Source organism: Streptomyces inhibens (assembly GCF_022221585.1).
Lineage (GTDB): Bacteria > Actinomycetota > Actinomycetes > Streptomycetales > Streptomycetaceae > Streptomyces > Streptomyces inhibens.
Genome location: NZ_CP084681.1, coordinates 4,475,587 through 4,531,444, shown reverse-complemented (window position 1 = coordinate 4,531,444; position 55,858 = coordinate 4,475,587). Strand labels below are relative to the sequence as shown.

60 protein-coding genes and 4 tRNA genes (1 of these 64 cut by a window edge) are annotated in these 55,858 nt (G+C 68.5%); 56 read left to right on the top strand and 8 right to left on the bottom strand.

The window, feature by feature from the left end; translation table 11 throughout:
* The first annotated feature begins 582 nt into the window (after positions 1 to 582).
* From KI385_RS20690 to KI385_RS20630, 13 genes are all read left to right on the top strand, one after another.
* Positions 583 to 1,962, top strand: coding sequence for a CpaE/TadZ family protein (locus tag KI385_RS20690; protein WP_238578101.1), 1,380 nt, complete (start codon positions 583 to 585; stop codon positions 1,960 to 1,962).
* 269 nt (positions 1,963 to 2,231) lie between these two features.
* Positions 2,232 to 2,633 carry an NADH-quinone oxidoreductase subunit A gene (locus KI385_RS20685; protein WP_128510943.1) on the top strand — a complete coding sequence of 134 codons (402 nt, stop codon included), beginning with the start codon at positions 2,232 to 2,234 and terminating at the stop codon, positions 2,631 to 2,633.
* Positions 2,624 to 3,268: an NADH-quinone oxidoreductase subunit B gene (locus tag KI385_RS20680; protein WP_238573682.1), complete on the top strand. Its 645-nt coding sequence runs from the start codon at positions 2,624 to 2,626 to the stop codon at positions 3,266 to 3,268. The genes KI385_RS20685 and KI385_RS20680 overlap by 10 nt, the downstream gene beginning before the upstream one ends.
* Positions 3,265 to 4,539 (top strand): NADH-quinone oxidoreductase subunit C, encoded by a 1,275-nt coding sequence (locus KI385_RS20675; protein WP_238573680.1) that lies wholly within the window; start codon positions 3,265 to 3,267, stop codon positions 4,537 to 4,539. The genes KI385_RS20680 and KI385_RS20675 overlap by 4 nt, the downstream gene beginning before the upstream one ends.
* Complete coding sequence (locus tag KI385_RS20670; RefSeq protein WP_238573678.1) at positions 4,536 to 5,501, top strand: complex I subunit 1/NuoH family protein; 966 nt, start codon at positions 4,536 to 4,538, stop codon at positions 5,499 to 5,501. The genes KI385_RS20675 and KI385_RS20670 overlap by 4 nt, the downstream gene beginning before the upstream one ends.
* Complete coding sequence (locus KI385_RS20665) at positions 5,501 to 6,139, top strand: NuoI/complex I 23 kDa subunit family protein (RefSeq protein WP_238573676.1); 639 nt, start codon at positions 5,501 to 5,503, stop codon at positions 6,137 to 6,139. The genes KI385_RS20670 and KI385_RS20665 overlap by 1 nt, the downstream gene beginning before the upstream one ends.
* A complete protein-coding gene (locus KI385_RS20660; RefSeq protein WP_238573674.1) occupies positions 6,136 to 6,747 on the top strand; it encodes an NADH-quinone oxidoreductase subunit J family protein in 612 nt (203 codons plus the stop codon). Before KI385_RS20665 ends, KI385_RS20660 begins: the two co-directional genes overlap by 4 nt.
* Positions 6,747 to 7,118 (top strand): NADH-quinone oxidoreductase subunit NuoK, encoded by a 372-nt coding sequence (gene nuoK, locus KI385_RS20655; protein ID WP_128507262.1) that lies wholly within the window; start codon positions 6,747 to 6,749, stop codon positions 7,116 to 7,118. Before KI385_RS20660 ends, nuoK begins: the two co-directional genes overlap by 1 nt.
* Positions 7,115 to 9,112, top strand: coding sequence for an NADH-quinone oxidoreductase subunit 5 family protein (locus tag KI385_RS20650; RefSeq protein ID WP_238573673.1), 1,998 nt, complete (start codon positions 7,115 to 7,117; stop codon positions 9,110 to 9,112). The genes nuoK and KI385_RS20650 overlap by 4 nt, the downstream gene beginning before the upstream one ends.
* A 114-nt stretch (positions 9,113 to 9,226) precedes the next feature.
* Positions 9,227 to 10,906, top strand: coding sequence for a complex I subunit 4 family protein (locus KI385_RS20645; RefSeq protein ID WP_238577771.1), 1,680 nt, complete (start codon positions 9,227 to 9,229; stop codon positions 10,904 to 10,906).
* The gene (locus KI385_RS20640; protein ID WP_238573671.1) at positions 10,906 to 12,462 is read left to right on the top strand and encodes an NADH-quinone oxidoreductase subunit N; all 1,557 of its coding nucleotides are present in this window, start codon (positions 10,906 to 10,908) and stop codon (positions 12,460 to 12,462) included. The genes KI385_RS20645 and KI385_RS20640 overlap by 1 nt, the downstream gene beginning before the upstream one ends.
* 283 nt (positions 12,463 to 12,745) lie before the next feature.
* On the top strand, positions 12,746 to 13,612 hold the full coding sequence (gene htpX, locus KI385_RS20635; protein WP_238573669.1) for a zinc metalloprotease HtpX: 867 nt from the start codon (positions 12,746 to 12,748) through the stop codon (positions 13,610 to 13,612).
* Positions 13,613 to 13,744: 132 nt separating this feature from the next.
* Positions 13,745 to 14,137, top strand: coding sequence for a YccF domain-containing protein (locus KI385_RS20630; protein WP_238573667.1), 393 nt, complete (start codon positions 13,745 to 13,747; stop codon positions 14,135 to 14,137).
* A gap of 66 nt (positions 14,138 to 14,203) precedes the next feature.
* Here the strand turns inward: KI385_RS20630 and KI385_RS20625 are convergent, their stop codons facing one another.
* Positions 14,204 to 14,944, bottom strand: coding sequence for an antibiotic biosynthesis monooxygenase (locus tag KI385_RS20625; protein WP_238573664.1), 741 nt, complete (start codon positions 14,942 to 14,944; stop codon positions 14,204 to 14,206).
* A 356-nt stretch (positions 14,945 to 15,300) separates the two neighbouring features.
* Positions 15,301 to 16,545: a helix-turn-helix domain-containing protein gene (locus KI385_RS20620; RefSeq protein ID WP_483439807.1), complete on the bottom strand. Its 1,245-nt coding sequence runs from the start codon at positions 16,543 to 16,545 to the stop codon at positions 15,301 to 15,303.
* A 173-nt stretch (positions 16,546 to 16,718) separates the two neighbouring features.
* On the opposite strand from KI385_RS20620, the gene KI385_RS20610 reads away from it, so the two are divergent.
* From KI385_RS20610 to KI385_RS20595, 4 genes are read left to right on the top strand one after another with little or no spacing between them, the layout of a single operon-like run.
* Positions 16,719 to 17,036, top strand: coding sequence for a hypothetical protein (locus KI385_RS20610; RefSeq protein WP_238573662.1), 318 nt, complete (start codon positions 16,719 to 16,721; stop codon positions 17,034 to 17,036).
* Complete coding sequence (locus KI385_RS20605) at positions 17,036 to 17,233, top strand: hypothetical protein (protein ID WP_238573660.1); 198 nt, start codon at positions 17,036 to 17,038, stop codon at positions 17,231 to 17,233. Before KI385_RS20610 ends, KI385_RS20605 begins: the two co-directional genes overlap by 1 nt.
* Complete coding sequence (locus KI385_RS20600) at positions 17,230 to 17,433, top strand: hypothetical protein (protein WP_238573659.1); 204 nt, start codon at positions 17,230 to 17,232, stop codon at positions 17,431 to 17,433. Before KI385_RS20605 ends, KI385_RS20600 begins: the two co-directional genes overlap by 4 nt.
* Positions 17,430 to 17,714 carry a hypothetical protein gene (locus KI385_RS20595; protein WP_238573656.1) on the top strand — a complete coding sequence of 95 codons (285 nt, stop codon included), beginning with the start codon at positions 17,430 to 17,432 and terminating at the stop codon, positions 17,712 to 17,714. The genes KI385_RS20600 and KI385_RS20595 overlap by 4 nt, the downstream gene beginning before the upstream one ends.
* 150 nt (positions 17,715 to 17,864) lie before the next feature.
* Here KI385_RS20595 and KI385_RS20590 read toward each other — a convergent pair whose 3' ends face one another.
* A complete protein-coding gene (locus KI385_RS20590; protein WP_238573654.1) occupies positions 17,865 to 19,385 on the bottom strand; it encodes a virginiamycin B lyase family protein in 1,521 nt (506 codons plus the stop codon).
* Between the two features lie 864 nt (positions 19,386 to 20,249).
* Between KI385_RS20590 and KI385_RS20585 the strand changes: the two genes are divergently transcribed.
* Positions 20,250 to 21,035, top strand: a complete 786-nt coding sequence (locus tag KI385_RS20585) for a site-specific integrase (RefSeq protein ID WP_238573653.1) — start codon at positions 20,250 to 20,252, stop codon at positions 21,033 to 21,035.
* Between the two features lie 28 nt (positions 21,036 to 21,063).
* Here the strand turns inward: KI385_RS20585 and KI385_RS20580 are convergent, their stop codons facing one another.
* Entirely contained in the window at positions 21,064 to 21,552 is a 489-nt protein-coding gene (locus tag KI385_RS20580; protein WP_238573652.1) for a YajQ family cyclic di-GMP-binding protein, read from the bottom strand.
* 189 nt (positions 21,553 to 21,741) lie between these two features.
* Here KI385_RS20580 and KI385_RS20575 point away from each other — a divergent pair.
* Positions 21,742 to 21,823, top strand: a tRNA-Tyr gene (locus KI385_RS20575).
* 66 nt (positions 21,824 to 21,889) lie between these two features.
* Here KI385_RS20575 and KI385_RS20570 read toward each other — a convergent pair.
* Entirely contained in the window at positions 21,890 to 22,552 is a 663-nt protein-coding gene (locus KI385_RS20570; protein ID WP_238573651.1) for an SDR family oxidoreductase, read from the bottom strand.
* Positions 22,553 to 22,656: 104 nt separating this feature from the next.
* Positions 22,657 to 23,925 carry an amidohydrolase family protein gene (locus tag KI385_RS20565; RefSeq protein ID WP_238573649.1) on the bottom strand — a complete coding sequence of 423 codons (1,269 nt, stop codon included), beginning with the start codon at positions 23,923 to 23,925 and terminating at the stop codon, positions 22,657 to 22,659.
* Between the two features lie 181 nt (positions 23,926 to 24,106).
* Between KI385_RS20565 and KI385_RS20560 the strand changes: the two genes are divergently transcribed.
* The 6 genes from KI385_RS20560 (at position 24,107) to KI385_RS20535 (ending at position 26,640) form a co-directional block, all read left to right on the top strand.
* Positions 24,107 to 24,179: transfer RNA gene (locus tag KI385_RS20560), tRNA-Thr, on the top strand.
* A gap of 46 nt (positions 24,180 to 24,225) precedes the next feature.
* Positions 24,226 to 24,298 (top strand) — tRNA-Met (locus KI385_RS20555).
* 89 nt (positions 24,299 to 24,387) lie between these two features.
* A complete protein-coding gene (gene rpmG / locus KI385_RS20550) occupies positions 24,388 to 24,552 on the top strand; it encodes a 50S ribosomal protein L33 (RefSeq protein ID WP_006604855.1) in 165 nt (54 codons plus the stop codon).
* 84 nt (positions 24,553 to 24,636) lie between these two features.
* Entirely contained in the window at positions 24,637 to 25,089 is a 453-nt protein-coding gene (locus KI385_RS20545) for a MaoC family dehydratase N-terminal domain-containing protein (protein WP_238573647.1), read from the top strand.
* Position 25,090: 1 nt separating this feature from the next.
* The gene (locus KI385_RS20540) at positions 25,091 to 25,525 is read left to right on the top strand and encodes a MaoC family dehydratase (RefSeq protein ID WP_128507239.1); all 435 of its coding nucleotides are present in this window, start codon (positions 25,091 to 25,093) and stop codon (positions 25,523 to 25,525) included.
* A gap of 59 nt (positions 25,526 to 25,584) precedes the next feature.
* On the top strand, positions 25,585 to 26,640 hold the full coding sequence (locus KI385_RS20535; protein WP_238573645.1) for a UDP-N-acetylmuramate dehydrogenase: 1,056 nt from the start codon (positions 25,585 to 25,587) through the stop codon (positions 26,638 to 26,640).
* 30 nt (positions 26,641 to 26,670) lie between these two features.
* On the opposite strand, the gene KI385_RS20530 is transcribed toward KI385_RS20535, so the two are convergent.
* Positions 26,671 to 27,714, bottom strand: coding sequence for an adenosine deaminase (locus KI385_RS20530; RefSeq protein WP_238573644.1), 1,044 nt, complete (start codon positions 27,712 to 27,714; stop codon positions 26,671 to 26,673).
* Between the two features lie 124 nt (positions 27,715 to 27,838).
* Positions 27,839 to 29,074 (bottom strand): pyridoxal phosphate-dependent aminotransferase, encoded by a 1,236-nt coding sequence (locus KI385_RS20525; protein WP_128507233.1) that lies wholly within the window; start codon positions 29,072 to 29,074, stop codon positions 27,839 to 27,841.
* 183 nt (positions 29,075 to 29,257) lie between these two features.
* Between KI385_RS20525 and KI385_RS20520 the strand changes: the two genes are divergently transcribed.
* From KI385_RS20520 to rpsH, 31 genes are all read left to right on the top strand, one after another.
* A tRNA-Trp gene (locus KI385_RS20520) sits at positions 29,258 to 29,330 on the top strand.
* Between the two features lie 107 nt (positions 29,331 to 29,437).
* Positions 29,438 to 29,734 carry a preprotein translocase subunit SecE gene (gene secE, locus KI385_RS20515; protein WP_238573641.1) on the top strand — a complete coding sequence of 99 codons (297 nt, stop codon included), beginning with the start codon at positions 29,438 to 29,440 and terminating at the stop codon, positions 29,732 to 29,734.
* Positions 29,735 to 29,807: 73 nt separating this feature from the next.
* On the top strand, positions 29,808 to 30,689 hold the full coding sequence (gene nusG, locus KI385_RS20510) for a transcription termination/antitermination protein NusG (protein WP_238573639.1): 882 nt from the start codon (positions 29,808 to 29,810) through the stop codon (positions 30,687 to 30,689).
* A gap of 168 nt (positions 30,690 to 30,857) precedes the next feature.
* Positions 30,858 to 31,292 carry a 50S ribosomal protein L11 gene (rplK, locus tag KI385_RS20505; RefSeq protein ID WP_128507227.1) on the top strand — a complete coding sequence of 145 codons (435 nt, stop codon included), beginning with the start codon at positions 30,858 to 30,860 and terminating at the stop codon, positions 31,290 to 31,292.
* An 80-nt stretch (positions 31,293 to 31,372) separates the two neighbouring features.
* Positions 31,373 to 32,089: a 50S ribosomal protein L1 gene (rplA, locus tag KI385_RS20500; protein WP_238573637.1), complete on the top strand. Its 717-nt coding sequence runs from the start codon at positions 31,373 to 31,375 to the stop codon at positions 32,087 to 32,089.
* A 147-nt stretch (positions 32,090 to 32,236) separates the two neighbouring features.
* Entirely contained in the window at positions 32,237 to 33,094 is an 858-nt protein-coding gene (locus KI385_RS20495) for an SCO4651 family lipoprotein (RefSeq protein ID WP_342593464.1), read from the top strand.
* 326 nt (positions 33,095 to 33,420) lie between these two features.
* Entirely contained in the window at positions 33,421 to 33,951 is a 531-nt protein-coding gene (rplJ, locus tag KI385_RS20490) for a 50S ribosomal protein L10 (RefSeq protein WP_238573635.1), read from the top strand.
* A gap of 110 nt (positions 33,952 to 34,061) precedes the next feature.
* A complete protein-coding gene (gene rplL / locus KI385_RS20485) occupies positions 34,062 to 34,445 on the top strand; it encodes a 50S ribosomal protein L7/L12 (RefSeq protein ID WP_238573633.1) in 384 nt (127 codons plus the stop codon).
* 627 nt (positions 34,446 to 35,072) lie between these two features.
* Positions 35,073 to 38,558, top strand: coding sequence for a DNA-directed RNA polymerase subunit beta (gene rpoB, locus KI385_RS20480; RefSeq protein WP_238573632.1), 3,486 nt, complete (start codon positions 35,073 to 35,075; stop codon positions 38,556 to 38,558).
* Between the two features lie 106 nt (positions 38,559 to 38,664).
* A complete protein-coding gene (locus KI385_RS20475; RefSeq protein WP_238573628.1) occupies positions 38,665 to 42,564 on the top strand; it encodes a DNA-directed RNA polymerase subunit beta' in 3,900 nt (1,299 codons plus the stop codon).
* Between the two features lie 258 nt (positions 42,565 to 42,822).
* Complete coding sequence (locus KI385_RS20470) at positions 42,823 to 43,308, top strand: DUF1707 and DUF4190 domain-containing protein (RefSeq protein WP_238577768.1); 486 nt, start codon at positions 42,823 to 42,825, stop codon at positions 43,306 to 43,308.
* Positions 43,309 to 43,730: 422 nt separating this feature from the next.
* On the top strand, positions 43,731 to 44,102 hold the full coding sequence (gene rpsL, locus KI385_RS20465) for a 30S ribosomal protein S12 (protein ID WP_003948652.1): 372 nt from the start codon (positions 43,731 to 43,733) through the stop codon (positions 44,100 to 44,102).
* A gap of 2 nt (positions 44,103 to 44,104) precedes the next feature.
* Positions 44,105 to 44,575, top strand: a complete 471-nt coding sequence (gene rpsG / locus KI385_RS20460) for a 30S ribosomal protein S7 (protein ID WP_004571813.1) — start codon at positions 44,105 to 44,107, stop codon at positions 44,573 to 44,575.
* Between the two features lie 39 nt (positions 44,576 to 44,614).
* Positions 44,615 to 46,735, top strand: a complete 2,121-nt coding sequence (gene fusA, locus KI385_RS20455; protein WP_238573627.1) for an elongation factor G — start codon at positions 44,615 to 44,617, stop codon at positions 46,733 to 46,735.
* 155 nt (positions 46,736 to 46,890) lie between these two features.
* Positions 46,891 to 48,084, top strand: a complete 1,194-nt coding sequence (gene tuf, locus KI385_RS20450) for an elongation factor Tu (RefSeq protein ID WP_238573626.1) — start codon at positions 46,891 to 46,893, stop codon at positions 48,082 to 48,084.
* Between the two features lie 481 nt (positions 48,085 to 48,565).
* Positions 48,566 to 48,874 (top strand): 30S ribosomal protein S10, encoded by a 309-nt coding sequence (gene rpsJ / locus KI385_RS20445; protein WP_003948644.1) that lies wholly within the window; start codon positions 48,566 to 48,568, stop codon positions 48,872 to 48,874.
* Positions 48,875 to 48,888: 14 nt separating this feature from the next.
* Positions 48,889 to 49,533 carry a 50S ribosomal protein L3 gene (rplC, locus tag KI385_RS20440; RefSeq protein ID WP_018090903.1) on the top strand — a complete coding sequence of 215 codons (645 nt, stop codon included), beginning with the start codon at positions 48,889 to 48,891 and terminating at the stop codon, positions 49,531 to 49,533.
* A gap of 8 nt (positions 49,534 to 49,541) precedes the next feature.
* Entirely contained in the window at positions 49,542 to 50,192 is a 651-nt protein-coding gene (rplD, locus tag KI385_RS20435; protein WP_238573624.1) for a 50S ribosomal protein L4, read from the top strand.
* Positions 50,192 to 50,515, top strand: a complete 324-nt coding sequence (gene rplW, locus KI385_RS20430; RefSeq protein ID WP_128507208.1) for a 50S ribosomal protein L23 — start codon at positions 50,192 to 50,194, stop codon at positions 50,513 to 50,515. Before rplD ends, rplW begins: the two co-directional genes overlap by 1 nt.
* Positions 50,516 to 50,554: 39 nt before the next feature.
* Entirely contained in the window at positions 50,555 to 51,391 is an 837-nt protein-coding gene (gene rplB, locus KI385_RS20425; protein WP_030283452.1) for a 50S ribosomal protein L2, read from the top strand.
* Between the two features lie 12 nt (positions 51,392 to 51,403).
* A complete protein-coding gene (gene rpsS, locus KI385_RS20420; protein ID WP_014054167.1) occupies positions 51,404 to 51,685 on the top strand; it encodes a 30S ribosomal protein S19 in 282 nt (93 codons plus the stop codon).
* A gap of 44 nt (positions 51,686 to 51,729) precedes the next feature.
* Positions 51,730 to 52,077, top strand: a complete 348-nt coding sequence (gene rplV / locus KI385_RS20415) for a 50S ribosomal protein L22 (protein ID WP_128507281.1) — start codon at positions 51,730 to 51,732, stop codon at positions 52,075 to 52,077.
* Positions 52,077 to 52,904: a 30S ribosomal protein S3 gene (rpsC, locus tag KI385_RS20410; RefSeq protein ID WP_033269706.1), complete on the top strand. Its 828-nt coding sequence runs from the start codon at positions 52,077 to 52,079 to the stop codon at positions 52,902 to 52,904. The genes rplV and rpsC overlap by 1 nt, the downstream gene beginning before the upstream one ends.
* A gap of 5 nt (positions 52,905 to 52,909) precedes the next feature.
* Entirely contained in the window at positions 52,910 to 53,329 is a 420-nt protein-coding gene (gene rplP, locus KI385_RS20405; RefSeq protein WP_006604880.1) for a 50S ribosomal protein L16, read from the top strand.
* A complete protein-coding gene (gene rpmC, locus KI385_RS20400; protein ID WP_030062893.1) occupies positions 53,329 to 53,553 on the top strand; it encodes a 50S ribosomal protein L29 in 225 nt (74 codons plus the stop codon). The genes rplP and rpmC overlap by 1 nt, the downstream gene beginning before the upstream one ends.
* The gene (rpsQ, locus tag KI385_RS20395) at positions 53,553 to 53,834 is read left to right on the top strand and encodes a 30S ribosomal protein S17 (protein WP_006604882.1); all 282 of its coding nucleotides are present in this window, start codon (positions 53,553 to 53,555) and stop codon (positions 53,832 to 53,834) included. The genes rpmC and rpsQ overlap by 1 nt, the downstream gene beginning before the upstream one ends.
* Before the next feature lie 107 nt (positions 53,835 to 53,941).
* The gene (rplN, locus tag KI385_RS20390) at positions 53,942 to 54,310 is read left to right on the top strand and encodes a 50S ribosomal protein L14 (RefSeq protein WP_003998823.1); all 369 of its coding nucleotides are present in this window, start codon (positions 53,942 to 53,944) and stop codon (positions 54,308 to 54,310) included.
* Between the two features lie 3 nt (positions 54,311 to 54,313).
* Positions 54,314 to 54,637 carry a 50S ribosomal protein L24 gene (rplX, locus tag KI385_RS20385; protein ID WP_030062892.1) on the top strand — a complete coding sequence of 108 codons (324 nt, stop codon included), beginning with the start codon at positions 54,314 to 54,316 and terminating at the stop codon, positions 54,635 to 54,637.
* Positions 54,637 to 55,197 carry a 50S ribosomal protein L5 gene (gene rplE, locus KI385_RS20380; protein WP_033269703.1) on the top strand — a complete coding sequence of 187 codons (561 nt, stop codon included), beginning with the start codon at positions 54,637 to 54,639 and terminating at the stop codon, positions 55,195 to 55,197. The genes rplX and rplE overlap by 1 nt, the downstream gene beginning before the upstream one ends.
* Positions 55,198 to 55,199: 2 nt before the next feature.
* Positions 55,200 to 55,385, top strand: a complete 186-nt coding sequence (locus KI385_RS20375) for a type Z 30S ribosomal protein S14 (protein WP_004571834.1) — start codon at positions 55,200 to 55,202, stop codon at positions 55,383 to 55,385.
* A gap of 239 nt (positions 55,386 to 55,624) precedes the next feature.
* Positions 55,625 to 55,858 carry the 5' portion of a 30S ribosomal protein S8 gene (rpsH, locus tag KI385_RS20370; RefSeq protein WP_006604885.1) on the top strand. It continues 165 nt past the right edge of the window, so the window shows 234 of its 399 coding nt (coding positions 1-234); the start codon lies at positions 55,625 to 55,627; its stop codon lies beyond the right edge, outside the window.

Here is a 55,858-nt window from a genome sequence, read left to right as displayed (position 1 = left end):
TCGGTGGTGGCCCCCGCCCCGGCCGGACCGCAGCCTGCGCCGGCAGCCGCGCGACAGGCTGCGGCGTCCGAGCCGTCTGCGTCCGTGCCGCCTGCGTCCGAGCCGTCTGTGCCCTCTGTGTCTGTGCCGTCCGCGCCTCAGCCGCCCGTATCGGCCCAGCCGCCCGTATCGGCCCAGCCGCCGGTGTCGGCCCAGCCGCCGGTGTCGGCCCAGCCGCCGGTGTCGGCCCAGCCGCCGGTGTCGGCCCAGCCGCCGGTGTCGGCCCAGCCGCCGGTGTCGGCCCAGCCGCCCGTATCGGCCCAGCCGCCCGTATCCGCTCCGCCCCTCTCCGCTCCGCCGGCACCCGGCGCGCCGGCCCCCGCCCCATCGCCTTCGCCTTCGCTTTCACCTTCGCCTTCGTCCTCGGCAACGGCACCGTCCGCCCCCGCCCCCGCCCCCGCCCCCGGTCGCTACGGCCGCTCCGGGCTGCCCGCGCGGACGCCCGTCTCCGTACCCCTCCTGCCGCCGGAACTGGCCGACGGGCAGCCCCGGCCACGCCGCGGTGATCCACTGGCCCGGCGCGCGGGCCGTGTCCTGCGCCGGGTGTTCGCCTCGTCCCCGGCCGCCGAGACGGCCGCCGTCACGCAGGCCGCGTACGCCATCCAGCAGCCCGTGACCACCGGCCGGCAGATCGCCGTGTCCAGCATCCGCGGCGGTGCCGGTAAGTCCACCGTCGCCGCCCTCCTCGCGCTCACGTACGCGCACTACCGCTCCGATCCGGTGCTCGCCGTGGAGGCCGACCCGGCGCTCGGCACGCTGCCGCACCGGCTCGGCGCACGCGAGGTGCGCTGGTCGGGCAGCGACCTTGCCGAGATCGTCGACCCCTCGATGCTGATCACGGACCTGACCGGCTATCTCCTCCCGTTCGCGGGCGGCGGCTGGCTGCTGCCCGGAAGCCAGGGCTCCATCGGTACGCGGCTGGACATCGGCACCTACCGCGTCGTGATGACGTCGTTGCGCCGCCACTTCGCGGCCACCGTTGTGGACTGCGAGACGCTGCCCGCCGAGGTGGCGCGCACCGCGCTGGTGACGACACAGGCGCGGGTGCTGGTCACCCCGGCGACGCCGGAGGGCGTGGCGGCCACCCGTTCCGTACTGGACTGGGTGGGCGGTCTGCACCCCGGGCTGCTGCCCACCACGGTGGTCGTGCTCACCCACTCCTCGCCCGACAGCGGCGTCGACGTACGCAAGGCCGCCGAGCATCTGGGCGCCGGTGGCGCGGCGGTGCTGCCGCTGCCCTACGACCGTCACCTGGCGGCCGGCGGTGCGATCCGTACGGAACTGCTCGGCGAACGGACGCGGGAGGCGGCGGCGCGGATCGCCGCCGAGGTGATGGACCGCGCGGTCTCGCGGGAATCGGGCCGGCGGCAGCAGCCGCAGCAGCCGCAGCAGCCGCAGCAGACAACGGCATACGCGCCGGAGCAGGCGGCGACCTACGCGACGGGCCGGGCGACCGCGACCGGGCACGCGCAGGCTCAGGCACCGGCACAGCCGCAAGCCCAGCCCCGGCCCCACGCCCACCCCCAGTCCCACGCCCAGCACCAACCCCCACCGGCCCCTCAGCAGCACTACGCACCCCAGCCCGCCCCCCAAGCCACACCCCAGGCCCCCTCGCAGCCTCAGCCCTACGCCCAGCCCCAGCCCTACGCCCAGCCTCAGCCGCACCCCCAGTCGCAGTCCCAGTCGCAGTCCCAGTCGCAGTCCCCGGTACCGCCGCACATGCCGGCCGGGCCGGTCGCGCCCGCGCCCGCGATGCCGCCCCAGGCGCCGGCCCCTACCGCCTCACCGGCCCCTACCGCCTCACCGGCCCCTACCGCCTCACCGGCCCCTACCGCCTCACCAGCCCCTACCGCCTCACCAGCCCCCACAGCCCCGCCCGCCCCCGACAACCGGAGCCCCTTCGACGGCGGCCCGATCCGCTGATCCACCCCCTCGCGGCGGCTCCCCTGTCCCCCTCCTTGACGCCTTCCCCCTCGGCTCCCGACAGCCCGGCCGGTCCGCTCTGTGAGACGGCTTCTGAGACAACCGGGCGCGACATCTACGCTGCCGCCCGCCCAGGTAGGGCGAAGTAGGGACAAGCTCACCGTCGGCGACGACGCGGCCGCTCAGGCAGCTCGGGCAGGGCCTAGACTCCCGTCCGTACAGATCGTCGAAGTCGTTGAACAAGCGCAGTCAGGGAGCGAGGGGCGGACGTGCCGGACGCGACCGTACGTACCACCGTCGCCGCGGACTATTTCCAGGGCTACTCGGTCGTCGGGATCATCGCCGTGATCGGTGTGCTCTTCGTCGCCGTGGCCTTCGGTGCCGGGCGGCTGCTGCGGCCTGTGGTGCCGACGCCCGAGAAGCTGCTGACGTACGAGTGCGGCGTGGATCCGGTCGGCGAGGGCTGGGCGCACACCCAGGTCCGCTACTACGTCTACGCGTTCCTCTACGTCATCTTCGCCGTCGACTCGATCTTCCTGTTTCCCTGGGCGACGATCTTCGCCGCCCCCGGTTTCGGCGGCGTGACGCTCGTGGAGATGTTCATCTTCCTCGGGTTCCTCGCCGTCGGCCTGCTCTACGCATGGAAGAAGGGCGTCCTGGAATGGACGTGACCCCCGTCTCCAACAGCTCGGCAGCCGCGTCCGAGGGCGCCGCCCCCGAGTTCCTGCCGGAGCCGCGGCGCCTGGGCACTCTCGCCCGGCTCGCGCCCGAACCGATGAAGGTGGTCCTGAACTGGGGCCGCCGCTACAGCCTGTGGGTCTTCAACTTCGGCCTGGCCTGCTGCGCCATCGAGTTCATCGCCGCGTCCATGGCGCGCCACGACTTCATCCGGCTCGGTGTGATCCCGTTCGCACCCGGCCCCCGCCAGGCCGACCTGATGGTCGTCTCCGGCACCGTCACCGACAAGATGGCGCCCGCGGTCAAGCGGCTCTACGAGCAGATGCCCGAGCCGAAGTACGTCATCTCCTTCGGGGCCTGCTCCAACTGCGGTGGCCCGTACTGGGACTCGTACTCGGTCACCAAGGGCGTCGACCAGATCATTCCGGTGGATGTGTACGTACCGGGCTGCCCGCCGCGTCCCGAGGCGCTGCTGCAGGGCATTCTCAAGCTCCAGGAGAAGATCGCACGCGAGTCGCTGGGGGAGCGGTACGCCCAGGGCGGCGCCGCCCGGCCTTCGGCGGCCGCGCTGCGCAGCGGCCTGGTGACGCCGCCCGCGCCGAAGACGGCGGGGGAGGAGCCCCGATGAGCGAGCACCCCGAGCACCCCGAGCACCCCGAGCACCCCGAGCAGTCCGCGCCGCAGGCCACGTCCGAGCAGGCGGAGAGCCCCGAACAGCCCGAGCAGCCGGCTCCCGAGCCGGTCGTCGGCTGGCTGCCGCGCCCCGCGAGCGAGATCTTCGGTACGGGGGCCACGGCGGAGCTGGCGTACGACCTGCTGACCGTCGACGTCCCCGCCGACAGCTGGCTCACCGCGCTGACCGCCGCCCGGGACGACCTCGGCTGCACCTATTTCGACTGGCTGAGCGCCGTCGACGAGCCCGGTACCGGCTTCCGTATCTGCGCGCACCTCGTGGAGGTGGCGCACCCCGGAACCGTCCACCGGCTGATCGTCCGTACGACCGTGCCGCACGACGCGGCCGCGCTGCCCACCGCCGTGGGTGTGTACGCGGGCGCTGGCTGGCACGAGCGCGAGACCCACGAGATGTTCGGCGTCGATTTCACCGGCCATCCGAACCTCGTACCGCTGCTGCTCCCGGAGAGCTTCGAGGGCCACCCGCTGCGCAAGGACTTCGTACTGGCGGCACGGGTCGCCAAGGCGTGGCCGGGGGCCAAGGAGCCGGGCGAATCCGAGCACGGCGGGCCCAAGCGCCGTCAGATGCTGCCCCCGGGCGTCCCGGACCCGAATGAGTGGGGTCCGCTGAAGGGGCAGCTGCCGCCTGCGCCGGCGCGTCCGGCGAGGGGTGCTCGTGCGGCGGGTGGTGCGCGTGCGGCGGGTGCCGCGGGCGCCGCCGCGGGCGAGCGTCCGGCGCGGCGTACCCGGACCGCGAGTGCGGGCTCGGCCAGCCAGCAGGCGGCGGGGGAGGGGACCGGGACTTCGGCCGCCTCAGCAGCCCCAGCGGCCCCGGCCGCCCCAGCAGCCCCGGTGGCCCCGGCCGCCCCAGCAGCCCCGGCGCCTGCCGAGCGACCGGAGCGTCCGGCACGTCGTACGCGTTCGGTGAGCGAGGGTTCGGCCAGTCAGCAGCGGGCGGCGGCGGAAGCGGCCGCGCCCGAGGCGACCCCGGCGGCGGCCCCGAAGACGGCGGCCCCGCGCTCCTCCGACGCACCGTGGCACCACGCGCGCCCGGCCTTCGACGAACCGGAGAAGCAGGCGGAGCCGGAGAAGCAGGCGGAGCCGAAGCCGCAGACCGAACCGAAGCCCCAGGCCGAACCAGAGCAGCAGCCGGAGCAGCAGCCGGAACCGAAGCCGCAGCCCGAACAGGACGAGCCCCAAGACCCGGCAGGAGGCGACACCCCATGAGCGACGCTCTCGACATCGCGCTGCGCCTCATCGCGGTCTTCGTCGCCTTCCTGGTCTTCCCCCTGGTCATCGGGCAGACCGAGCACAAGGTCATGGCCCATATGCAGGGCCGGCTCGGCCCCATGTACGCGGGTGGGTTCCACGGCTGGGCACAGCTGGTCGCCGACGGTGTGAAGTTCGCGCAGAAGGAAGACATCGTTCCGGCGGGCGCCGACCGGCGGATCTTCCAGCTCGCGCCCGCCGTCGCCCTGCTGCCGTACCTCCTGGTCCTGGTCGCCATCCCGATAGGCCCGCACAACGCCGTGGGGCAGACCCTGGACGCGGGGATCTTCTTCGTCCTCGCGGTCATGGGCGTCGGTGTGCTCGGCTCGCTGATGGCCGGCTGGGCCTCGGCGAACAAGTTCTCGCTGCTCGGCGGTCTGCGGACGGCCGCGCAGCTGCTCGCCTACGAGCTGCCGATGCTGCTCGCCGCGGCCTCCGTCGCGATGGCGGCCGGGACGCTCTCACTGCCCGGCATCGTCGAGGCCTTCCACTGGTGGTGGGTGCCGTGGCAGATCGTCGGCGGGGTGGTCTTCTTCACCGCGGGGCTCGCCGAGCTCCAGCGGCCGCCGTTCGACATGCCGGTCGCCGACTCGGAGATCATCTTCGGCGCGTACACCGAGTACACCGGACTGCGCTTCGCCCTCTTCCTCCTGGCCGAGTACGCCGGCATCGTCGTGCTCTGCGCGCTGACCTCGGTGCTCTTCCTGGGCGGCTGGCACGGCCCGTTCGGCGCCGACGGCCTGGGCTGGCTGTGGACGCTGCTGAAGACGGTGATCCTCGCCTTCGGCGTCATCTGGCTGCGGGTGACCTACCCGCGGCTGCGCGAGGACCAGCTGCAAAAACTCGCCTGGACGGTTCTCATCCCGCTTGCTCTCGCCCAGATCGCCCTCACCGGCGTCATCAAGGTGGTGATCTCGTAATGGCCCTGGAAAAGAAGACAGGCTGGCCCGGAAGCGGCCTCGCCAAGGGCCTGGCCGTCACCCTGCGGACGATGACGAAGCGGTCGGTCACCGCCCAGTACCCGGACGTCCAGCCCGACCTCGCGCCCCGTACCCGCGGTGTCATCGGGCTGTTCGAGGAGAACTGCACGGTCTGCATGCTGTGCGCCCGTGAGTGCCCGGACTGGTGCATCTACATCGACTCCCACAAGGAGACGGTGCCGCCGGCCGCGCCCGGAGGACGGGAGCGCAGCCGCAATGTGCTGGACCGCTTCGCGATCGACTTCGCGCTGTGCATGTACTGCGGTATCTGCATCGAGGTCTGCCCCTTCGACGCGCTCTTCTGGTCGCCGGAATTCGAGTACGCCGAGACGGACATCCACGATCTGACCCATGAGCGCGACAAGCTCCGTGAGTGGATGTGGACGGTGCCCGAGCCGCCGGCGCTCGACCCGGCGGCCGAGGAGCCGAAGGAGATCGCCGCCGCCCGTAAGACCGCGGACAAGCTCGCCGCCCAGCAGCAGGCAGAAGCAGAGGCAGAAGCAGAACAGGCCGAGGCCCAGGAACAGGACCGGGGCCAGGCCCAGGACCGACCGGACACCTCAGGGGAGGGCACGTGACGCTCGCCGCCACCGCCGGCCACGGCTTCCTCTCACCCACCGGTGTCGAGATCGCCTTCGTTCTCGTCGGTATCGCCACCCTCGGCGCGGCCGTCATCACCGTCACCACCCGGCAGTTGGTGCACGCCGCCCTCTGGCTGGTCGTCACGCTCGGCGGGGTCGCCGTCGCCTACCTCCTTCTCACGGCCGAGTTCATCGCCTGGGTGCAGGTGCTGATCTATGTCGGTTCCGTCGTTGTCCTTCTGCTCTTCGGGCTGATGCTCACCAAGGCGCCCATCGGCCGCTCCCCGGACGCCGATTCGGGCAACCGCTGGGCCGCGCTCGCGGTGGCCCTGGCCTCGGCCGCGGCCCTGGTCTGGGTCGTCGTGGACGCCTTCCGCGCCACCTGGATCAACCTCGACGGCCCCGCCCAGGGCTCCACCGAGGTCACCGGGCGCAGCCTCTTCCAGTACTGGGTGCTGCCCTTCGAAGCGCTGTCCGTACTGCTGCTCGCCGCGCTCGTCGGGGCGATCGTGCTGTCCCGCAAGGCCGACGAGGGCAAGGCCTCGGTGGCGGCCCTCGACAACAGCGCCTCCCGTGCCCCCGCCCCGCGAGAGGAGCAGCGCTGATGCATCTCGCTTATCCGGCAGTCCTCGCCGTCCTCCTCTTCTGCACCGGTCTGTACGGCGTGCTGGCCCGCCGTAACGCGATCCTGGTGCTGATGTCCGTCGAGCTGATGCTCAACGCCGTCAACCTCAACCTCGTCGCATTCGACGTCTGGCTGCGCGACACCCTGCACGCCGGCCAGGCGCTCACCCTCTTCACCATCGCCATCGCCGCCGCCGAGATCGGCATCGGTCTGGCGATCGTGCTGCTCGTCTACCGCAACCGCGGCAGCTCCGACATCGACCGGCTCCGCGACCTCGCCGAGAAGACGGGTGAGGCGGACGCGGCGGACGGCACCCCGCAGCCGGACACCAAGGCGGAGGCCACCGCGTGACGCTCACGACCACCGCCGTTCTCGCTCCTCTCCTGCCCTTCCTCGGGGCCGTCGCCGGCCTCCTCCTGGGGCGCCGCACGCCCGGCTTCGTACGCCCGCTGGCCGTGCTGCCCACGCTCGCCGCGGCCGCACTCACCGTGACCGTCGCCGTCGGACAGGGCGGCGGCCCGGCCACCGACGTCGCCACCCGGCTCACCCCGACCGGCTCGATCCCCATCGACCTGGCCCTGCACATCGACGGCTTCGCCGCGCTGATCGCCGTGCTGGTCGGTGTCGTGGCGAGCTGTGTGCAGATCTACTCCACCGGCTATCTGCGCGACGACCCGCGCTACCCCTCCTACGCCGCGCTGGTCTCCCTCTTCACCGCCGCGATGCTGCTGGTCGTCTACACCGGCGACCTGATGGTGCTGCTGGTCGGCTGGGAAGTCATGGGCATCTGCTCCTACTTCCTCGTCGGCCACTACTGGGAGACCGAGACCGCCCGCGCCGCCTCCCTCAAGGCCTTCCTCGTCACCAAGCTCGGCGATGTCCCCTTCCTCTTCGGCATCTTCGCGCTGGCCGCCGACACCGGCACCTTCCGCATCACCGGCATCCTCGGCTCCGTCGCCAACGGCGGCCTGGACCACCCGACGCTGATCGCGCTGCTGCTGCTGGCCGGTGTCGCGGGCAAGTCGGCGCAGTTCCCGCTGCACACCTGGCTCCCGGACGCGATGGCCGGCCCGACGCCCGTCTCGGCGCTGATCCACGCCGCGACGATGGTGGCGGCCGGTATCTATGTCGTGGCCCGTCTCCTTCCCGTCTTCGCCGCCTCCGCTGCGGCGCTGGTCGTGATGGCCGTCATGGCCGCGATCACCATGGTCGGCTCCGGCCTGGCGGCGCTCGCCCAGGACGACATCAAGCGCGTCCTGGCCTATTCGACGGTCGGTCAGCTCGGCTACATGCTCGGCGCGCTGGCCGTCGGCGACCGCGGTGCCGCCGTCTTCCACCTCATCTCCCACGGTGCGTTCAAGGCCCTCCTCTTCCTCGGCGCGGGCGTGATCATCCACGCCGCCGGCACCAACTCGCTGGCCGCCATGTCCCGGATGAGCGGCCTGGCCCGGCGCATCCCGGACGCCTACTGGACCGTCACCGTCGCGCTGCTCGCGCTCGCCGCGATCCCGCCGTTCGCCGGCTTCTTCTCCAAGGAAGCCGTCCTGGGCGCCGCCGAGCACGCCGCCGCCGGTGCGGCACACGGCATCCCCGGCGCCGCCGGCTGGACCGTACTGATCTCCGGACTGCTCACCGCCCTCCTCACCGCGGCCTACGCCGCCCGTCTGTGGCTGCTGGCCTTCAAGGGCAAGGGCGTCGAAGTCCCTGATCACGGCCCGCAGCCGGTCGTCATGAACGCCGTCCTGTGGGTGCTCTTCCTGCCGACCGTCGCGCTCGGCCTCGCCGCCCCCCTCCTGCCCGAGTGGTTCGACGGACGCTCGCTCGCGCCGACCCTGACCACCTCCGTCCTGGGCACCGGTATCGCCCTCGTCGGCGGCCTGGTCACCTACGCGACCTGGCGCCACACCACCGCCCTCGCCGCCCGCACCCCGATCGGTTCGGTCGTCGTCGACCCGGACGCCAGCCCCGCGGTCGCCGAGGAGACAGCCATGGCCACCCACGCCCCGGTCTACGGGGACGTCGCCGGCGCGGCCGATCCCGCCGACCCCGGCCGCCTTCTCCTCGGCCCGCTGCACCGCCACGCGGCCGTCGGCTTCCACGTCGATGCCGTCTACTCCGCGCTGTTCGTCCGGCCCGTCCGCGCCGCCGCCACGCTCGTCCGCTTCCTGGACCGCGAGGTCGTCGACACCTACGTCCGCGGTGCCGGCACCGCCCCCCGCTGGCTGGGCGCCGCCGTCCGCCGCGCCCAGACCGGCAACGTGCAGACCTACCTCGGCGCGCTGCTCGCGGGCTCGCTCGTCCTGGCCATCGCCGCCGTCCTCGTCGCTACGGGCACGGGAGCCTGACCGATGCCGCAAACCCCCGGTGCACGCACCCCGCACCCCCAGCCGACACCCCTCGCGGCCGGGCTCGCCGGAGCCGAAACCCTGAGGAGGGCCTGACCCGTGAACCCCACCGCTCTGCAGTACCTCCTCGCGGCGGTCGTCGCCCTCCCCCTTCTGGGCGCGGTCGGCGCCCTGCTGCCGTCCCGCCCGTCGCCCGACCGCCACCCCGGCCGGAAGCGCTTCGCGCTGCCCCTCTCCTCCGGTCTGCGGGGCCGCAACCCCGACCAGGCCGTACTGCGCCATGGCGTGACCCTCACCGGCGTCGTGCTCGCCGCCGCGCTCGCGCTGGCCGTCGGCTTCGACCACGACCATCCGGCCCGTATGCAGGCCACCACCGACATCAGCTGGATCCCGGCGCTCGACATCCGCATCCACCTGGGCGTCGACGGCATCTCGCTCCCCCTTGTCGTCCTGACCGCGCTGCTGACCTTCCTCTGCGCGCTCTACAGCTACTTCCACATGCCGACGGGCCCGTCTCCCAAGGCATTTGTGGCCCTGCTGCTCGTCCTGGAGGCCGGCACCCTCGCCACCTTCGCCGTCCTGGACCTGATGCTCTTCTTCCTCGCCTTCGAGATGGTCCTCATCCCGATGTACTTCCTCATCGCCCGCTGGGGCGGTGCGGGAAAGCAGGCGGCGGCTTGGAAGTTCATCCTCTTCACGCTGCTCGGTTCGGTCGTGATGCTGCTGGGCCTCCTCCTCATCGGCCTGAAATCCGGCACGTTCGACATGGTGGCACTCGCCACTGACAACGGCCCGAAAGCCCAGCTCAGCCACACTGTTCAGGTGCTCGCGGTGCTCGCCGTCGGCATCGGACTGGCCGTCAAATCCCCGATGTGGCCGCTGCACAGCTGGCTGCCGGACGCCCACACCGCCGCGCCCACCGTCGGCTCGGTACTGCTGGCCGGTGTGCTGCTGAAGATGGGCACGTACGGCTTCGTCCGGATCGCGCTGCCCATCACGCCCGAGGGCATGCACACCTTCGCGCCGTACCTCGCCGCGCTGGCCGCCATCGGCATCATCTACGGCTCGCTCGCCTGCCTCGCCCTGGTACGCCAGGGCGCCAAGGGCGACCTCAAGCGCCTGATCGCCTACAGCTCCGTCGGCCACATGGGCTTCGTCCTGCTCGGCATCGCCAGCATGACCCCCACCGGCGTCAACGGCGCGCTGTTCGCCAACATCGCGCACGGCCTGATCACCGGCCTGCTCTTCTTCCTCGTCGGCGCCCTCAAGGACCGCTACGGCACCACCGACCTCGACGCTCTCTCCGGCAGCACCGGCGCCGCCCTGTACGGCAAGGCCCCGCGCTTCGGCGGCCTGCTCGCCTTCGGGGCCGTCGCCTCGCTGGGCATCCCCGGGCTGGCCGGTTTCTGGGGCGAGATGCTCGCGATGTTCGGCGCCTTCCGGCCGGCCGCGGGCCTCAGCCGCCCCGCCTTCCTGACGTTCATGGTGCTGGCCGGCCTCGGCACCCTGCTGACCGCCGCCTATCTGCTGCTCGTCGTCCGCCGCGTCTGTATGGGCGGCACCCCGCACCTCGCACCGATCGCCCCGCTCGGCGCGGCCGACCCGGCCGACCCGGACTCCGGGCCCGCGGCCGAAACGCCCGCACCGGCCCCCGCCATCCCCGACATCGCGCACTACGAGTACGCGGCCTGGACCCCCCTGGCCGTCCTCACCGTCCTCGCCGGACTGTGGCCGGCGGCCCTCCTCGGCCTCACCGACCCGGCCGTCCAGCAGCTCCTCGGAGGCGGTAAGTGATGAGCTCGATCACCTCTTTGGTCCAGTCCGTCGACTGGCTCGCCATCGCACCGCCCACCCTCGCCGCGGCCGTCGCCCTGGCGGTGCTCGTCGCCGACCTCTTCCTCCCGGCGGCCCGCAAGCCGCTGCTGGGCTGGATCTCCATGGCGGGGCTCGTGCTCGCCACGCTCTTTCTGCTGCCGCTCCTGGACGGCGACCGCCGCACCTTCTGCCTCCAGGGCCACCCCGATGCGTGCAGCTACGTGGTCGATCCGTTCACGGTGGTCATCCAGTTCCTGGTGCTCGGCGGGGCGCTGCTGACCGCCCTGCTGTCCATCGACACCATCAAGGACCACGACCTGCCCACCGGCGAGTACTGGTTCCTGCTGCTCTCCTCGGCGTCCGGCGCCGCCCTGCTGCCCGCCTCCAGGGACCTCGCCACCCTCGTCATCGCCCTCGAAGTGGCCTCGCTGCCCGCCTTCGCACTCGTCGGACTGCGGCGCGGCGACCGGCTCTCCTCCGAAGCCGCCCTCAAGTTCTTCCTGTCCTCGGTGGCCGCCACCGCCGTGATGCTGCTCGGCGTGAGCTTCCTGTACGCGGCGACCGGCAATCTGCACCTCTCCCGGGTGGCGCACGCCCTCACCGCCCTCCCCGACCCCCGGCTGGCCACCCTGGCGAGCGCCGGCGTCGCGCTCACCCTGGTCGGCTTCGCCTTCAAGACCGCGGCCGCCCCGTTCCACTTCTGGGTGCCGGACACCTACGTCGGCGCGCCGCTCCCGATCGCCGGATACCTCTCCGTCGTCGGCAAGGCCGTCGGCTTCTCCGGCCTGATCCTCGTCACGGTCCAGGGCTTCCCCTCGTACGCCGACGTCTGGGGCCCGGCGCTGGCCGTCCTGGCCGCGCTCACCATGACCGTCGGCAATGTCGCGGCCCTCCGCCAGGATCCGCGCCGCGCGCACAGCGCCGTCCGCCTGCTCGCCTGGTCGTCGGTCGGCCAGGCCGGCTACCTCCTGGTCCCCATCGCGGCGGCCGGCTACGCCCACGACCCGGCGCACGCCATCGGCTCCACCGTCGCCTACGCCCTGATGTACGCGGCCGTGAACCTCGGCGCGTTCGCCGTCGCCGCCCTGGTGGCCCGTACGCGCCCGGCCAACCGCCTCACCGACTACCGGGGCCTGTACGCCCGGCGCCCCCTGGTAGCGCTCGCCCTCGGCTTCTTCCTCCTCTGCCTCGCCGGTCTGCCGCCGGGCATCATCGGTCTGTTCGCCAAGGTCACGGTCTTCTCCGTGGCCGTCGACGCGGGCCTGGCCTGGCTCGCCGTCGTCATGGCCGTCAATGTCGTGATCGCGCTCTACTACTACCTGCAGTGGACCGCGGTGCTCTTCCGGGGAGCCGAGGAAGCCGAGGAGACCGAGGCAGCCGGCGCTCCCCAGGCCGTGCCCACGGGAGCGCGGCCGCCCCACGCCCGGATCCCGGCCCCCCTCGCCACCGCCATCGCGCTCGCCACCGTCCTCGGCATCGCCCTCTCCGGCGCCCCGCAGCTCGTCCTGCGCTTCGCCTCCGGGGCGCTGCTCTAACAGGTCACCGAGGGGCCCGACGGGCGGCCGCAGGATCCGACGGACCGCCGGGCCCCGTAGGGGACTTGAACACCCAACCGGCCCCATACGGGCCCCAACGGGCACCGTCCCACCCGTATGGCGGCACACCCCTCCGGCCGCACCCCGAGCCCCGCCCGGCGCCGCCACCCGTGCACAAGGGAACCAGCCCCACTCATCTGGCGTTGACCAGTGCGTAAGGGTCCACTGGAGAGTGGAGAACGAAGTACAGGGTTCCCCTGCCGCACCACCTGGAGGGCGTACCGTGCACCGCCGGCACAACGGGCTCAGGACCGCCGTACTCCTCGGGGGACTGTCCGCACTCATCATCGTCATCGGCAGCCTGTTCGGCCGTACGGGCCTGATCATCGCCGTCGTCGTCGCCCTGGGCACCAACGCCTACGCCTACTGGAACAGCGACAAGCTGGCGCTGCGGGCCATGCGGGCGCGCCCCGTCAGCGAGTTCGAGGCGCCACAGCTCTACCGGATGGTCCGTGAGCTCTCCACGGCGGCCCGCCAGCCCATGCCGCGCCTGTACATCTCCCCGACCCAGGCGCCCAACGCCTTCGCCACCGGCCGCAACCCCCGCAACGCCGCGGTCTGCTGCACCGACGGCATCCTCCAGCTCCTCGACGAACGTGAACTGCGCGGCGTCATCGGCCACGAACTCAGCCACGTCTACAACCGCGACATCCTCATCTCCTCCGTCGCGGGCGCGCTGGCCTCCGTCGTGATGTTCCTCGTCAACTTCGCCTGGCTGATTCCCATAGGCCGCTCGGACGACGACGAGGGCCCCGGCATCCTCGGCATGCTCCTGATCATGATCCTCGGCCCCATCGCCGCGTCACTGATCCAGCTGGCCGTCAGCCGCTCCCGCGAGTACCAGGCGGACGCCTCGGGCGCCCAGCTCACGGGCGACCCACTGGCCCTGGCCTCCGCCCTGCGCAAGCTCGAAGCCGGCACCCAACAGCTCCCGCTCCCGCCCGAGCCACGCCTGGAAACCGCCAGCCACATGATGATCGCCAACCCCTTCCGGGCCGGCGAGGGCATGTCCCGGCTGTTCTCCACCCACCCCCCGATGCACGAACGCATCACCCGCCTCGAACAGCTGGCGGGCCACCACCGCCCCTGAAGCCGCCGGGGCCACCGGCATCGGTGGCCGTCCTGCCGAGCCCGTCGCATCATGAGTGCAACGCTTCGCCGGGCCCAGTGCGTCTAGCACGGCAGATACGTTCTTGGCCGTGCCCGTGGAAGGCTGCTGATCATGAAGTTCATCCTCAACGTCCTCTGGCTGGTCCTCAGCGGCCTCTGGCTGGCGATCGGCTATGTCATAGCGGGCATCATCTGCTGCATTCTGATCATCACCATCCCGTTCGGCATCGCGTCCTTCAGGATCGCCGGCTACGCCCTGTGGCCCTTCGGCCGTACGACCGTCCAGCGCCATGACGCCGGCGTCGGCTCGGCGATCGGCAATGTCATCTGGATCATCTTCGCGGGCTGGTGGCTGGCCCTGGGCCACATCATCACCGGCATCGCCCTGTGCGTGACGATCATCGGCATCCCCTTCGGCATCGCCAACTTCAAGATGATCCCGATCTCCCTGATGCCCCTCGGCCGCGACATCGTCCCCACGGATCAGCCCTTCGCGCCGCGCTGACCGCCCGCCCCGTCGGCACGCCCGTCGACGCTCCCGGCCCCTCGGGGGCTCGTACGAGCCGTCAACTCAGGCCCGTACGAGCCCCCGAGGGGCCACATAGCGCCGGAACCCCAGCGGTTCGACCCCCGGCAGGCTCTCGATGAAGGCCATCACCTGCCCACCGCGCTGCAGCTTGGCGCCGACCTCCCGCTCGTGCGACTCCGGATCCGTCCACTCGCTGTAGTTGACGACCTGGGTGCCGTCCTCGCTGATGTGGAAGTGCGAGGCGATCCCGCCCCGGCCCCCCTGCCGCTCGCCGAGCATGTCCAGCAGGCCGTCGACGAGCTCCCGGGCCGCGTCGTGCCCCGTCGTCCGGAAGGCGACGCGTACGACGCAGCCCGGCGTCCTCGGCTCCCCCTGGGGCAGCATGCTGCGGTACAGCCGGAACCGGGTGGGACCGGAATCGCCGACGTCCCCGACGCCCGCCGGCGCCGCCGCGAACCGCTCGCGCGGCCCGGTGTCCTCGGTCCCGACGAACTCCCGGTGCGCCGCATCGCTCGTCCACTGCGCGTAACTGAGCACGCTGCGCCCGTCCGTCCCGGCGAACAGCACCCGCGACAGAAACCCCGCCGGCGGCGGCGTCCGCTCCCAGACGCGGGCGACACCGTCCAGGACGGCCCGCTGCCCCTCGGGGCTGCCCGCGTCCCACTCGCTGATCAGTACGGCGCCGGCGTCCGGCCGCCGGATCTCGGGAAACACATCAACAAGAAACCCGGCACCGGCGTCGGCACCACGGCTGCTCTGCAGGTCGTCATCGGATGAAGTCATGCCGCAACCCTGCGCTCTCAACCGCAGTTGAGGTCAAACGTCCCCGTACAACGCCGGTGGGGCGGCACGCCGAAGCGCACCGCCCCATCCCGTGGCACCCGAAAGCCGGGCTCCTACCGGTAGTTCACGAACTTCCCGCATGATCCTCTGACCTGCGATCTGCACCGGAAGGGCCCGTGACGTGCGAAAACTACGTTCAGTAGTTGCCGCCGTTTTCCGGGCTCTTCCTCGCCCTTGTGCCCTGGGTGTGCCATCGGGGCACGGAGGGCGCGCCCCGGCTTTTCCCGTTCGTGCGGTGAGTACCGCTCGGCAACGCGCCGCCATAGCAATGGCTCCGCCGGATGTCGGGCACGTCCTCACGCGCACAGCAGATGCCCGTGGTCGTGAAGCAAGTCGCGAACTTCGGGCACTTCCTCGAAGTCCTGAAGCCGGCGGAGTACGACACGGGCACGCGAGGCGGTGCGGTCGCTGGTCATGTCCGCGGACACGGACACGACACGTCGGGCTTCCTCCGCTGCCTGCTCGGGTTCGTTGGCGTCGGCGAGGGCGACGGCGAGCCATGACCGGTACAGGGCGACCTCGCGCGCGTGCGTGGCGTCATACCGGGTGAGGACGTCGGTCAACAGCGGGACGGCTCGCAACGGGCGGTGCAGCTCGGTGAAGACCCGGGCATCCATGACTTCCAGCTCTTCCTTGCTCACCCAATAGGCCCAAGCGGGCGCCTCGCTGTCGTCTGCTTCTGTCAGCGCCTCGTGTGCCTGCCCGAGCGCCTGCATGGCGGGTTGTGCCTCCCCAGCGCGTGTGTGAGCCCAAGCGACGCGGTCGAAGAACAGCGCACGTGTCTTGGGCGGGGCGTCGAGCCCAGCCTCGTCAAGTGCGGCGCGGGAAAGGTCAAGACCCGCGTGTTCCTGTCCAGTGTTGCTGAACTGGTAGGCGAGGCTTCCGGCTACGTTTGCGACCAAGGGACCGTTGCCCGCTTGCCGCGCCGCTTCGATCCCGACGCGGTACGCACGTTCAGCCCGCGCGTGCTGCCCGGCATCGCTGGCGATCCAACCGGCGATCTGGGCCAGTTCACCGATCTGGGAGAGAAGCGCGCCGCCGACTGCTTCCGTGTGGGTGCGCTCGCGATACAGCCGCATCGCGGCATTGAGTTCGCGGAACACGGGGGTCATCAGGTCGCCCCCGGCGAGCACGTCGTCAGCGAGCCGAAAGCCGTGCACGCGGGCGGCGAGGCTCGCTACGTCGTTCCGGCCGATGCGGCGACCTGTCCGTGTGCCGAGTGGCGCTAGTGAGTCGGCCGGCGGGATGAGCTCAGCGAGGACTGGGGCGGCCCCAAAAGGTGGTCCGTCCGACTCGCCTCGGGTGTAGCCGGCGGCCCGCTCCAGCTCCCCGAGGGGAACACCCAAGACTTCCGCGATGAACCGGAGCCAGGAATCCGGGATGCGCTCTCCGCGCTCCCATCGGGAGACCTCGTTCCGTGTGAGGGATTGCGTGCCAGAAGCCGCGCAGAGCATCGCAGCGAGCTGCCGCTGACTCTTATGCGCATCCCGTCTCAGGCGTGCCAAGTACGCGCCGAACTGCCGCCGTCGGTCATCACTCACGTGCTGGCCCCCTCTCCTCTCCAGTCTGGCCCCTCGCTGGCCCCCCGTGCGGCTCCTCTCCCAGATCTACCCCAACGGTTCGATGGGGGTTCTGTCATCGACAGACCCCCGCGACGTTGCTGGAGCGGCGAACGTCCGGGGGCGTGGCCACCAACCGGTAGGAGGTTGACGACATGCGCAAACATAGTGCGTGGATCTTCGAATTTCTGTTGCGGCTATTACTGCCCGCGCGGGGACGTCACCGGTCCGCCGGCGCACTGCCCGCAGCGGGCCATGAGGACGCGCCGACGCTCGTACTGCCTCGCGTGACCGCCGGGCGTCGGGGGCTGCTGCGGGGTGAGGACGTTGCCCTGATCCGCCCGTACGCCCTCACACCCGAGGAACGGCAGGAACGGCGGTTGAAGCGCGGACGGCGACGGTCGCTGTGGCTCGCGGTGCACGGGATCGATGCCGGACCGCGCCTGATTCACGGAGTGGAAGTGACGGCCTGATGACCCGCATGGACCGCCCCGTTCACCTGATGGACCCGTTTCCGGCACCGGAGCCCGAGCCGGTTGCCGGGTGCGATGTGTGCGCCGCCCTGGCGCGGCAGCGCGCGGCGGCGCGCGCCATCAGGGACAAGTCGGCGATGGTCGACTGTAACGTCGAGATCCGTCGCCACCCCCACTCGAAGCGGGAGGGCCGATGACGACCGAGGTACGCACGGACGGCCGGTGGGCCATGGACACGTTCCGCGAGCTTCAACTGGTCTTGGCTGATCCGAGGTTGGCGTTCCCGGAGATGTCCTTGAGCGATACGGCCGAGGGCGACATCCGGATCAACCTGGGTCGCGTCGGCATCCGCACGGCCGCGAGACTGGCCCGCGCTCTGAAGGCGGCACGGTCATGAGCGCGGGCGCCTGGTCACGGCTGCACTACCGGGTCGAGGAAGCGTGGAACCGGCACGTCAGGTACCGGGAGCTGTACCGGCAGCTCGATCACATGCGGGCGGACCTCAAGGCACGTACCGCGCGGATGGATGAGCTGACCGAGGAAGACCTGGCGGAGATGCTGCGCGGTCTCACCGAGTGCATCGACGCCGTGCAGGCGGCGGGCAGCGACGTTCCGGACCGGTCGGAGGGCGCGTCCATGACCGACCCGACGGCGGGCGGTGTGCCGCCTGTGACGTAGACCAGGGCGGGGCCGCCGTGGCCACCCAGCGGCCGCCCCGCCCGCTTCAACTCCCCCGACCGGTCAAGCCTTGAGCAGGGACAGGGCGTGTCCCGCGTGAGCCGACGGGCTCAGCTCTCGCCGCGGTCCGTCCCGCGGGGAGTCTCCTAGCTAGGGGGCGATGACGTCCCCGTGGGCGCTGGAGGGCAGCAGGGTGGCCGTGCCGGCGAAGGTGGCGGTGTAGCCGCCGTTGAGGAGGATGAGCGTCAGGGTGAGGGTCTCGTCCAGCTTGGCGGTGCCTTGGGCGTTGGTGGTGGCGGTGCCCAGGACGTTGGTTCCGGTTTTGAAGGTGATGGTCTGGCCGGACACGGGCAGGCCGGTGACCAGGTCTTTCAGCGTGGCGGTCAGGAACGGGAAGTACACGTGCGGCGGGAACAGTTTCGCCAGTGCCGGGGTGGCGGTCAGCGAGGTGGCGTGGACGGGGAGGACGTAGGTGAAGCCGTTCACCAGGCTGGCGCAGCCGCCGTCGGTGGTGACGGTGACGGTCGCCGGGCCGAGCGCGCCGGCGGGGGTGGTGGCGGTGATCTGGGTGCCGGCGGGGTTGACGCTGATGCCGGTGGCGGGGTTGCCGCCGATGGTGACGGCGGCGCCGGTGAGGTTGGTGCCGGTGAGGGTCACCGGAGTTCCGCCGGTGGTGGGCCCCTGGTTGGGGCTGATGCTGGTCAGCGTGGGGAACGGCGGGATGACGCTCACGTCGTTCGAAATCTGGTTGGTGACGTAGATCTTGCCGTTGGGTGCGACCGCGACAGCGAACGGGTGGGTGCCGACGGGGATGGGGGTGCATACGACGGTGTTGGTGGTGGTGTCGATCACCGTCACGTCGTTCGAGAGATTGTTGGCGACGTAGGCCTTGCCGTTGGGGGCGACCGCCACACCGGTCGGTTGGCTGCCGACGGGGATGGGGGCGCCCATGACGGTGTTGGTGGTGGTGTTGATCACCGTCACATTGTTCGAGGAGAAGGCGGCCACATAGGCATTGCCGTTGGGGGCGATCGCCACGCCGAATGGCGTGACGCCGAGGGGGATGCTGGGGACGAGGACGGTGTTGGTGGCGGTGTCGATCACCGTCACGTCCTTGGAAACCACGTTGGTGACGTAGGCGTTGCCGTTGGGGGCGACCGCCACCCCGAACGGGCCGATGCCGACGGGGATGGGGGCGCCCACGACGGTGTCCGTGGCGGTGTCGATCACCGTCACATTGGTGGAGTTCGCGTTGGTGACGTAGGCGTTGCCGTTGGGAGCGATCGCCACCCCGGAAGGGGTGACGCCGACGGGGATGCTGGGGACGAGGACGGTATTGCTGGCGGTGTCGATCACCGTCACGTTGCCCGAGAGACTGTTGGCTACGTAGGCCTTGCCGTTGGGGGCGACCGCCACCCCGATCGGTGAACCGCCGACGGGGATGGGGGCGCCCACGACGGTGTCCGTGGCGGTGTTGATCACCGTCACATTGTCGGACAGGCCGGCGGTCACGTAGGCGTTGCCGTTGGGGGCGACCGCCACCCCGACCGGGTTGGCGCCCACCGGGATCGTCGTCAGTGCCAGAGGCATGATCGGCGCTGCCGTCCGGGCCGCGGGGAGGGCGGTGGCCGAAAGCAGCCCCGGCAGCCCCGGCTGAATGTTCGTACTCATGCTGACCCCTTCAAGTAGGGGCCGCCCTTGGCCGGCCGGGGCGTCGGCACAGGCCTGCAGATCCTCTCCGGGGCGCCACGGCAACAGAACTTGCCGTCAAATGCAGCGAGCTGCCCACCCCGAGGAGGGTATGGGCAGCCCATCGGTTTCGTTCACCCCTGCGATGCCCGCCCCGCAGGCCGGCGAAACACCCACCGCAGTTGCCCTACTAGGACACTCCCCTCACGGATGCCGCGCCCTCACGTGGTGAGGGAAGCAGGTCCCGCCCGGTGCTCCTGTACACCGGGCGGGATCACCAACACCGACGGCCCCGGCTCTCATCCCCCAGAGAGCGGGGGCCGTTCGCATGCACAGGCCCCGGCAGGCATCCGGAACACGGAGCGGAGGCGCACGCATGGCCAGGGCCGCTATGACGCTGCGGTCGGCTGTACTCGAAGGCTCCAACCTGTGACTAGCGCAGCCGCGCTGCTACCAAGAACCCCAACTGCGGCACCGACTACGGCCGCCCATCCTGCATCCATGTGAGGAGTGTGACCCTTCGGTCTGACACATCCTCCAGCAATCTCGTTACACCGCTGCTTAGCAAGGCATATGGCATGGATACGTCTTAGGAGCGTCTCCCGAAACTCCCCAGACTCGTACGGCGGACGAGACGCAACACGCTTGCGGTCCCCAGAGGGGGAGGGAGGGGCGCCCCCCCCGCGTACCCGCTCGGCTGCGCAGCGCCTCGCGCGCGTGGGCATGGATCAAGGACCGGTCGCAGGTGCTCGCACCGTCGGCATTGGCCGTCACGTACGCCTATCTGGTCACGCCGCTCAAGACGGCCGTTCGGGATGGATCATCGCGAGCAGCCCCTGCGACGGTGTGCGGCTGCCACGGCAGCGGGAAGCTGAGGTCACGCCGCTGCATGCGGACGCGGTGCGGGCGCTCATCGACGCGGCAGCGCCGAGGTTCCGCGCCCTGTACCTGCTTGCGGCGTCATCGGGGCTGCGACAGGGGGAGTTGTTCGGGCTTGAGGTTGACTGCGTCGACTTCTTGCGTCGCGAGGTGACGGTGCGCCAGCAGCTCATCGCCCCGGACGACGGCGAGCCCTACCTCGGCGAGCCCAAGACGCACGAGAGCTACCGCACGGTGCCGCTCACCAAAGCGGTGGTCGACGCGCTCGCCGCCCACCTTGAGCAGTTCCCCGCGGACGGCGTGAAGATCGAGGACCGGACCGACCCGCGCAAGCTGCACCACCGCACGGCGAGGCTGCTCTTTCTCAACCAGCGCCGCGAAGTGGGCCGGCGCGGCGCCTGGTCGCAGGTATGGGGGAGGTCCCGACGAATCGCGAACAAGGCACTCGCCGCGACCTACGACAAGGCGCACGCGGCGTGGGTCCGGAACGGCAGGACTGAAGGCAGGGAACCGGCCCGAGTCGAGGTGCCGGACGGTGCCAGCCTGCACGGCATGCGGCACTTCTACGCCTCGCTACTGATCAAGCACCGCGAGAACGTCAAGACGGTGCAGAAGCGGCTCGGCCACGCCAAGCCGTCGATCACGCTCGACACGTACACGCATCTGTGGCCCGATGAAGAGGACACAACGAGGGCCGCCGTCGAGGCCGTCCTCGGCGATGTGCCCCCGTTGTGCCCTGCGAAGTCCGCCTAGCGACGTCCGTGCAGGTCAGGCCGGTAGATCACCGGTAGTTCACGAACTGGATGGCGAAGTCCAGGTCCTTGCCCTTCAGCAGCTGCTGGACCGCCTGCAGATCGTCCCGGCTCTTCGAGCTGACCCGCAGCTCGTCACCCTGCACCTGCGCCTTGACGCCCTTCGGGCCCTCGTCGCGGATGATCTTGGCGACCTTCTTCGCGTTCTCCTGCGAGATCCCCTCCTCGATCGAGGCGATGATCTTGTAATCCTTGCCCGACGCCTGCGGCTCGCCGGCGTCCAGCGCCTTCAGCGAGATCCCGCGCTTGACCAGCTTGGACTGGAAGATGTCGAGCACGGCCTTGGCCCGCTCCTCGGCGTTGGCCCGCATCTCGATCTTCTCGCCCGACCACTCGATCGACGCGCCCACGCCCTTGAAGTCGTAGCGCTGCGAGATCTCCTTGGCGGCCTGGTTGAGGGCGTTGTCGACCTCCTGCCGCTCTACCTTCGAGACGATGTCGAAACTGGAGTCGGCCATGTTGAGTTGGCTCCTCGTACGTAGATCCGTCAGGGGCGCGGCCCATCCCGGACCGCCAGCCAAGCCTAGCCACCCGGCCAAGATCCAGCGCTCCCGAATCGAGTGGCGAACCACCCCCAGCCATCGGGTATGGTTTACGTCGTTGCCACGGAGCGCCGCCCCCAAGCGGGTCTCCCGACAACAAACCCTGGCGGTGTGCCCGAGCGGCCAAAGGGAGCAGACTGTAAATCTGCCGGCTTCGCCTTCCCAGGTTCGAATCCTGGCGCCGCCACAGGTGTGAAGAGGCCCCTGAACTGTAGAAATACGGTTCAGGGGCCTCTTTCGTGTTGCCTGCCCCTCAGCGCGCCGCCACCGCCCGCACCGCATCCCCCACCGGCACATCCCCGCTGATCAGTTCCAGCGTCCGGCCGATGGTGCCCGGCTCGTCGAGCAGCTCCACCAGGACGGCCGCCACATCGTCGCGGGGCACCGGGCCGCGACCGGTCGCATCGGCCAGGGTCACCAGGCCCGTTCCGGGGTCGTCCGTCAGCCGGCCCGGGCGCAGGATCGTCCAGTCCAGGCCGGTGCGGGCCCGTACGTCCTCGTCCGCGGCGCCCTTCGCCCGCAGATACGCCGCGAAGACCGGGTCGGTGCCCCCGGGGGGCTCGCGGTCCGCTCCCATGGAGGAGACGACGAGGAAGCGCCGTACGCCCGCCGCCTCGGCCGCGTCCGCGAAGAGCGCCGCCGCGCCGCGGTCCACCGTGTCCTTGCGTTCGATGCCGCTGCCCGGCCCCGCGCCCGCCGCGAAGACGGCCGCGTCGGCGCCCTCCGTGTGCCGGGCGACGTCCTCCACCGACGCCGACTCCAGGTCGCAGACCACCGGCTCGGCGCCCGCGGCCAGCAGATCGCCGGCCTGTTCCGGCCGGCGGATGATGCCCGCGACCTCGTCCCCGCGCTTGGCGAGCAACCGCTCCAGCCGCAGCGCGATCCGACCATGTCCACCTGCGATGACAATGCGCATGATCCCGACCGTACGCCGAAGGGACCCGGCGGGTCGCGGGACCGGCCGGGCGAGGGACGCCCTGTCGCCGCCGCGGCCCAGGACACGCCCGGGGCGGGCCCGTCCTAGCGCTGCGACTGCCGCGGCAGTTCCAGCGCGACCTCCGCCGCCGAATCGCAGTACTCGCGCACCGCGCTGGTGCGGGCGACCACCCGCCCCCGGTGGATCACGATCCGGCTGTAGGCGAGCGAGAGCACCCCGGCGATCCGCTCGCCGCGCACGGCCAGCAGCTCCGCGGGGAAGCCCGCCTCGACGCGTACCTCCGGCAGGCCCAGCGTCGCCCGGGCCGCCGAGCTCACCGTCTCGTACGCCGCCTCCGGTGTGGCCTCGCCCAGGGACGCCAGGAGGTACGCGGCCTCCAACGGGTCGCCGCGCCCCACCGGGTTCGCCACGTCCCGCAGCGCCCCGCTGCCGGCCGCCACCCGCACCCCGGCCGCCCGCAGCAGCCGTACGGGAGCCGGCCGCGACACCCGGGAGCCGTACCGCTCCAGGCCCGTGCAGTCGCCCTGCGGCAGACAGACGACGGCGACATCGGCGGCCGCCAGCTGCTCGGCGACCCGTGCCGCCACGCTGCGCGGCATCCGGGCCATCCCGGCGCACGGCCCGAGGGCGACGCCCGGCCGCAGCCCGCCGGACATCGCCGCGAACCGCGCCAGCCGCGCCGGATCGTCACCGTCGGTGTGCAGATCCACCGGGCAGCCGTGCTCGCCGGCCAGCTCCAGCACCGTCTCGACGTACCCGGCCGGATCGGGATCCAGATCCGGGCAGCCGCCGATGACCGAGGCGCCCATCTTCATCGCGTCCCGCAGCATCGCCAGCCCGTCCGCACCGGCCACCCCGGTCAGCACCCGCGGCACCGCGACCGCCGCCAGGTCGGCCAGCCCGCGCAGCGACCTGCGGGCCTGCAGCACCGCCTCCAGCGAGCGCAGCCCTTGTACGTCGCCGATCCTGACGTGGCTGCGGGAGGCGGTGGCGCCGTGCCCCAGTTGCAGCAGCGCGGCCTCGGTCGTCCGCCGCTGGACGTCCTCGGGGGAGCCGGAGGCGGGGCCGTCGGAGTCCGCCGTCAGAGCGGTGTCGCAGTGCGCATGCGGCTCGGCGGGGGCGGGGAGCAGGAGATAGCCGGCGAGGTCGACGCGGGCGCCCTGCGGGGCGAGGCTGCCGGCCGTCCCCACGGCCTCGATGCGTCCGCCGCCGAGCCGTACGTCCACGGTGCGGCCGTCGGCCAGCCGGGCGCCGCACAGGACCAGCGCGCCGCTGTCCGACCGGGTGTACCGGCCGGTGCCGCCGGGCTTTTTCGGCTGCGGCTGCGGCTGCGGCGAACTGCTGTCGGACATCGCGCTCCTCGAAGGCACGGCGTGCAAGATCACGCAGCGGTGGTCCGAGCGTAGGGGGCTGCCGGGAGAGCTTCGCGCAGGCGCGAAATAGTCGTACCGGTGTGGTGCGCGGGGCCGTTGGGGCGCGGCCCGGATACGGATTTCACGTTTGGCGGCGGGCCGTGTAATGTCTTCATCGCTCGCCCCAATAGCTCAGTCGGCAGAGCGTCTCCATGGTAAGGAGAAGGTCTACGGTTCGATTCCGTATTGGGGCTCTGATGTGTGAGGTTCCCGCCTTCGGGCGGGGTCCCCTCGCATCACAGCGGTGTAGCTCAGTCGGTAGAGCAAGCGGCTCATAATCGCTGTGTCACCGGTTCAAGTCCGGTCACCGCTACTGACAGTAGCCGATTGTGGGGTCGGTCCTTCGATCGGCTACTCTTTTCTGCGTTCATCCGTCCATAAGTCCGTCCAAGGAGCACTCACGTGGCTGCCACCGACGTCCGCCCGAAGATCACGCTGGCCTGCGTGGAGTGCAAGGAGCGGAACTACATCACCAAGAAGAACCGGCGTAACGACCCGGACCGTCTTGAGATGAAGAAGCACTGCCCTCGTTGCAACTCGCACACCGCGCACCGCGAAACGCGATAACACAGGCTCGTCCGTGAGGCCGTCCCCTTTCTGGGGGGCGGCCTCACGGCGTTATCACCATCAGTACACGGAGGTTGCGAGCCCATGGCGCTCGACCAGTCTTTTGTCGGACGCACGTACCCGCCCACCGACCCCTACGAGGTCGGCCGGGAAAAGATCCGCGAATTCGCCGAGGCCATCGGTGACACCAACCCGGCTTACACGGACGCCGAAGCGGCCAAGGCGCTCGGTCACTCCGATGTGATCGCGCCGCCGACTTTTGTGTTCGCGATCACTTTCAAGGCCGCCGGGCAGGTCATCGAGGACCCGCAACTGGGCCTGGATTACAGCCGGGTGGTGCACGGCGACCAGAAGTTCGCCTACACCCGGCCGGTGCGCGCCGGCGACCGGCTGAGCGTCACCTCCACCATCGAGGCGGTCAAAACCATGGCCGGCAACGACATCATCGATATCCGTGGCGAGGTGCACGACGACGCGGGCGAACACGTCGTGACCGCCTTCACCAAGCTGGTGTCCCGTCGCGCCGAGGAGGCCTGAGATGACCGCGAAGATCTCTTACGACGAGGTCGAGGTCGGCACCGAACTCCCGGCGCAGACCTTCCCCGTGAGCCGCGCCACACTCGTCCAGTACGCGGGCGCCTCCGGCGACTTCAACCCGATCCACTGGAACGAGAAGTTCGCCAAGGAGGTCGGACTGCCGGACGTCATCGCCCACGGCATGTTCACCATGGCCTCGGCGATCCGTGTGGTCACCGACTGGGCCGGCGACCCGGGCGCGGTCGCCGAGTACGGCGTGCGCTTCACCAAGCCCGTCGTGGTCCCCAACGACGAGACCGGCGCGCTGATCGAGGTCAGTGCCAAGGTCGCGGCCAAGCTGGACGACGACGACCGTACGGTCCGGGTCGACCTCGTCGCGATGAGCGCAGGCCAGAAGGTGCTGGGCATGTCCCGCGCCGTGGTCCGCCTGGCCTGAACCGGTACGGCGGGGCGGCCGGCCGAGGACTGTCGGACCGCCCCCGTACCCTTGGGCGCGTGCAGGAACTCCATGACGCCCCCCTCGCCCCGCTGACCACCTTCCGCCTCGGAGGCCCGGCGACCCGCCTCGTCACGGCCACCACGGACGACGAGGTGATCGCCGCCGTCCGCGCCGCCGACGACGCCGGGACCCCGCTGCTGATCATCGGCGGCGGCAGCAATCTCGTCATCGGCGACAAGGGCTTCGAGGGCACGGCTCTGCGCATCGCCACCCGCGGTTTCGCACTTGAGGGCACGACCCTCACGCTCGCCGCGGGCGAGAACTGGTCCGACGCGGTCGCCCGTACGGTCGAGGCCGGACTTGCCGGCATCGAGTGCCTGGCCGGTATCCCCGGCTCGGCGGGCGCCACCCCGATCCAGAACGTGGGCGCGTACGGCCAGGAGGTCTCCACCACGATCACCGAGGTCATCGCCTACGACCGCCGGGCCGGCGAGACCGTCACGATCCCGGGTGAGGAGTGCGGCTTCTCCTACCGCCACAGCCGTTTCAAGCAGCACCCCGACCGGTTCGTGGTGCTGCGGGTGCGCTTCGCCCTGGAGGACGCCGGTGGCCTCTCCGCGCCCCTGAAGTATCCCGAGACGGCCCGCGCCCTCGGCGTCGAGGCCGGCGACCGGGTCCCGGCCGCCATCGCCAGGGAGACCGTCCTGGCCCTGCGCGCCGGCAAGGGCATGGTGCTGGACGACGCGGACCACGACACCTGGTCGGCCGGCTCCTTCTTCACCAACCCGATCCTCACCGAGGCCGAGCACGCCGCCTTCCTGCGCCGCGTCCAGGACCGCCTCGGCACCGACGTCGCACCACCCGCGTTCCCGGCCGGCGACGGCCTGGTGAAGACCTCCGCGGCCTGGCTCATCGACCGGGCCGGCTTCACGAAGGGCTACGGCGCGGGCCCGGCCCGTATCTCCACCAAGCACACCCTCGCGCTCACCAACCGCGGCGCGGCCACCACCGAGGATCTGCTCGCACTCGCCCGCGAGGTCCGCGACGGCGTACGGGAAGCCTTCGGCGTCACGCTCGTCAACGAACCCGTGACGGTCGGCGTCAGCCTCTAGGGACACGCCCTGGAGGGCTCCTGGCAGGCGCTACGCCGCCAGCCAGGCGTCGATCTCCGTCAGCAGCCGCTGCTGCTCGTCCTGCGGGGCGCGGGAGCCGCGGACCGACTGCCGGGCCAGTTCCGCCAGTTCGGTGTCGGTGAAGCCGTGCACGGTGCGGGCGATCTCGTACTGCGCGGCCAGTCGCGCACCGAACAGCAGCGGGTCGTCCGCGCCCAGCGCCATCGGCACGCCCGCCTCGAAGAGCGTCCGCAGCGGCACATCCTCCGGCTTCTCGTAGACGCCCAGCGCCACATTCGACGTCGGGCACACCTCGCAGGTCACCCCGCGCGAGGCCAGCCGGCGCAGCAGCGTGGGATCCTCCGCCGCCCGTACGCCGTGCCCCACGCGGCCGGCATGCAGATCGTCCAGGCAGTCCCGCACGCTGGCCGGCCCTGACAGCTCACCGCCGTGCGGCGCCGCCAGCAGACCGCCTTCCCGGGCGATGGCGAAGGCACGGTCGAAGTCCCGGGCGAAACCCCGGCGTTCGTCGTTGGACAGCCCGAAGCCGACCACGCCCCGGTCGGCGTAGCGCACCGCCAGCCGTGCCAGCGTCCGGGCGTCCAGCGGGTGCTTCATACGGTTCGCGGCGACCAGGACGCGGATGCCCAGGCCGGTGTCGCGGGAGGCACGGTCGACCGCGTCCAGAATGATCTCCAGAGCCGGGATCAGACCGCCCAGCCGCGGTGCGTACGAGGTCGGGTCGACCTGGATCTCCAGCCAGCGCGACCCGTCGCGGACGTCCTCCTCGGCGGCCTCGCGCACCAGCCGCTGGATGTCCTCGGGACTGCGCAGACACGACCGTGCGATGTCGTACAGCCGCTGGAAGCGGAACCAGCCGCGCTCGTCCGTGGCTCTCAGCTGGGGCGGCTCACCGCTCCGGAGCGCCTCCGGCAGATGGACGCCGTGCTTGTCGGCAAGATCCAGCAGTGTCGTGGCCCGCATCGAACCGGTGAAATGCAGGTGCAGGTGGGCCTTCGGCAATCGGCGCAGGTCTCGGATGGCGGCTCCGCCGCGGGCACGAGTGCTCTCCATCCCAAGATCTTGCCGCATCCACCCGGTGCGCCGGTAGGGCCTTTCCCGAAGGGGTGTCCGGGAGAACGCGCGAACGGGCCCCGGAACATCGGGGCCCGTTCGCAATCGGTCGGTGGCTGGTGTCCTACTTGGCCTCGGCCAGCAGCTTCTGGAGCCGGGACACGCCCTCGACCAGGTCCTCGTCGCCCAGCGCGTACGAAAGCCGCAGGTAGCCGGGGGTGCCGAAGGCCTCGCCCGGGACGACGGCGACCTCCGCCTCCTCCAGGATCAGCTCGGCCAGCTCGACGCTGGTCTGCGGGCGCTTGCCGCGGATCTCCTTGCCCAGGAGCTCCTTCACCGACGGGTACGCGTAGAACGCGCCCTCCGGCTCCGGGCACAGCACACCGTCGATCTCGTTGAGCATCCGCACGATGGTCTTACGGCGCCGGTCGAAGGAGACCTTCATCTCCTCGACGGCCGTGAGGTCGCCGGAGACCGCCGCGATGGCCGCGGCCTGCGCGACGTTGGAGACGTTGGACGTGGCGTGCGACTGGAGGTTCGCGGCCGCCTTGATGACGTCCTTGGGGCCGATCGCCCAGCCCACCCGCCAGCCGGTCATCGCGTACGTCTTCGCCACGCCGTTGACGACGATGCACTTGTCACGCAGCTCGGGCACGACCACCGGCAGTGACGAGAACTCGGCGTCGCCGTAGACCAGGTGCTCGTAGATCTCGTCGGTGAGCACCCACAGGCCGTGCTCGGCGGCCCAGCGGCCGACCGCCTCGACCTGCTCGCGGGTGTAGACCGCGCCGGTCGGGTTCGACGGTGAGACGAACAGCAGCACCTTGGTGCGGTCCGTACGGGCCGCCTCCAGCTGCTCGACGCTCACGCGGTAGCCGGTGGTCTCGTCCGCGATCACATCGACCGGTACGCCGCCGGCGAGCCGGATCGACTCGGGGTAGGTGGTCCAGTACGGCGCCGGGACGATGACCTCGTCACCCGGGTCGAGGATGGCTGCGAACGCCTCGTAAATGGCCTGCTTGCCGCCGTTCGTCACCAGGACGTTCGCGGCCTCGATCTCGTAGCCGGAGTCGCGCAGCGTCTTCGCGACGATCGCGGTCTTCAGCTCGGGGAGGCCGCCGGCCGGGGTGTAGCGGTGGTACTTCGGGTTGCGGCAGGCCTCGATCGCCGCCTCGACGATGTAGTCGGGCGTGGGGAAGTCGGGCTCACCGGCGCCGAAGCCGATCACCGGGCGTCCGGCGGCCTTGAGGGCCTTCGCCTTGGCATCGACGGCGAGGGTCGCGGACTCGGAGATCGAACCGACGCGGGCCGAGACCCGGCGGTCGGTGGGGGACGTTGCGGAAGGGGTAGCAGCGCTCATACATGCATCGTTGCAGACCCCTCAGGAGCCCGGCACAGGGGTTTGCGGGCACCACCCGGAAGGATCCTGTTCGACGCCCGGCTCTGAACCACGTACACTCGCTGACCGTTGGCTCCCAACAGGTCGCCGCGCCGCACGCACTTAGTGCAGTCGGTCGCATGCGGTAGGTTGGGGGAACCACAAAGGGTCGTAGCTCAATTGGTAGAGCACTGGTCTCCAAAACCAGCGGTTGGGGGTTCAAGTCCCTCCGGCCCTGCTACACGCACTCTCCACCACAGTGCGTGCACGCGTACGTATGAAATGCACCGCCGTGCGGCTCAACCGGGCGCGGCACGGCCACGACCCGGATTCAGGTGAGGACGAGTGACGGACGCCCTGGGCTCCATCGACATGCCTGAGCGCGGTCATTCCGAGGACGAAACCGCGGAGTCCCAGAAGAAGCCCCGTCGCGGCGGCAAGCGCGGCAAGAAGGGCCCCTTCGCGCGTCTCGCGCTCTTCTACCGCCAGGTCGTGGCGGAGCTCCGCAAAGTCGTCTGGCCCTCGCGTAGCCAGCTGTCGACGTACACCAGTGTGGTGATCGTCTTCGTTGTCATCATCATCGGTCTCGTAACCGTGATTGACTTGGGAATCAACCGAGTCGTCGGGTACGTCTTCGGCTGATCCCGCGGAGGGCGCCTCAGCGGGCGCCCATTTCGCATGTTCAACCCCTTGAAGCCAGGAAGAAGCAGCCACCGTGTCTGACCCGAACCTGAACGACGCCGACTCCGCCGAGACGGCAGCGGCCGACGTTGACGCGGCTGCCTCGGCCGAGGTCGAGGGCGACGCTGCATCCATTGACGAAGAGGGCGTGCGCGACATCGTCGAGAACGCCGACGATGTCGACGAGCTCGACGCCGAGGACGCCGCCGCCGGTGAACCCGCCGAAGAGGCCGCGGTGCACGTCGAAGAGGAGGCCGAGGCCACTGCCGAGGCCGACGAGGACGAGGAGCAGGAGCCGGTCGACCCGGTGACCGCCCTCCGCGACGAGCTGCGTGGTCTCCCCGGCGAGTGGTACGTCATCCACACCTACGCGGGTTACGAGAACCGCGTGAAGACCAACCTTGAGCAGCGCGCCGTCTCGCTGAACGTCGAGGACTTCATCTTCCAGGCCGAGGTGCCGCAGGAAGAGGTCGCCCAGATCAAGAACGGCGAGCGCAAGACCATCCGCCAGAACAAGCTCCCGGGCTATGTGCTGGTGCGTATGGACCTGACGAACGAGTCCTGGGGCGTCGTCCGTAACACCCCGGGTGTCACCGGCTTCGTCGGTAACGCCTACGACCCGTACCCGCTGACGCTCGACGAGATCGTCAAGATGCTCGCCCCGGAGGCCGAGGAGAAGGCCGCCAAGGAGGCCGCCGCGGCCGAGGGCAGGCCGGCGCCGTCCCGCAAGGTCGAGGTCCAGGTGCTGGACTTCGAGGTGGGCGACTCCGTCACCGTCACCGACGGTCCGTTCGCGACACTGCAGGCCACGATCAACGAGATCAACGCCGACTCGAAGAAGGTCAAGGGCCTCGTCGAGATCTTCGGCCGCGAGACCCCGGTCGAGCTCAGCTTCGACCAGATCCAGAAGAACTAGGTTCTTCCGGACCACCAGCCACCGACCAGGTCAGACGGGCTCCCAGAGCTAGTCTGACCTGCTCGGTTTTTGGCCGCGCGACTATACCCGTTATCGTTGTGCGGTATGCCTCCATCCGGATGACCGGATTGCGGGGCGAAACACCTCTCACTAGGACCCGGAGAGAGCATGCCTCCCAAGAAGAAGAAGGTCACGGGGCTTATCAAGCTCCAGATCAGCGCCGGCGCCGCAAACCCGGCCCCGCCGGTCGGCCCCGCGCTGGGCCAGCACGGCGTCAACATCATGGAGTTCTGCAAGGCCTACAACGCCGCGACCGAGTCGCAGCGTGGCATGGTCGTGCCGGTGGAGATCACGGTCTACGAAGACCGTTCCTTCACCTTCGTCACCAAGACTCCGCCGGCCGCGAAGCTCATCCTGAAGGCCGCGGGCGTGGAGAAGGGCTCCGGCGAGCCGCACAAGACCAAGGTCGCCAAGATCACTGAGGCGCAGGTCCGCGAGATCGCCACCACCAAGATGCCCGACCTGAACGCCAACGACCTGGACGCCGCGTCGAAGATCATCGCCGGCACCGCCCGTTCCATGGGCATCACGGTCGAGGGCTGATCTCAGCCCCTCAGGCACCACGTGGCAGGACCAGGCGCTGGTCCGCACCACGACTCCATCCCACTGCATCAGGAGCAGAAGTGAAGCGCAGCAAGACTCTTCGCAACGCGGACGCGAAGATCGACCGGGAGCGTCTGTACGCCCCGCTCGAGGCCGTCCGTCTCGCCAAGGACACCTCCTCGGCCAAGTTCGACGCGACTGTTGAGGTCGCCATGCGTCTGGGCGTCGACCCGCGCAAGGCCGACCAGATGGTCCGCGGCACCGTGAACCTCCCGCACGGCACCGGTAAGACCGCCCGGGTCCTGGTCTTCGCGACCGGTGACCGTGCTGCGGCCGCGGAAGCCGCCGGCGCCGACATCGTCGGCTCGGACGAACTGATCGACGAGGTCTCCAAGGGCCGTCTGGACTTCGACGCCGTCGTCGCCACCCCGGACCTCATGGGCAAGGTCGGCCGCCTCGGCCGCGTGCTCGGTCCCCGTGGTCTGATGCCGAACCCGAAGACCGGCACCGTCACCCCCGATGTCGCCAAGGCTGTCACCGAGATCAAGGGTGGCAAGATCGAGTTCCGCGTGGACAAGCACGCGAACCTCCACTTCATCATCGGCAAGGTCTCCTTCGACGAGACCAAGCTGGTGGAGAACTACGCCGCGGCGCTCGAGGAGATCAACCGCCTCAAGCCGTCCGCCGCCAAGGGCCGCTACATCAAGAAGGCCACCATCACCACCACGATGGGCCCCGGCATCCCGCTGGACTCCAACCGCACCCGCAACCTCCTCGTCGAGGACGAGGCCGTCTGATCTCCCTGATCGACGCCTCGTAGCGTGTAACTGCCGTCAGGCCCCGTTCTCCCGCAAGGAGAACGGGGCCTGACGCGTTCCGTGTCGGCGGCCTGCACTACAGTCACCCCCGAGGTCCATAAAGGAGAACTAAAGGGGGAGCCTCAAGTGCGTAGCACGCGAATAGCCGCCGTCGTGGCGGGAGTTGTCATGATGGCCGGTGTCACCGCCTGTAACGGCACCAAGAGCGACAACGGCGCCGGCAGCGGCGGTGGCTCGGAGGAGAAGCAGTCTCCGCTGCAGGTGGCGCTGGCCTCGCTGAAGACCGCCGCGGAGCAGACGGACGGCAAGAAGTCCGCGAAGGTCGACGGCACGGTCAAGAACGGCCCCGCCACCCAGACGCTCAAGGGCGCGATGGACTGGTCGCAGGGCATGCAGATGAACGTCGACATCACCCAGTCCGGCGGGCAGTCCCCGGTGGCCGGCAAGCCCATGAAGGCGCTGTACACCCCCACGGCGATGTTCTTGAACATGGGCGCGGCCGGTCTGCCCATGGGCGGTAAGAACTGGGTGAAGTACGACTACGACGCCCTGGCGAAGAAGATGGGCCCGGCGGGCGCGCTGCTCAAGGACCAGATGCAGAACAACAACCCGAACCGCGCGATGCAGCTGCTGATCGCCTCGGGCAAGGTCAAGGAAGCCGGCAAGGAGGACGTCCGCGGCGTCCAGGCGACCCACTACACCGGCACCCTCTCGGTGGCCGAGCTGACCCGCATGCAGTCCAAGAGCCTCAGCGAGGCGGACCTGACCGCCCTCCAGAAGCAGATGGAGGCGGCCGGCACGAAGACCGAGACCATCGATCTGTGGATCGGCTCGGACAACCTGCTGGTCAAGAAGCGCGAGCGGACCGACAGCGCGCGCGCCCCGTACGACTCCACGGTGTACTACTCGGACTACGGCACCAAGGTCTCGGTCGAGGTGCCGCCGGCCGGCGAGACCGTGGACTTCGACAAGATCGGCCAGTAGCGACACGCTGCTGGCAGCAGCAAACTCTTGCAGTGAACGGCGGGCAGGGGGCGCAGCCGGCGCCCTCTGTCGGCCGATTTGCCTGACGCAGGCCTCTCCCGTACCGTATCCGAGAAGCCAAAGACCGCTGGTTGTCTCTGCGCGTCCGTCTCTCGGGCGTGTGGTGGCCGAAGGATCCGCTAGCTGCGGACGGCCTGCGCAGGTGAATGAGGTTGAACTCCCGGATTCCATCCGGTTGAGTCACGCCCCGTGCGCCTGCGCCGGGGCGTTTGTTTTGCCCAGCCCCTTCTGCGCGGTCCTCATCACCCGGAAGGAGGCCGAGGCTCATGGCGACGTCTGAAAAGAACGCAGCAGTTGCTGAGATCACGGAGAAGCTCCGCGACTCCAACGCAGCTGTTGTGACGTCTTACATCGGACTGACTGTGGCGCAGCTCAAGGAGCTGCGTCGTTCTCTCGGCGAGAACGCTCAGTACCGTGTGGTGAAGAACACGCTGACCAAGATCGCGGCCCAGGAGGCCGGGATCTCCGTGCTGGACGAGCACCTCAGTGGCTCGACGGCCGTCGCCTTCGTTACCGGTGACCCGGTCGAGGCGGCGAAGGGTCTTCGTGACTTCGCCAAGGAGAACCCCGCTCTCGTCATCAAGGGCGGTGTCCTTGACGGCAAGGGCCTGTCCGCCGACGAGATCAAGAAGCTTGCGGACCTCGAGTCCCGCGAGGTTCTGCTCGCCAAGCTGGCGGGCGCCATGAAGGGCAAGCAGTCCCAGGCTGCCGCGCTCTTCCAGGCGCTTCCCTCGAAGTTCGTCCGCACCGCGGAGGCGCTTCGTGCCAAGCAGGCCGAGCAGGGCGGTGCCGAGTAATTCGGCTCGCACATTGACCGCCGCCTGAGGCGACGGTCACGCGGGCCAAACGTACGCCCGCCGACATGTACATCCCGGCACCAGCCGATTTAGTGGAAGGATCGCCCATCATGGCGAAGCTCAGCCAGGAAGACCTGCTCGCGCAGTTCGAAGAGATGACCCTCATCGAGCTCTCCGAGTTCGTGAAGGCGTTCGAGGACAAGTTCGACGTCACCGCCGCCGCCCCGGCCGCCGTCGTCGCCGCCGGTGTCCCCGGTGCCCCGGCCGCCGAGGCCGAGGAGCAGGACGAGTTCGACGTCATCCTCACCGGCGCCGGCGACAAGAAGATCCAGGTCATCAAGGTCGTGCGTGAGCTGACCTCCCTGGGCCTGAAGGAGGCCAAGGACCTCGTCGACGGCACCCCGAAGGCTGTCGTCGAGAAGGTCGACAAGGCCGCCGCGGAGAAGGCCGCCGAGGCCCTCAAGGGCGCCGGCGCCTCCGTCGAGGTCAAGTGACCCCACTGAGTCTCTGACTCGTGTCCTGAGCGCCTGAGGCGTAACGGACGACAGCGAAGGGCGATCACCCATGCGGGTGGTCGCCCTTCGGCGTGCTCGCCACGGCTGCATTGCCCCGGGCCGGAGTGCGAGTATGGTGATCATCGTTGCCCGGACGTGCCCCCATGTGACGATCTCCCTGAGGTGGGGGGCCTTGACGAACCGGACGCGGCGCGCAATTCTCGGGACGCGACGCAGAAGCGATCCAGGGTTCGAGGCATGGATCGCCGACGAAGAGGGAAGCATCGGTGTGCGCCACTGGCGCAGGGCTTTCGGCAGGCGCAGGGCATTGGGCGTAGAGAAGAACAACGAGGGGCTCCTCCGGCGTGGAGGGCTTGACCTCCCGGAGGGAGAAGATCGGTATCACGGTGCTGAACCGGTCTCCGGAAACTCGCTCTGGACATCAGTGTGCCAAGTGGCTACACTGACCCTTTGCGCTGCCTGTTAGCTGCTCCCTGCCCGTCACCAGGGGCATATCCGAGCCCGAGCATAGCTGGATGATCCGCCCTGACCTGGGCTTTCCCTCAGTCTGCTCGATTCGGGACCGGTACGCGCGTAGTGAGTCCGAGCCCTCGGAAGGACCCCCTCTTGGCCGCCTCGCGCAACGCCTCGACTGCCAATACGAACAACGGCGACAGCACCGCCCCGCTGCGCATCTCTTTTGCGAAGATCAAGGAGCCCCTCGGGGTTCCGAACCTCCTTGCGCTGCAGACCGAAAGCTTCGACTGGCTGCTCGGCAATGCCGCATGGAAGGGTCGCGTCGAGGCTGCGCTGGAGAGTGGGCAGGAAGTCCCCACCAAGTCCGGTCTCGAAGAGATCTTCGAAGAGATCTCCCCGATCGAAGACTTCTCCGGGTCGATGTCGCTGACGTTCCGCGACCACCGCTTCGAGCCCCCGAAGAACTCCATCGACGAGTGCAAGGAGCGCGACTTCACGTACGCGGCTCCGCTCTTCGTCACCGCCGAGTTCACCAACAACGAGACCGGCGAGATCAAGTCCCAGACGGTCTTCATGGGCGACTTCCCGCTCATGACCAACAAGGGCACCTTCTGCATCAACGGCACCGAGCGTGTCGTCGTCTCGCAGCTGGTCCGCTCGCCGGGCGTCTACTTCGACAGCTCCATCGACAAGACGTCCGACAAGGACATCTTCTCCGCCAAGATCATCCCGTCCCGGGGTGCCTGGCTGGAGATGGAGATCGACAAGCGCGACATGGTCGGTGTGCGCATCGACCGTAAGCGCAAGCAGTCCGTGACCGTCCTGCTCAAGGCTCTCGGTTGGACCACCGAGCAGATCCTCGAGGAGTTCGGCGAGTACGAGTCGATGCGCGCCACCCTGGAGAAGGACCACACCCAGGGCCAGGACGACGCACTGCTCGACATCTACCGCAAGCTGCGTCCGGGCGAGCCGCCGACCCGCGAGGCCGCGCAGACGCTGCTCGAGAACCTCTACTTCAACCCGAAGCGCTACGACCTCGCGAAGGTCGGCCGCTACAAGGTCAACAAGAAGCTCGGTGGCGACGAGCCGCTCGACGCCGGTGTGCTGACCACCGACGACGTCATCGCGACGATCAAGTACCTGGTCAAGCTGCACGCGGGCGAGACCGAGACGATCGGCGAGTCCGGCCGGTCGATCGTCGTCGAGACCGACGACATCGACCACTTCGGCAACCGTCGTCTGCGCAACGTCGGCGAGCTCATCCAGAACCAGGTCCGTACGGGTCTGGCTCGTATGGAGCGCGTCGTGCGTGAGCGCATGACCACCCAGGACGTCGAGGCGATCACGCCGCAGACCCTGATCAACATCCGGCCGGTCGTCGCCTCCATCAAGGAGTTCTTCGGCACCAGCCAGCTGTCCCAGTTCATGGACCAGACCAACCCGCTGTCGGGTCTGACCCACAAGCGTCGTCTGTCGGCGCTGGGCCCGGGTGGTCTCTCCCGTGAGCGGGCCGGCCTGGACGTCCGTGACGTGCACCCCTCTCACTACGGCCGTATGTGCCCGATTGAGACCCCTGAAGGTCCCAACATCGGTCTGATCGGTTCGCTGGCCTCCTACGGTCGCGTCAACGTCTTCGGCTTCATCGAGACGCCGTACCGCAAGGTCGTCGACGGCCAGGTCACCGAGGAGGTGGACTACCTCACCGCTGATGAGGAGGACCGCTTCCTGATCGCCCAGGCCAACGCGAAGCTCTCCGACGACATGCGGTTCGCCGAGCAGCGTGTGCTGGTCCGCCGTCGTGGCGGCGAGGTCGACCTGGTCCCCGCCGACGAGGTCGACTTCATGGACGTCTCGCCGCGCCAGATGGTGTCGGCCGCGACCGCCATGATCCCGTTCCTCGAGCACGACGACGCCAACCGTGCGCTCATGGGATCGAACATGATGCGCCAGGCCGTTCCGCTGATCAAGGCGGAGTCCCCGCTGGTCGGCACCGGCATGGAGTACCGCTGTGCGGTCGACGCCGGTGACGTCATCAAGGCGGAGAAGGACGGTGTGGTCCAGGAGGTCTCCGCGGACTACATCACCGTCGCCAACGACGACGGCACGTACACCACGTACCGCGTCGCCAAGTTCACCCGCTCCAACCAGGGCACCTCCTTCAACCAGAAGGTCGTCGTGGACGAGGGCGCGCGGGTCATCGAGGGCCAGGTCCTCGCCGACGGTCCGTCCACGGACGAAGGCGAGATGGCGCTCGGCAAGAACCTGCTCGTGGCGTTCATGCCGTGGGAGGGTCACAACTACGAGGACGCGATCATCCTGTCGCAGCGCCTCGTGCAGGACGACGTCCTCTCCTCGATCCACATCGAGGAGCACGAGGTCGACGCCCGTGACACCAAGCTCGGCCCCGAGGAGATCACCCGGGACATCCCGAACGTCTCCGAGGAGGTCCTGTCCGACCTCGACGAGCGCGGCATCATCCGTATCGGCGCCGAGGTCGTCGCCGGCGACATCCTCGTCGGCAAGGTCACGCCCAAGGGTGAGACCGAGCTGACCCCCGAGGAGCGCCTGCTCCGCGCGATCTTCGGTGAGAAGGCGCGCGAGGTGCGCGACACCTCGCTGAAGGTGCCGCACGGTGAGATCGGCAAGGTCATCGGCGTCCGCGTCTTCGACCGTGAAGAGGGCGACGAGCTGCCCCCGGGCGTGAACCAGCTGGTCCGCGTCTACGTCGCTCAGAAGCGCAAGATCACCGACGGTGACAAGCTCGCCGGCCGTCACGGCAACAAGGGCGTCATCTCGAAGATCCTGCCGGTCGAGGACATGCCGTTCCTGGAGGACGGCACCCCGGTCGACATCATCCTCAACCCGCTGGGTGTCCCGTCCCGAATGAACCCGGGACAGGTGCTGGAGATCCACCTCGGCTGGCTCGCCAGCCAGGGCTGGAAGGTCGAGGGCGTCGAGGAGGAGTGGAAGAAGCGTCTCCACGCCATCGGCGCCGACGAGGTCGCCGCCGGTTCCAACGTCGCCACCCCGGTGTTCGACGGTGCGCGCGAGGACGAGATCTCCGGTCTCTTCGAGTCGACGATCCCGAACCGCGACGGCGAGCGCATGGTCAAGGGCTCCGGCAAGGCGCGGCTGTTCGACGGCCGCTCCGGTGAGCCGTTCCCGGACCCGATCTCGATCGGGTACATGTACATCCTCAAGCTGCACCACCTGGTCGACGACAAGCTGCACGCGCGTTCGACCGGTCCGTACTCGATGATCACCCAGCAGCCGCTGGGTGGTAAGGCTCAGTTCGGTGGCCAGCGATTCGGCGAGATGGAGGTGTGGGCGCTGGAGGCTTACGGCGCCGCATACGCCCTCCAGGAGCTGCTGACCATCAAGTCCGACGACGTGACCGGCCGCGTGAAGGTCTACGAGGCCATCGTCAAGGGCGAGAACATCCCCGAGCCCGGCATTCCCGAGTCCTTCAAGGTGCTCATCAAGGAAATGCAGTCCCTGTGCCTCAACGTGGAGGTGCTGTCCTCGGACGGCATGTCCATCGAGATGCGCGACACCGACGAGGACGTCTTCCGCGCTGCGGAGGAGCTCGGCATCGACCTGTCCCGGCGCGAGCCGAGCAGCGTCGAAGAGGTCTGACGGGAGTCCGGTCCGGGGGCTCAGCGATGAGCTGAGTCCCCCGGCCGGCCCCAGGACCCCCGTTTCAGACCCCAAGACTTACAACCCTGAGAGGGATTGACGCATAGTGCTCGACGTCAACTTCTTCGATGAGCTCCGGATCGGTCTGGCTACCGCTGACGACATCCGTCAGTGGAGCCACGGCGAGGTCAAGAAGCCTGAGACCATCAACTACCGCACGCTCAAGCCCGAAAAGGACGGACTCTTCTGCGAGAAGATCTTCGGTCCGACCCGGGACTGGGAGTGCTACTGCGGTAAGTACAAGCGTGTCCGCTTCAAGGGCATCATCTGCGAGCGCTGCGGCGTCGAGGTCACTCGCGCCAAGGTGCGACGTGAGCGGATGGGCCACATCGAGCTGGCCGCTCCCGTTACCCACATCTGGTACTTCAAGGGTGTGCCGAGCCGGCTGGGCTACCTGCTGGACCTCGCGCCCAAGGACCTCGAGAAGGTCATCTACTTCGCCGCCTACATGATCACGTGGGTGGACGAGGAGCGCCGTACGCGCGACCTGCCCTCGCTGGAGGCGCATGTCTCCGTCGAGCGTCAGCAGATCGAGCAGCGCCGCGACTCCGACCTGGAGGCCCGTGCCAAGAAGCTCGAGACCGACCTGGCCGAGCTGGAGGCCGAGGGCGCCAAGGCCGATGTGCGCCGCAAGGTGCGCGAGGGTGCCGAGCGTGAGATGAAGCAGCTGCGCGACCGTGCGCAGCGCGAGATCGACCGTCTCGACGAGGTCTGGAACCGCTTCAAGAACCTCAAGGTCCAGGACCTGGAGGGCGACGAGCTGCTCTACCGCGAGCTGCGTGACCGCTTCGGCACGTACTTCGACGGCTCCATGGGTGCCGCTGCCCTGCAGAAGCGCCTGGAGACCTTCGACCTCGAGGAGGAGGCCGAGCGCCTCCGCGAGATCATCCGTACCGGCAAGGGCCAGAAGAAGACCCGTGCGCTCAAGCGCCTCAAGGTCGTCTCCGCCTTCCTGCAGACCCGCAACAGCCCCAAGGGCATGGTGCTGGACTGCATCCCGGTGATCCCGCCGGACCTGCGTCCGATGGTGCAGCTGGACGGTGGCCGCTTCGCGACCTCCGACCTGAACGACCTGTACCGCCGTGTGATCAACCGCAACAACCGCCTCAAGCGTCTCCTTGACCTCGGTGCCCCCGAGATCATCGTGAACAACGAGAAGCGGATGCTGCAGGAGGCCGTCGACGCGCTGTTCGACAACGGCCGCCGCGGTCGCCCGGTCACCGGTCCCGGTAACCGTCCGCTGAAGTCCCTCAGCGACATGCTGAAGGGTAAGCAGGGCCGGTTCCGTCAGAACCTGCTCGGTAAGCGAGTCGACTACTCGGCGCGTTCCGTCATCGTCGTCGGCCCGCAGCTCAAGCTGCACCAGTGTGGTCTGCCCAAGGCCATGGCGCTGGAGCTCTTCAAGCCGTTCGTGATGAAGCGCCTGGTGGACCTGAACCACGCGCAGAACATCAAGTCGGCCAAGCGCATGGTCGAGCGCGGCCGCACGGTCGTCTACGACGTGCTCGAAGAGGTCATCGCCGAGCACCCGGTGCTGCTGAACCGTGCGCCCACGCTGCACCGTCTGGGCATCCAGGCCTTCGAGCCGCAGCTGGTCGAGGGCAAGGCCATTCAGATTCACCCGCTCGTCTGCACCGCGTTCAACGCGGACTTCGACGGTGACCAGATGGCCGTCCACCTCCCGCTGTCCGCGGAGGCCCAGGCCGAGGCCCGCATCCTGATGCTGTCCTCGAACAACATCCTCAAGCCGGCCGACGGCCGTCCGGTCACCATGCCGACCCAGGACATGGTGCTCGGCCTCTTCTTCCTCACCACGGATGAAGAGGAGCGCAAGGTCATCGGCGAGGGCCGGGCGTTCGGCTCGACCGCCGAGGCGATCATGGCGTTCGACGCCAAGGAGCTCTCGCTCCAGGCGAAGGTCGACATCCGCTTCCCGATCGGCACCGTCCCGCCGCGTGGCTGGACCCCGCCGGTTCCGGAGGAGGGCGAGCCCGAGTGGCAGCAGGGTGACAGCTTCCGGCTGCGTACGACCCTGGGCCGCGCGCTCTTCAACGAGCTGCTGCCCGAGGACTACCCGTTCGTCGACTACTCGGTGGGCAAGAAGCAGCTCTCCGCGATCGTCAACGACCTGGCGGAGCGCTACCCGAAGGTCATCGTGGCGGCGACGCTCGACAACCTGAAGGCGGCCGGCTTCCACTGGGCGACCCGTTCCGGCGTCACCGTCGCCGTCTCGGACATCGTCGTGCCGGAGGCCAAGAAGGCCATCGTCGCGGGCTACGAGGCCCAGGACGAGAAGGTCCAGAAGCAGTACGAGCGCGGTCTGATCACCAAGGACGAGCGCACTCAGGAACTGATCAACATCTGGACCAAGGCGACCAATGAGGTCGCCGAGGCGATGAACGCGAACTTCCCCAAGACGAACCCCATCTTCATGATGGTTGACTCGGGTGCCCGAGGAAACATGATGCAGATGCGGCAGATCGCCGGTATGCGTGGTCTGGTGTCGAACGCGAAGAACGAGACCATCCCGCGTCCCATCAAGGCGTCGTTCCGCGAGGGTCTGTCCGTGCTGGAGTACTTCATCTCCACGCACGGTGCCCGTAAGGGTCTGGCGGACACCGCCCTTCGTACCGCCGACTCCGGTTACCTCACCCGTCGTCTGGTCGACGTCTCCCAGGACGTCATCATTCGCGAGGAGGACTGCGGCACGGAGCGTGGCCTCAAGCTGCGGATCGCCTCGAAGGGTGCGGACGGCATCCTGCGCAAGGCGGACGACGTCGAGTCCAGCGTCTACGCACGCATGCTGGCCGAGGACGTCGTCGTGGACGGCAAGGTTGTCGCGCCGGCCAACGTCGACCTCGGTGACGTGCTCATCGACGCGCTGGTCAACGCGGGCGTCGAGGAGGTCAAGACCCGCTCGGTCCTGACCTGTGAGTCCGCGGTCGGCACCTGTGCCTTCTGCTACGGCCGCTCGCTGGCCACCGGCAAGCTGGTCGACATCGGTGAGGCGGTCGGCATCATCGCCGCCCAGTCCATCGGTGAGCCCGGTACCCAGCTGACGATGCGTACCTTCCACACCGGTGGTGTGGCCGGTGACGACATCACCCTGGGTCTGCCGCGTGTCGTCGAGCTCTTCGAGGCCCGTACGCCCAAGGGTGTCGCCCCGATCTCGGAGGCGGCCGGCCGCGTCCGGATCGAGGAGACCGAGAAGACCAAGAAGCTCGTCGTCACCCCGGACGACGGCAGCGACGAGACCGCTTACGGCGTCTCCAAGCGTGCCCGTCTCCTGGTGGGCGAGGGCGACCACGTCACGGTCGGCCAGCCGCTGACCGTGGGTGCCGTCAACCCGCACGACGTGCTGCGGATCCTCGGCCAGCGTGCCGTCCAGGTCCACCTGGTCGGCGAGGTCCAGAAGGTCTACAACAGCCAGGGCGTGGCGATCCACGACAAGCACATCGAGATCATCATCCGGCAGATGCTGCGCCGTGTGACGATCATCGAGTCCGGCGACGCGGAGCTGCTGCCGGGCGAGCTGGTGGAGCGCACGAAGTTCGAGGGTGAGAACCGTCGGGTCGTGGCGGAGGGTGGCCACCCGGCCTCCGGCCGTCCGCAGCTGATGGGTATCACCAAGGCTTCGCTGGCCACCGAGTCCTGGCTGTCGGCGGCGTCCTTCCAGGAGACGACCCGGGTTCTGACCGACGCGGCGATCAACGCCAAGTCGGACTCCCTGATCGGCCTCAAGGAGAACGTCATCATCGGTAAGCTCATCCCGGCCGGTACGGGCCTGTCCCGCTACCGCAACATCCGGGTCGAGCCCACCGAGGAGGCCAAGGCCGCGATGTACTCGGCCGTCGGTTACGACGACATCGACTACTCGCCCTTCGGCACCGGCTCCGGCCAGGCGGTCCCGCTGGAGGACTACGACTACGGTCCGTACAACCAGTAATCCTGGACGTACGACAGCGAGACGTACGACAGCAACAGGGCGGTCATCCCACACGGGATGGCCGCCCTGCGGCGTTGTGGCACACACCGCGGGCCCGTTCAGTTGTGTTGGGGGGCCGTGCGGGGGAACTTGTCTCCCCATTGCTGCGTCTGTGATGAGAAGATGGGGAGAACTGTCGAGCGGGGGGAGGTTCGCGAAGTGGCATTCCAGCCGTGGCAGGGTGGGCAGCCTGCTCAGCCGCAGAATCAGGTGCCTGCCATGCGTGCCTCGCACGCCGATCGTGAGCGGGCGGTCGATGTGCTCAAGGCGGGTTTCGCCGAGGGGCGGCTGCAGCAGCCGGAGTACGAGCAGCGGATCGGGCGTGCCTACAAGGCGCAGACCCATGCCGAGCTGCAGATGCTGGTCGCGGATCTTCCGCAGGGGCCGGTGCCGCAGGCGCAGTTCATTCCGCAGCGGCCGGTGCAGGCGACGTTCATGCCGATGCCCATGCAGATGCCGATGCCGGTGCATACGAACAGCTCGGCGACGGGTTCGCTGGTCTGCGGGATCATGACCCCGGTGACCTGGGGGCTGACGGCGATTCCGGCGGTGATTCTCGGCCACAAGGCACGCGCCGAGATCCGCAGGTCCGGGGAGCGTGGGGACGGCCAGGCGATCACGGGGCTGGTGCTGGGCTGGCTGGCGATCGGCGGCTGGGCGCTGTTCCTCCTGGTGTTCATCCTTTCGGCCGCGGTCAATCTCTGAGCGCGGCCTCCGGCCGGCCCAGGGGATTGCGCGCCGCGCCGGCGGTTGCCGTGCCGGTGGCCGAGGTGTGTTGCACGGGCGTTGCGCCTTCTTCCGTACGGCCGTAGATCGCACTACGGTGGCCGCAACGCCGTGAGGAGTCCGGCGTGTCCTTCGCGTGTGCATTTGTTTTGACCGCAGCCAATGCGGTAGGTACGCTCTGACCTTGTGCCTGGGGTGTCCCTGGGCTGCCGTGCGCGCAATCCGTCCCAGCTCTGGCCGGGGAGGTCATCAGCACGGGAGCCGGGTTTTGACACCGCAATCTGCCGCCTCACTCGTTCCAGCGAGGGATCGGACTGCAGCATTCGACACACCCGACCGCGTGGGTCGGGGATGTTCCAGGTTAGCTTTACCGAGACTGGCACACAGAAACCGGAGAAACGGTGCCTACGATCCAGCAGCTGGTCCGCAAGGGCCGGCAGGACAAGGTCGAGAAGAACAAGACGCCCGCGCTCGAGGGTTCCCCCCAGCGCCGTGGCGTCTGCACGCGTGTTTTCACGACCACCCCGAAGAAGCCGAACTCGGCCCTGCGTAAGGTCGCGCGTGTGCGTCTGACCAGCGGGATCGAGGTCACCGCTTACATTCCGGGTGAGGGCCACAACCTGCAGGAGCACTCGATCGTGCTCGTGCGTGGCGGCCGTGTGAAGGACCTGCCGGGTGTTCGGTACAAGATCATCCGCGGCTCCCTCGACACGCAGGGCGTCAAGAACCGTAAGCAGGCTCGCAGCCGCTACGGCGCCAAGAAGGAGAAGTAAGAATGCCTCGTAAGGGCCCCGCCCCGAAGCGCCCGGTCATCATCGACCCGGTCTACGGTTCTCCTCTGGTGACCTCCCTCATCAACAAGGTTCTGCTGAACGGCAAGCGCTCCACCGCCGAGCGCATCGTTTACGGCGCCATGGAGGGTCTGCGCGAGAAGACCGGTAACGACCCGGTCATCACGCTCAAGCGCGCGCTCGAGAACATCAAGCCGACCCTTGAGGTCAAGTCCCGCCGCGTCGGTGGCGCGACCTACCAGGTCCCGGTCGAGGTCAAGCCCGGCCGCGCCGCGACCCTCTCGCTCCGCTGGCTCGTGGGCTACTCCCGCGCCCGCCGCGAGAAGACCATGACCGAGCGCCTCATGAACGAACTGCTCGACGCCTCCAACGGCCTCGGCGCTTCGGTCAAGAAGCGTGAGGACACGCACAAGATGGCCGAGTCCAACAAGGCCTTCGCGCACTACCGCTGGTAGTCGCAACCCACATCGAGACCGAGAGAAGATTGAGCCACTATGGCCACCACTTCGCTTGACCTGGCCAAGGTCCGCAATATCGGGATCATGGCCCACATCGACGCGGGCAAGACGACCACCACCGAGCGGATCCTGTTCTACACCGGTGTGTCTTACAAGATCGGTGAGGTCCACGACGGCGCTGCCACGATGGACTGGATGGAGCAGGAGCAGGAGCGCGGCATCACGATCACGTCTGCCGCGACGACCTGCCACTGGCCGCTGGAAGACGTCGACCACACCATCAACATCATCGACACCCCGGGCCACGTCGACTTCACCGTCGAGGTGGAGCGTTCGCTGCGCGTGCTCGACGGTGCGGTGACGGTGTTCGACGGCGTTGCCGGTGTCGAGCCCCAGTCCGAGACCGTTTGGCGTCAGGCGGACCGCTACGGCGTGCCGCGTATCTGCTTCGTCAACAAGCTTGACCGTACGGGTGCCGAGTTCCACCGCTGCGTCGACATGATCACGGACCGCCTCGGCGCGACCCCGATCGTCATGCAGCTGCCCATCGGCACCGAGATGGACTTCAAGGGCGTCGTCGACCTCGTGAAGATGAAGGCCCTGGTGTGGTCCGCCGAGGCCGCCAAGGGCGAGATGTACGACGTCGTCGACATCCCCGACACGCACATCGAGGCTGCCGACGAGTGGCGCGGCAAGCTGCTCGAGGTCGTCGCCGAGAACGACGAAGAGATCATGGAGCTGTACCTGGAGGGCGAGGAGCCCACCGAGGAGCAGCTGTACGCGGCGATCCGCCGTATCACGATCGCTTCCGGCAAGGCCGACGTCACCACCGTCACCCCGGTGTTCTGCGGTACCGCGTTCAAGAACAAGGGTGTTCAGCCCCTGCTCGACGCGGTCGTGCGCTACCTCCCCTCCCCGTTGGACGTCGAGGCCATTGAGGGCCACGCGGTCAACGACCCGGAGCAGGTCGTCAAGCGCAAGCCGTCCGTGGACGAGCCGCTGGCCGCCCTTGCGTTCAAGATTGCGAGCGACCCCCACCTGGGCAAGCTCACCTTCATCCGGGTGTACTCGGGCCGCCTTGAGGCCGGCTCGCAGGTGCAGAACTCGGTGAAGGGCAAGAAGGAGCGCATCGGCAAGATCTACCGGATGCACGCGAACAAGCGTGAGGAGATCGAGTCGGTGGGTGCCGGTGACATCGTCGCCGTCATGGGTCTGAAGCAGACCACCACCGGTGAGACCCTCTGTGACTCCGCCAACCAGGTCATCCTGGAGTCGATGGAGTTCCCGGCCCCGGTCATCCAGGTCGCCATTGAGCCCAAGTCCAAGGGCGACCAGGAGAAGCTGGGTGTCGCCATCCAGCGTCTCGCCGAAGAGGACCCCTCGTTCCAGGTTCACACCGACGAGGAGACCGGCCAGACCATCATCGCGGGTATGGGCGAGCTGCACCTCGACGTGCTGGTCGACCGTATGAAGCGTGAGTTCCGGGTCGAGGCCAACGTCGGCAAGCCGCAGGTCGCCTACCGCGAGACCCTGCGCAAGGCTGTCGACCGTCTCGACTACACGCACAAGAAGCAGACTGGTGGTTCCGGCCAGTTCGCGAAGGTGCAGATCGCGATCGCGCCTCTCGAGGGCGACGGGTACGAGTTCGAGAACAAGGTCACCGGTGGCCGTATCCCGCGGGAGTACATCCCGTCCGTGGACGCGGGCTGCCAGGAGGCCATGGAGTTCGGTGTTCTCGCCGGCTACCCGCTGACCGGTGTCAAGGTCACGCTTCTCGACGGTGCGTTCCACGAGGTCGACTCGTCGGAAATGGCCTTCAAGATCGCCGGTTCGATGGCCTTCAAGGAGGCCGCCCGCAAGGCCTCCCCGGCCCTGCTCGAGCCGATGATGAAGGTCGAGGTCACCACGCCCGAGGACTACATGGGCGATGTGATCGGCGACATCAACTCCCGCCGTGGTCAGATCCAGTCCATGGAGGACCGCAGCGGCGCCAAGCTCGTCACGGGCCTGGTCCCCCTGTCGGAGATGTTCGGCTACGTCGGAGACCTCCGCAGCAAGACGTCGGGTCGCGCAAGCTACTCGATGCAGTTCGACTCCTACGCCGAGGTTCCCCGGAACGTCGCCGAGGAGATCATCGCGAAGGCCAAGGGCGAATAGGTCCGTCTCCCGAGAGTCGGAACACGCTTTAGGCTTGACACCGTCTGCCGGGGTAATCCCCGCAATCCGTGAGGAATGCCCCGGCAGCCGGCATCCCAGCAAAGATCACCTGGCGCCGATGAGTAAGGCGTACAGAACCACTTCAGGAGGAACCAGTGGCGAAGGCGAAGTTCGAGCGGACTAAGCCGCACGTCAACATCGGCACCATCGGTCACATTGACCACGGTAAGACGACCCTCACGGCCGCCATTACCAAGGTGCTGCACGACGCGTACCCGGACCTGAACGAGGCCTCGGCCTTCGACCAGATCGACAAGGCTCCTGAGGAGCGCCAGCGCGGTATCACCATCTCCATCGCGCACGTCGAGTACCAGACCGAGTCGCGTCACTACGCGCACGTCGACTGCCCCGGTCACGCGGACTACATCAAGAACATGATCACGGGTGCGGCGCAGATGGACGGCGCCATCCTCGTGGTTGCCGCCACCGACGGCCCGATGCCGCAGACCAAGGAGCACGTGCTCCTGGCCCGCCAGGTCGGCGTTCCCTACATCGTTGTCGCCCTGAACAAGGCCGACATGGTGGACGACGAGGAGATCCTGGAGCTCGTCGAGCTCGAGGTCCGTGAGCTCCTCTCCGAGTACGAGTTCCCGGGCGACGACGTTCCGGTCGTCAAGGTCTCGGCGCTCAAGGCGCTCGAGGGCGACAAGGAGTGGGGCCAGTCGGTCCTGAACCTGATGGCCGCCGTCGACGAGTCGATCCCGCAGCCCGAGCGTGACGTCGACAAGCCGTTCCTGATGCCGATCGAGGACGTCTTCACGATCACCGGCCGTGGCACCGTTGTCACCGGTCGTATCGAGCGTGGTGTCCTCAAGGTCAACGAGACCGTCGACATCATCGGCATCAAGACCGAGAAGACCACCACCACGGTCACCGGCATCGAGATGTTCCGCAAGCTGCTCGACGAGGGCCAGGCCGGTGAGAACGTCGGTCTGCTCCTCCGTGGCATCAAGCGCGAGGACGTCGAGCGCGGCCAGGTCATCATCAAGCCGGGCTCGGTCACGCCGCACACCTCGTTCGAGGCCCAGGCGTACATCCTGTCGAAGGACGAGGGTGGCCGTCACACCCCGTTCTTCAACAACTACCGCCCGCAGTTCTACTTCCGTACCACGGACGTGACCGGCGTTGTGACCCTCCCCGAGGGCACCGAGATGGTCATGCCGGGCGACAACACCGAGATGACGGTCGAGCTGATCCAGCCGGTCGCCATGGAGGAGGGCCTGAAGTTCGCCATCCGTGAGGGTGGCCGGACCGTCGGCGCCGGCCAGGTCACCAAGATCAACAAGTAATTGTTGATCGGGGAGACCCGGTAAAGCTCCCGGTCTTCGCGTCGGGAGTCCGGGGGGAGAGCCCCCGGGAATGAACAGCAGGGAGCCCCGTCCGCCATCAGGTGGGCGGGGCTCCTTGACAGTTGGGCTCCGATTGGCCTTACGCGTCCTACGTGTGGCACACTGTCCAGGTTGCTCGGTTGAGTGCCGATGCTGCGCGCCTCCCGCCGGGAGGACTGGAAGCGAGTCCCAGGTATTCGTCGTCCCTTCTCAGGGCCGGAAATACGGGAATCTTCCGGGAAGCGTCAGCGGGGTGCCTCTGCCAGGCGCCCGGTGGGTGTTCTTCCCCCACTATCTCCTTCTTGAAGGATCTCCCTTGCGGAGATTTACGGGAAGGGGTGCGACACGCCCGACCGCGTGGGTCGGAGAAGAGCGGCGCTTCCGACGAAGCGCAGCGCACCGGGTCCCAGAGCGTTACGAGAGACAGGACTACGAAGTAGCCATGGCGGGACAGAAGATCCGCATCCGGCTCAAGGCCTACGACCACGAGGTCATCGACTCTTCGGCGAAGAAGATCGTCGAGACGGTGACCCGTACTGGTGCGTCGGTCGCGGGCCCGGTGCCGCTGCCCACTGAGAAGAACGTGTACTGCGTCATCAAGTCGCCGCACAAGTACAAGGACTCGCGCGAGCACTTCGAGATGCGCACGCACAAGCGCTTGATCGACATCCTCGACCCGACGCCCAAGACCGTTGACTCGCTGATGCGCCTGGACCTTCCGGCCGGCGTTGACATCGAGATCAAGCTCTGAGAGGCGCGGAACAGATGGCTAAGCAGATCAAGGGCATCCTGGGCGAGAAGCTCGGCATGACCCAGGTCTGGGACGAGAACAACCGTGTCGTCCCGGTGACCGTGGTGAAGGCCGGCCCCTGCGTCGTTACCCAGGTGCGCACCAATGACCAGGACGGTTACGACTCCGTCCAGATCGCCTTCGGCGAGATCGACCCGCGCAAGGTGAACAAGCCCCTCAAGGGCCACTTCGCGAAGGCCGACGTCACCCCCCGTCGTCACCTCGTCGAGGTCCGTACCACCGACGCCGGTGAGTACACCCTCGGCCAGGAGCTGACCGCTGAGACCTTCGAGTCCGGCGTCAAGGTGGACGTGACCGGCAAGAGCAAGGGCAAGGGCTTCGCCGGCGTCATGAAGCGTCACGGCTTCCATGGCGGCAAGGCGTCCCACGGTGCCCACCGTGTGCACCGTAAGCCTGGCTCCATCGGTGGCTGCGCCACCCCGGGCCGCGTGTTCAAGGGCATGCGGATGGCCGGCCGTATGGGCAATGAGCGGGTCACCACCCAGAACCTGACCGTCCACGCCGTTGACGCGGAGAAGGGTCTGCTGCTCATCAAGGGCGCAGTTCCTGGTCCGAACGGCGGCCTCGTCCTGGTCCGTACCGCGGCCAAGGGGGCCTGAGGTAACCGATGAGCACCATTGACATCCTTTCGCCGGCAGGCGACAAGGCCGGGACCGTCGAGCTCCCCACGGAGATCTTCGACGCCAAGGTCAGCGTTCCGCTGATCCACCAGGTCGTTGTCGCACAGCTGGCCGCTGCCCGTCAGGGCACGCACAAGACCAAGACTCGCGGCGAGGTCCGCGGCGGTGGCAAGAAGCCTTACCGCCAGAAGGGCACCGGCCGCGCGCGCCAGGGTTCGACCCGTGCGCCGCAGTTCGCCGGCGGTGGCGTCGTCCACGGCCCCGTGCCGCGTGACTACTCGCAGCGGACCCCGAAGAAGATGAAGGTTGCCGCCCTGCGCGGTGCCCTCACCGACCGGGCCCGCAACAGCCGCATCCACGTCGTTTCCGGCGTGGTCGAGGGCGACATCTCCACCAAGGCCGCCAAGGCTCTCCTCGGCAAGGTCAGCGAGCGCAAGAACGTGCTCCTGGTCGTCGAGCGCAGCGACGAGGCCGCGTGGCTGTCCGCCCGCAACCTGCCCCAGGTTCACCTCCTGGAGCCGGGCCAGCTGAACACGTACGACGTGCTCGTCTCCGACGACGTGGTCTTCACCAAGGCCGCTTTCGAGTCCTTCGTGTCTGGCCCCAAGGCCGCTGAGACCGAAGGGAGCGACGCCTGATGACTGAGGCCGTCGTCACCAGCAAGACCTTCTCGGACCCGCGCGACATTCTCGTCAAGCCGGTTGTCTCGGAGAAGAGCTACGCCCTGCTGGACGAGAACAAGTACACGTTCATCGTCGCACCGGGCTCGAACAAGACCCAGATCAAGCAGGCCGTCGAGGCGGTCTTCTCGGTCAAGGTCACCGGGGTCAACACGATCAACCGGCAGGGTAAGCGCAAGCGCACCAAGACCGGTTTCGGCAAGCGCTCGAACACCAAGCGCGCCATCGTGACCCTCGCCGAGGGCGACCGTATCGACATCTTCGGCGGCCCGGTCTCCTAACGGAGTCCGAGTCGTCCGGAATCGGACGAGGACTGAGAAATGGGTATCCGCAAGTACAAGCCGACGACCCCGGGCCGTCGTGGCTCCAGCGTCGCCGACTTTGTCGAGATCACGCGGTCCACGCCGGAGAAGTCGCTGGTCCGCCCGCTGCACAGCAAGGGCGGCCGTAACAACGCCGGTCGTGTGACCGTTCGCCACCAGGGCGGTGGCCACAAGCGCGCCTACCGCGTGATCGACTTCCGTCGTCACGACAAGGACGGCGTGCCGGCCAAGGTCGCGCACATCGAGTACGACCCGAACCGCACCGCGCGCATCGCGCTGCTGCACTACGCAGACGGCGAGAAGCGCTACATCATCGCGCCCCGTGGCCTGAGCCAGGGTGACCGGATTGAGAACGGCCCTGGCGCCGACATCAAGCCGGGCAACAACCTGCCGCTGCGTCACATCCCCGTGGGTACGACGATCCACGCGATCGAGCTGCGTCCGGGCGGCGGTGCGAAGTTCGCCCGCTCGGCCGGTGCCTCCGTGCAGCTGCTGGCGAGGGAGGGCTCGATGGCCCACCTTCGTATGCCGTCCGGTGAGATCCGCCTGGTCGACGTCCGCTGCCGCGCCACTGTTGGCGAGGTCGGCAACGCCGAGCAGTCGAACATCAACTGGGGTAAGGCCGGCCGTATGCGCTGGAAGGGCGTCCGCCCGACCGTGCGTGGTGTCGTGATGAACCCGGTTGACCACCCGCACGGTGGTGGTGAGGGCAAGACCTCCGGTGGTCGCCACCCGGTCTCGCCCTGGGGCCAGAAGGAGGGTCGTACTCGCTCGCCGAAGAAGGCCAGCAACAAGTACATCGTCCGCCGCCGCAAGACGAACAAGAAGCGCTAGGAGCGGGTTTAGATGCCGCGCAGTCTCAAGAAGGGGCCCTTCGTCGACGACCACCTTTCCAAGAAGGTGGATGTTCAGAACGAAGCCGGCACCAAGAACGTCATCAAGACCTGGTCCCGCCGCTCCATGATCGTCCCGGCCATGCTCGGCCACACGATCGCGGTGCACGACGGCCGCAAGCACGTCCCGGTGTTCGTCACCGAGTCGATGGTCGGCCACAAGCTCGGCGAGTTTGCGCCGACCCGCACCTTCCGTGGCCACGAGAAGGACGACCGCAAGTCGCGTCGTCGCTGATCGACCGGAGTGCGAAGACTATGACTGACACCGAAGGGACAACCATGGAAGCCAGGGCCCAGGCGCGGTACATCCGCGTCACGCCCATGAAGGCCCGCCGCGTGGTGGACCTTATCCGTGGCATGAATGCCACGGAGGCTCAGGCGGTCCTGCGTTTCGCCCCGCAGGCCGCGAGCGTGCCGGTGGGCAAGGTGCTGGACAGCGCCATTGCCAACGCCGCGCACAACTACGACCACACCGACGCCGGCAGCCTCGTCATCACTGAGGCATACGTCGACGAAGGCCCGACCCTGAAGCGGTTCCGTCCGCGTGCCCAGGGCCGCGCCTACCGGATCCGCAAGCGGACCAGCCACATCACCGTGGTCGTCAGCAGCAAGGAAGGAACCCGGTAATGGGCCAGAAGGTTAACCCGCACGGGTTCCGGCTCGGCATCACCACCGACTTCAAGTCGCGTTGGTACGCCGACAAGCTGTACAAGGACTACGTCAAGGAAGACGTCGCCATTCGTCGCATGATGACGAAGGGCATGGAGCGCGCCGGTATCTCGAAGGTTGAGATCGAGCGCACCCGTGAGCGCGTCCGCGTTGACATCCACACCGCTCGTCCGGGCATCGTCATCGGTCGCCGCGGCGCCGAGGCGGACCGCATCCGCGGCGAGCTGGAGAAGCTGACCGGCAAGCAGGTCCAGCTGAACATCCTCGAGGTCAAGAACCCCGAGACCGATGCTCAGCTGGTGGCCCAGGCCGTTGCCGAGCAGCTCTCGTCCCGCGTCTCCTTCCGTCGCGCCATGCGTAAGAGCATGCAGTCGACGATGAAGGCCGGCGCCAAGGGCATCAAGATCCAGTGCGGCGGTCGTCTCGGCGGCGCCGAGATGTCCCGCTCGGAGTTCTACCGCGAGGGCCGTGTGCCCCTGCACACGCTCCGTGCGAACGTCGACTACGGCTTCTTCGAGGCCAAGACCACCTTCGGCCGTATCGGTGTGAAGGTCTGGATCTACAAGGGCGACGTCAAGAACATCGCCGAGGTTCGCGCCGAGAACGCTGCCGCCCGTGCGGGTAACCGCCCGGCTCGTGGTGGCGGCAACGACCGCCCGCGTCGCGGTGGCGAGCGCGGTGGCCGCGGCGGCCGCAAGCCGCAGCAGCAGAGCGCCGCTGCCGAGGCCCCCAAGGCCGAGGCCGCTGCCGCTGCTCCGGCGGAGACCCCCGGAACGGAGGCCTGACCGACATGCTGATCCCTCGCAGGGTCAAGCACCGCAAGCAGCACCACCCGAAGCGCAGCGGTATGGCCAAGGGTGGCACCGAGCTGGCCTTCGGTGAGTACGGAATCCAGGCCGTCACTCCGGCCTACGTGACGAACCGTCAGATCGAGTCCGCTCGTATCGCGATGACCCGTCACATCAAGCGTGGCGGCAAGGTCTGGATCAACATCTACCCGGACCGCCCGCTCACGAAGAAGCCGGCCGAAACCCGCATGGGTTCCGGTAAGGGTTCTCCGGAGTGGTGGGTCGCGAACGTCAAGCCCGGTCGGGTGATGTTCGAGCTGTCCTTCCCGAACGAGAAGGTTGCTAAGGAGGCGCTGACCCGCGCCGCCCACAAGCTTCCGATGAAGTGCCGCATCGTTCGGCGCGAGGCAGGTGAATCGTGATGTCGGCCGTTACCAAGGCGTCCGAGCTGCGCGAGCTGAACGACGAGGACCTCGTCGCCAAGCTCCGTGAGGCCAAGGAAGAACTGTTCAACCTCCGCTTCCAGGCGGCGACCGGACAGCTCGAGAACCACGGCCGGCTGAAGGCCGTCCGCAAGGACATCGCCCGGATCTACACCCTGATGCGTGAGCGCGAGCTGGGCATCGAGACGGTGGAGAGCGCCTGATGAGCGAGAAGAATGTGACTGAGACGAACGAGCGCGGTTTCCGCAAGACCCGTGAGGGTCTCGTCGTCAGCGACAAGATGGACAAGACCGTCGTCGTCGCTGTCGAGGACCGTGTCAAGCACGCGCTGTACGGCAAGGTCATCCGCCGTACCAACAAGCTCAAGGCGCACGACGAGCAGAACGCTGCCGGTGTCGGCGACCGCGTCCTCCTGATGGAGACCCGGCCGCTGTCCGCCACCAAGCGCTGGCGCATCGTCGAGATCCTCGAGAAGGCCAAGTAATCCCTCCTAGGGGGACCCCCTAGGAACAGTTCCGCCAGGCTCGGCAGGGGCTCGCCTCACCAGAGGAAAGCCCCTGCCGGGAACCGGCAGACAAACAGGAGATAGACGTGATCCAGCAGGAGTCGCGACTGCGTGTCGCCGACAACACTGGTGCGAAGGAGATCCTTTGCATCCGTGTTCTCGGTGGTTCCGGTCGCCGCTACGCGGGCATCGGTGACGTCATTGTCGCCACCGTGAAGGACGCGATCCCCGGTGGCAACGTGAAGAAGGGTGACGTCGTCAAGGCGGTCATCGTTCGCACCGTCAAGGAGCGCCGCCGTCCGGACGGCTCGTACATCCGCTTCGACGAGAACGCGGCCGTCATCCTCAAGAACGATGGCGACCCCCGCGGCACCCGCATCTTCGGCCCCGTGGGCCGGGAGCTGCGCGAGAAGAAGTTCATGAAGATCATCTCGCTCGCGCCGGAGGTGCTGTAACCGATGAAGATCAAGAAGGGCGACCTGGTCCAGGTCATCACCGGTAAGGACAAGGGCAAGCAGGGCAAGGTCATCCAGGCCTTCCCCCGCGAGGACCGCGTCCTGGTCGAGGGTGTCAACCGGGTCAAGAAGCACACCAAGGCCGGGCAGACCGCTCGTGGGTCGAAGACCGGCGGCATCGTGACGACCGAGGCCCCCATCCACGTCAGCAACGTTCAGCTGGTTGTGGAGAAGGACGGCAACAAGGTCGTTACCCGCGTCGGGTACCGCTTCGACGACGAGGGCAACAAGATCCGCGTTGCCAAGCGGACCGGTGAGGACATCTGATGACTGCCACCACCAACGCGCCGCGTCTGAAGACGCGCTACCGCGAAGAGATCGCCGGGAAGCTGAAGGACGAGTTCTCGTTCGAGAACGTCATGCAGATCCCCGGTCTGACCAAGATCGTGGTCAACATGGGTGTGGGCGACGCCGCCCGCGACTCCAAGCTGATCGAGGGCGCCATCCGCGACCTCACCACGATCACCGGCCAGAAGCCGGCCGTCACCAAGGCCCGTAAGTCCATCGCGCAGTTCAAGCTGCGTGAGGGCCAGCCGATCGGTGCCCACGTCACCCTCCGTGGTGACCGCATGTGGGAGTTCCTGGACCGCCTGCTGTCGCTCGCGCTGCCGCGCATCCGCGACTTCCGTGGTCTGTCCCCGAAGCAGTTCGACGGTCGGGGCAACTACACCTTCGGTCTCACGGAGCAGGTCATGTTCCACGAGATCGACCAGGACAAGATCGACCGGACGCGGGGCATGGACATCACCGTGGTCACCACGGCGTCCAACGACGATGAGGGCCGCGCCCTGCTTCGTCACCTCGGCTTCCCGTTCAAGGAGAACTGACCGTGGCGAAGAAGGCTCTGATCGCTAAGGCGGCTCGTAAGCCGAAGTTTGCTGTCCGCGCGTACACGCGTTGCCAGCGCTGCGGCCGTCCGCACTCCGTCTACCGCAAGTTCGGCCTGTGCCGCGTGTGCCTTCGTGAGATGGCTCACCGTGGCGAGCTGCCGGGCGTGACCAAGAGCTCCTGGTAATTCCCCTGTTGGGAATTATCGGAAGCTCTCGGTAAGCATTCGGCCGGCGGGCGCCCCTCCCTTTGTCCCTTAGGGTAGAAGGGTTTGGGCGCCCCGCCGCCCGAGACCGACCGCGGGCCGAGCCCGCATAACGTCGCTTACTACGCCGTAGGTCCCCGCACCGCACCCGTCCCGACTCTGATCGGGGAGAGGGATGGCGCACATAGGAAACCCCGGCGAGAGAGGCCGAAGGCCAATTCATGACCATGACTGACCCCATCGCAGACATGCTGACCCGTCTGCGGAACGCGAACTCGGCGTACCACGACACCGTCGTGATGCCGCACAGCAAGATCAAGTCGCACATCGCGGAGATCCTCCAGCAGGAGGGTTACATCACCGGCTGGCGCGTCGAGGACGCCGAGGTTGGCAAGAACCTCGTCCTCGAGCTGAAGTTCGGCCCGAACCGCGAGCGCTCGATCGCCGGCATCAAG

Coding starts and splice junctions, on each gene's coding strand:
- KI385_RS20680 (WP_238573682.1), top strand. CDS start 2,624: ATGGACGTGACCCCCGTCTCCAACAGCTCGGCAGCCGCGTCCGAGGGC.
- KI385_RS20675 (WP_238573680.1), top strand. CDS start 3,265: ATGAGCGAGCACCCCGAGCACCCCGAGCACCCCGAGCACCCCGAGCAG.
- KI385_RS20670 (WP_238573678.1), top strand. CDS start 4,536: ATGAGCGACGCTCTCGACATCGCGCTGCGCCTCATCGCGGTCTTCGTC.
- KI385_RS20665 (WP_238573676.1), top strand. CDS start 5,501: ATGGCCCTGGAAAAGAAGACAGGCTGGCCCGGAAGCGGCCTCGCCAAG.
- nuoK (WP_128507262.1), top strand. CDS start 6,747: ATGCATCTCGCTTATCCGGCAGTCCTCGCCGTCCTCCTCTTCTGCACC.
- KI385_RS20640 (WP_238573671.1), top strand. CDS start 10,906: ATGAGCTCGATCACCTCTTTGGTCCAGTCCGTCGACTGGCTCGCCATC.
- KI385_RS20630 (WP_238573667.1), top strand. CDS start 13,745: ATGAAGTTCATCCTCAACGTCCTCTGGCTGGTCCTCAGCGGCCTCTGG.
- KI385_RS20625 (WP_238573664.1), bottom strand. CDS start 14,944: ATGACTTCATCCGATGACGACCTGCAGAGCAGCCGTGGTGCCGACGCC.
- KI385_RS20610 (WP_238573662.1), top strand. CDS start 16,719: ATGCGCAAACATAGTGCGTGGATCTTCGAATTTCTGTTGCGGCTATTA.
- KI385_RS20605 (WP_238573660.1), top strand. CDS start 17,036: ATGACCCGCATGGACCGCCCCGTTCACCTGATGGACCCGTTTCCGGCA.
- KI385_RS20600 (WP_238573659.1), top strand. CDS start 17,230: ATGACGACCGAGGTACGCACGGACGGCCGGTGGGCCATGGACACGTTC.
- KI385_RS20595 (WP_238573656.1), top strand. CDS start 17,430: ATGAGCGCGGGCGCCTGGTCACGGCTGCACTACCGGGTCGAGGAAGCG.
- KI385_RS20590 (WP_238573654.1), bottom strand. CDS start 19,385: ATGAGTACGAACATTCAGCCGGGGCTGCCGGGGCTGCTTTCGGCCACC.
- KI385_RS20580 (WP_238573652.1), bottom strand. CDS start 21,552: ATGGCCGACTCCAGTTTCGACATCGTCTCGAAGGTAGAGCGGCAGGAG.
- KI385_RS20570 (WP_238573651.1), bottom strand. CDS start 22,552: ATGCGCATTGTCATCGCAGGTGGACATGGTCGGATCGCGCTGCGGCTG.
- KI385_RS20565 (WP_238573649.1), bottom strand. CDS start 23,925: ATGTCCGACAGCAGTTCGCCGCAGCCGCAGCCGCAGCCGAAAAAGCCC.
- KI385_RS20545 (WP_238573647.1), top strand. CDS start 24,637: ATGGCGCTCGACCAGTCTTTTGTCGGACGCACGTACCCGCCCACCGAC.
- KI385_RS20540 (WP_128507239.1), top strand. CDS start 25,091: ATGACCGCGAAGATCTCTTACGACGAGGTCGAGGTCGGCACCGAACTC.
- KI385_RS20530 (WP_238573644.1), bottom strand. CDS start 27,714: ATGGAGAGCACTCGTGCCCGCGGCGGAGCCGCCATCCGAGACCTGCGC.
- KI385_RS20525 (WP_128507233.1), bottom strand. CDS start 29,074: ATGAGCGCTGCTACCCCTTCCGCAACGTCCCCCACCGACCGCCGGGTC.
- rplK (WP_128507227.1), top strand. CDS start 30,858: ATGCCTCCCAAGAAGAAGAAGGTCACGGGGCTTATCAAGCTCCAGATC.
- rplJ (WP_238573635.1), top strand. CDS start 33,421: ATGGCGACGTCTGAAAAGAACGCAGCAGTTGCTGAGATCACGGAGAAG.
- rplL (WP_238573633.1), top strand. CDS start 34,062: ATGGCGAAGCTCAGCCAGGAAGACCTGCTCGCGCAGTTCGAAGAGATG.
- KI385_RS20470 (WP_238577768.1), top strand. CDS start 42,823: ATGCGTGCCTCGCACGCCGATCGTGAGCGGGCGGTCGATGTGCTCAAG.
- rpsG (WP_004571813.1), top strand. CDS start 44,105: ATGCCTCGTAAGGGCCCCGCCCCGAAGCGCCCGGTCATCATCGACCCG.
- fusA (WP_238573627.1), top strand. CDS start 44,615: ATGGCCACCACTTCGCTTGACCTGGCCAAGGTCCGCAATATCGGGATC.
- rpsJ (WP_003948644.1), top strand. CDS start 48,566: ATGGCGGGACAGAAGATCCGCATCCGGCTCAAGGCCTACGACCACGAG.
- rplC (WP_018090903.1), top strand. CDS start 48,889: ATGGCTAAGCAGATCAAGGGCATCCTGGGCGAGAAGCTCGGCATGACC.
- rplD (WP_238573624.1), top strand. CDS start 49,542: ATGAGCACCATTGACATCCTTTCGCCGGCAGGCGACAAGGCCGGGACC.
- rplW (WP_128507208.1), top strand. CDS start 50,192: ATGACTGAGGCCGTCGTCACCAGCAAGACCTTCTCGGACCCGCGCGAC.
- rplB (WP_030283452.1), top strand. CDS start 50,555: ATGGGTATCCGCAAGTACAAGCCGACGACCCCGGGCCGTCGTGGCTCC.
- rpsS (WP_014054167.1), top strand. CDS start 51,404: ATGCCGCGCAGTCTCAAGAAGGGGCCCTTCGTCGACGACCACCTTTCC.
- rplV (WP_128507281.1), top strand. CDS start 51,730: ATGGAAGCCAGGGCCCAGGCGCGGTACATCCGCGTCACGCCCATGAAG.
- rpsC (WP_033269706.1), top strand. CDS start 52,077: ATGGGCCAGAAGGTTAACCCGCACGGGTTCCGGCTCGGCATCACCACC.
- rplP (WP_006604880.1), top strand. CDS start 52,910: ATGCTGATCCCTCGCAGGGTCAAGCACCGCAAGCAGCACCACCCGAAG.
- rpmC (WP_030062893.1), top strand. CDS start 53,329: ATGTCGGCCGTTACCAAGGCGTCCGAGCTGCGCGAGCTGAACGACGAG.
- rpsQ (WP_006604882.1), top strand. CDS start 53,553: ATGAGCGAGAAGAATGTGACTGAGACGAACGAGCGCGGTTTCCGCAAG.
- rplX (WP_030062892.1), top strand. CDS start 54,314: ATGAAGATCAAGAAGGGCGACCTGGTCCAGGTCATCACCGGTAAGGAC.
- rplE (WP_033269703.1), top strand. CDS start 54,637: ATGACTGCCACCACCAACGCGCCGCGTCTGAAGACGCGCTACCGCGAA.